The organism is Scandinavium manionii (genome assembly GCF_024764775.1).
GTDB classification, from domain to species: Bacteria; Pseudomonadota; Gammaproteobacteria; order Enterobacterales; family Enterobacteriaceae; genus Scandinavium; species Scandinavium manionii.
Map to the genome: position 1 here is coordinate 286879 of NZ_JALIGC010000039.1, position 57671 is coordinate 344549.

A 57671-nucleotide genomic window follows, 5' to 3' on the forward strand; every position below is an offset into this window, starting at 1 on the left:
ACTTTGTAAGCCCTCTTTTTTCATGCGTAAGCGCAACAGGAGTCGAAAATGGAAATGACCAACGCTCAACGTCTGATTTTGTCGAATCAGTACAAAATGATGACCATGATGGATCCCGACAACGCCGAGCGTTACCGCCGCCTGCAGACGATCATCGAGCGCGGCTACGGTCTGCAAATGCGCGAACTGGATCGTGAATTTGGCCAACTAACCGAAGAAACCTGCCGGGTGATCATCGACATCATGGAGATGTACCACGCGCTGCACGTTTCCTGGACCAACCTCAAAGACGCTGACAGCGTGGACGAACGCCGTGTGACTTTCCTTGGCTTCGATGCCGCGACCGAAGCCCGCTATCTTGGCTACGTGCGCTTTATGGTCAACACCGAAGGCCGTTACACGCATTTCGATGCCGGTACTCACGGCTTCAACGCCCAGACCCCAATGTGGGAAAAATACCAGCGTATGCTGAGCGCATGGCACGCGTGTCCACGCCAGTATCACCTGAGCAGCAACGAAATTAATCAGATTATCAATGCCTGATGGAGGTCGCCGTGCAGTGCAAAGGTTTTTTGTTTGATCTCGACGGTACGCTGGTGGATTCACTGCCAGTTGTGGAACGTTCGTGGTGCCACTGGGCTGATCGTCACGGTCTGAGCCACAGTGAAGTCCTGAATTTTATTCACGGCAAGCAGGCGATGACTTCTCTGCGCCACTTCCTGCCTGGCCGTACCGAAGCGGAAATTCAGGTGGAGTTCAGCTGGCTCGAGCGAATGGAGTCCGAGGACACCGCCGGGATCACCGCGCTGCCGGGTTCGCTGGCGCTGCTGAATCATCTGGATGAAGCCGGCATTCCATGGGCGATAGTCACCTCTGGTTCCGTTCCGGTGGCACATGCGCGTCATCGCGCCGCGGGCCTGCCTGACGCAAAAGTGTTTGTCACCGCTGAGCAGGTAAAACGCGGTAAGCCCGAGCCGGATGCCTATCTGCTCGGCGCAGAGCTGCTGGGCTTTGCCCCGGCTGAATGCGCAGTAGTGGAAGACGCGGCGGCGGGGATGCTTTCTGGTCTCGCGGCAGGCTGTCGCGTCATTGCCGTGAACGTGCCCGGCGATGCACCTCGGTTAAACGAAGCGGATTTCGTGCTGACCACGCTCGAAGCGTTAAGCATTAACCGGCAGCCCGATGGCACGGTAGATGTGCATCTGAAAGACTAAACGTATGATCTGGCCTCGCTTCGGCGGGGCTTTTTTATGCCACAATGATCGCTCTCTTTTCTGACAAGACTCTCTTCTGACAAGGACATGTTGTGAACGGTGAACTGATTTGGGTGTTGTGCCTGCTGGCGGTAGCGGTACTGCTTTTCGCCACCGGTAAAGTGCGCATGGATGCCGTCGCCCTGCTGGTTATTGTTGCCTTTGTTCTGAGCGGAACGCTCACCCTCAGCGAAGCCTTTTCCGGCTTCAGCGATCCTAACGTCATCCTTATTGCCGCGCTGTTTATCATCGGCGACGGACTCGTGCGCACCGGCGTTGCTACCAGTATGGGCTCATGGCTGGTGAAAGTGGCGGGCAACAGCGAAATCAAAATGCTGGTGTTCCTGATGCTGACGGTGGCCGGGCTTGGCGCGTTTATGAGCTCCACCGGCGTGGTAGCCATCTTCATTCCCGTCGTGCTTAGCGTCTGCATGCGCATGAACACCTCGCCGTCGCGCTTAATGATGCCGTTGAGTTTTGCCGGGCTTATCAGCGGCATGATGACGCTGGTCGCTACACCGCCAAACCTGGTGATTAACAGCGAGCTGCTCCGCGAAGGTTTGCAAGGTTTCAGTTTCTTTAGCGTGACGCCGATTGGGCTGGTGGTACTTCTGCTCGGTATTGTGTATATGCTGCTGGTGCGTTTTATGCTTCCCGGCGACGATGGAAACCCAAAGAATGATAAACGCCGCACGTTTCGCGATTTAATCAAAGAGTATCGCCTGAACGGCCGTGCGCGCCGATTGGCTATCCGTCCGGGCTCACCGCTGGTCGGGCAGCGTCTGGATGACCTCAAATTGCGTGAGCGCTACGGTGCAAACGTGATCGGCGTAGAGCGCTGGCGACGTTTCCGTCGTGTGATTGTCAACGTTAACGGCGTGTCGGAGTTTCATGCGCGTGACGTCCTGCTCATTGATATGTCAGCGGCAGACGTCGACCTGCGACAGTTTTGCACGGAGCAGCTGCTGGAGCCGATGGTGCTGCGTGGCGAGTATTTTTCCGACCAGGCGCTGGACGTTGGCATGGCCGAAGTATCGTTGATCCCGGATTCAGAACGGGCAGGCAAAACGGTGCGGGAAATGGAATTTCGTACCCGCTTTGGGCTGAATGTGGTGGGCATGAAACGCGACGGTAAAGCCGTCGATGGCGCAGTGGTGGATGAAACCATAGCGCTGGGCGACATTCTGCTGGTGGTAGGCAACTGGAAACAGATAGCACAGCTCTCACAGCGTGGGCGTGATTTTGTGGTGCATAACATGCCAATAGAAGTTAACGATGCCTCCCCGGCGCACAGCCAGGCGCCACATGCCATTTTCTGCCTGGTGTTGATGGTTGCGCTGATGCTGACGGACGAAATCCCTAACCCGATAGCCGCAATAATTTCTTGTTTGCTGATGGGCAAATTCCGCTGCATCAACGCCGAAAGCGCTTATAAAGCCATTCACTGGCCGAGCATTATTTTGATTGTCGGGATGATGCCGTTTGCGCTCGCCCTGCAAAAAACCGGCGGCGTAGATTTAGTGGTGAAAGGGCTGATGGACGTCGGCGGCGGGCAGGGGCCGTATCTGATGCTGATCTGTCTGTTCGTGATGTGCGCCACGATTGGTTTGTTTATATCCAACACCGCCACCGCGGTGCTGATGGCGCCGATTGCGCTGGCTGCGGCAAAATCGATGGGCGTGTCGCCTTATCCGTTTGCAATGATGGTGGCGATGGCGGCCTCTGCGGCATTTATGACGCCAGTATCCTCACCGGTTAACACGCTGGTACTGGGGCCGGGGAAATACGGCTTCAGTGATTTTGTGAAGATTGGCGTGCCGTTCACGGTGTTAGTGATGGTGGTGTGCGTGGTGCTGATTCCGGTGCTGTTTCCATTTTAATTCTATTCCCCGGCGGCGTAAGTGCTTACCGGGGCGACATAAAGCCCGGTTTGTAGGCCCAACCAGCTACACGCTGCCGGGCAGAGCGAGTTAAAGTGGGGAATCCTGACTGATTTCATCCAGCGATAGCTGAAAACTCGGCACAAAGACCCGCATGAAATAGTCCATTTCGGGGCTGCGGCGCGATTCCAGCGTTTTTTCCAGACGGCTTTTCGCCAGCAAAAATTCGTTATTTCCTGCGGAAAGTTCTTCCAGACATTTCAGGTACGCACACAGCGCATCGGCCTGCTTAACCAGCAGTCTTTCTTCTTCGCTGCACTGATGCTCATCAATCAGCGGCGCGAAGATATCGCGCAGTTCTTCCGGCACCATGTCGACCAGTTTCTGCTGGGCGATCTTCTCAATCGCTTTATATTCCTGCGCGATTTGCGAGTTGAAGTATTTTACCGGGGTCGGCAGGTCGCCGGTCAGCACTTCGGACGCGTCGTGATACATCGCCAGCAAAGCGATGCGCTCGGCGTTCACCGAACCGTTAAATTTGCGGTTTTTAATCGCTGCCAGCGCGTGGGCCACCATCGCAACTTGCAAACTGTGCTCGGAGACGTTTTCGGTGCGCACGTTGCGCATCAGCGGCCAGCGGTTGATCAACTTCAGACGGGAAAGATGGGCAAAGAAATGACTCTGGCTCATGGGGGGCCTCAATGCGTAACAGCAGGTTACCCATTGTGCGCTGAGTTGACCGCCGGATGCAAACCCCGGCGGTCGACGGCGTTATGCCTGACGGTAGCCGGACAGGAAGCGGCTGAAGCGCGAGATAGACATTTCCAGGTCATCCATGCGCGGTAGCGTAACGATACGCACGTGATCTGGCCACGGCCAGTTGAAGGCAGAGCCCTGAACCAGCAGCACTTTTTCCTGCAGCAGGAAATCGAGCACCATTTTCTGGTCGTCGTGAATATTAAAACGCTTGCTGTCGATTTTCGGGAACATATACAGCGCGCCGTTTGGCTTCACGCAACTGACGCCCGGGATGTCGTTGATCAATTCCCACGCACGGTTACGCTGCTCATACAGACGACCGCCCGGCACGATAAATTCGCTGATGCTCTGATAACCGCCCAGCGCCGTCTGAATAGCGTGCTGTGCCGGAACGTTGGCGCATAACCGCATCGAGGCCAGCATTTCCAGACCTTCGATGTAGCCTTTGGCGTGTTTCTTCGGCCCGTTCAGAACCATCCATCCCTGGCGGAAACCCGCTACGCGGTAGGTTTTTGACAGGCCGTTGAAAGTGACGGTCAGCAGATCCGGCGCCAGGGCGGCAATCGAATGGTGCTGGGCTTCGTCGTAGAGGATCTTGTCGTAGATTTCGTCGGCGAAAATAATCAGATTGTTTTGACGCGCGATTTCCACGATCTCCAGCAGTAGCTCTTTGGAGTACACCGCGCCGGTTGGGTTGTTTGGGTTAATAATCACGATCCCACGGGTTCGCGGGGTTATCTTGGCGCGAATGTCGTCAAGGTCCGGGAACCAGCCTGCAGATTCATCACACAGATAATGCACCGCTTTACCGCTGGAGAGCGACACTGCCGCCGTCCATAACGGGTAATCCGGGGCCGGAACCAGCATTTCATCACCGCTGTTGAGCAGCGCCTGCATCGCCTGAACGATAAGCTCAGACACACCGTTACCGATGTAGATATCTTCTACCGTAACGTCACGCATATCGCGTGCCTGGTAGTGCTGCATGATGGCCTTACGGGCCGAATAGAGGCCCTTGGAATCGCAATAGCCCTGTGCTGTTGGAAGATTACGGATCACATCGACGAGGATTTCGTCAGGGGCGTCGAAGCCGAACGGGGCCGGGTTGCCGATATTCAGTTTAAGAACCTTGTTGCCTTCTTCTTCAAGACGTTTAGCTTCTTTTAGTACCGGACCGCGGATGTCATAACAGACATTATCTAATTTGCTGGATTTTTCGATGGGGGACATGAATCTTGACCTTTTCGCTAGTTTTGCCACTCCCTGCCGTGGAAGTCTGCACGGAATAAGGTACTCCCCATCACGGGTATTTTGAAGGGTTGGCAGGACAATATTTTGCACATTACGTGATGCCTGTGTGATTTGTTTGGCTGCTATTTGGCCGCTTCGTCTGCCTAAATCACCATGTTTAGTATTGTCCATAGTGATTAATGTTGTCACTTGTCTTTGCGTGTGGATTTTTAACTAATTTTATCTGGGGTGCAGCCGACTATCCTGCCGGGTTCATTTTGATATCAGGCGAAATTTTAACCACTAAAAGCTGACGGTTTGCTACCCTATGGATGAGGATTAATATCTCTGTCTGTGAATACATTGTTAAGCGTTGTTAATGAAAGAATATTTAAATAATTAATGTTTTTCATTAATTGCAAAGTTGTCTCTGCGGTTTGTTAATTTATTTAGAAATCATGATCATCATTTAAAAATTCATGTAAGATAATACCTAATAACACTTATAAATATAAAGGTTTTGCGGTAGGATACCGTGGTAAGCAGGCTCCGATTATCAGCGTCCAGGTGATATCCGTGTTTGCTGGTATAATATAACTTGATGTTATTGCTCATATTTTTGTGGTGTTTTATGTGTCTGTAATTTTTGACGTTATTGTTGAGTGTTCTTTAAGACTTTAAAGTTAAAGTAACAACTTTTTTGAAAATCCTCACGTAAAAGTGTCAGAAATAATTAAATCATCATTCAGGTGTAAACGAAAATATAGCTAAGGGGTCTGCTTAAAGAGAAGCAGGCAGGCAATTATAATGCAATAACGCTCTTTCAGGCATTCGTCCGGCTTGCCGGGCCGTGGGATATGATTCAAAAGGAATTGCCTGATTTTCTTAGAGCACAGCATCAACCAGGCAGGTCAGCACAAGCAACCTGTAAGTGAAGAAATATGATTAACGCAAATCGTCCGATATTGAATCTCGATCTCGATCTGCTGAGAACGTTTGTTGCGGTCGCTGATCTGAACACCTTTGCTGCAGCTGCGGCTGCTGTGTGTCGTACCCAGTCTGCTGTCAGCCAGCAGATGCAGCGCCTTGAGCAGCTGGTTGGTAAAGAGCTGTTCGCCCGTCATGGTCGAAATAAGCTGCTGACGGAACATGGCATACAGCTGCTGGGCTATGCGCGCAAAATTCTGCGCTTTAACGATGAAGCCTGTACGTCGCTGATGTTTAGTTCCCTGCAAGGGATGTTAACCATCGGTTCTTCTGATGAATCAGCGGACACCATTCTGCCTTTCTTGCTCAACCGTATCAGTTCGGTCTACCCGAAGCTGTCACTGGATGTGCGCGTTAAGCGTCATGGCGAAATGGGCAACATGTTGCAGGCCAGCGAAGTCGATCTGGTGTTAACCACCCATCGTCTGGAGCAGTATGACGCGATTTCATTGCGTACTTCACCAACGCTCTGGTATTGCGCCGCGGATTACATGCTTCCGCCTGGCGAACCCGTACCGTTGGTGTTGCTCGACGATCCAAGTCCGTTCCGCGATATGATTATTGATACCCTGAATGCCGCACGCATTCCGTGGCGTCTGGCGTACGTCGCCTCTACGCTGTCTGCCGTACGGGCAGCGGTGAAGGCTGGATTAGGCGTAACTGCGCGTCCGGTGGAGATGATGAGCCCGGAACTGCGCGTACTGGGTAAAAGTGACGGATTACCGCAATTGCCCGACACCGAGTATCTGCTGAGCTGTAACACCCACAGCCCGAACGAGCTGGTGCAGGCCATTTTCCAGTCGCTGGATAGCTACAATAATCCCTGGTATCAGCACGGGACATATACCTCCGAAGGGGGAGACGATAACCTTGTTACTGAGAAGGATTTAGAGTAACGAGTCCCGTTCTATCTGGTAACAATTTGTAAGTGTAAAAAAAGGCCGCTGAAGCGTAAATTATGTTCAGCGGCCTTTTTATTGGGGAAAGAGTGAACGGATGTGTGCCGTTTCGTTTATTTATACTTATTTTTCATTAGGTTGTTAAATGCCACGCACCATTTGCCACTCTTTACAAACCCAACTTCCCACTTCCTGCTAATGTTAAAAAAACGGCCGGATTGTTGCCGTTTTACAGTGCGAATTAACAGAAGCGTGTCTCAGATCAAGAAAATACTCCCCAATAGGGGGAGGAATCACCGGAGATTCCTGTCAAAATAGAAGGGTAATTAGTGTTTAAGCCTCAGACGGACACGATTCACCAACCGTAAATTCCCTCGGTCATTTCGTCGCGAAAAGGCTAAAGGGCATTTAATGTTAATGAAAGGTGTTCGGTGTAAATTAATGTGAGGAAACTTTTGTTAAAGTTGACAAAAGGTTATAGAAAGGAGTAAAAAACCACATCATTTTGATGTTTAAGCCATTAGTGGCACACATTTTGTGGTTTTTTCATTCCTCCCCATGAATCATGTGGCGTTCATCTGCCAGCCAGAGCAGAGTTTCAGCGCTACTTATTTTGGTTAAGCAATGCGTATGTCAACATCCACTGAAGTCATCGCTCATCACTGGGCATTCGCTATATTTCTCATCATTGCCATAGGCCTCTGCTGTCTGATGCTTGTTGGCGGTTGGTATCTCGGCGGTCGCGCGCGCGCGCGTAGCAAGAACACCCCGTTCGAGTCGGGTATCGACTCTGTGGGCTCCGCTCGCTTACGTCTCTCGGCGAAGTTCTACCTGGTCGCCATGTTCTTCGTCATCTTTGACGTGGAAGCCCTTTACCTTTACGCATGGTCTACGTCTATCCGCGAAAGCGGTTGGGTGGGCTTTGTGGAAGCCGCAATTTTCATTTTAGTGTTACTGGCAGGCCTGGTTTACCTCGTCCGCATCGGTGCGCTGGACTGGACGCCGTCGCGCTCCCGTCGCACGCTGGTTAACCCGGAAACCGACAGTACTACTAATCGTCATACGCAGTAAAAGCGAGGCAATAAGATGGATTATACGCTCACCCGCATAGATCCTAACGGTGAGAACGACCGTTACCCCCTGCAAAAACAGGAGATCGTAACCGACCCTCTTGAGCAGGAAGTAAACAAAAGTGTGTACATGGGCAAGCTCGAAAATGCCCTGCACGATATGGTCAACTGGGGTCGCAAGAACTCAATCTGGCCATACAACTTTGGCCTTTCCTGCTGCTACGTTGAAATGGTGACGTCATTCACTGCGGTGCATGACGTTGCGCGTTTTGGGGCAGAAGTACTGCGTGCTTCCCCACGTCAGGCTGACCTGATGGTAGTTGCCGGTACCTGTTTCACCAAAATGGCCCCGGTCATTCAGCGTCTGTACGATCAAATGCTTGAGCCAAAGTGGGTTATTTCCATGGGCGCCTGTGCAAACTCTGGCGGCATGTACGACATTTACTCTGTTGTACAGGGCGTCGATAAGTTTATCCCGGTCGATGTTTATATCCCTGGCTGCCCGCCGCGTCCGGAAGCCTACATGCAGGCTCTGATGCTGCTGCAGGAATCCATCGGCAAAGAACGTCGTCCGCTCTCGTGGGTGGTTGGCGATCAGGGCGTGTATCGCGCCAACATGCAATCTGAGCGCGAGCGTAAACGCGGCGAACGTATTGCTGTGACGAATCTGCGGACACCCGACGAGATTTAACTTTGCGCCTGTGGGCAGTGGACAAAGCCTTCGCATATCAAAATTAATAGCGCGGAGCCACGCCCAACAGTCACCACGGAACTTTTGCAATGGTGAACAATATGACCGATTTAACCGCGCACGAAGCTGCCGAATGGCAGACCCGGGATCATCTCGATGACCCGGTGATTGGCGAACTGCGCAACCGTTTTGGGCCGGATGCCTTTACCGTTCAGCCGACCCGCACCGGGGTACCCGTTGTTTGGGTTAAGCGCGAACAGTTACTGGAAGTGGTCGATTTCCTCAAGAGATTGCCAAAGCCTTACGTCATGCTGTTTGATTTACACGGCATGGACGAGCGTCTGCGCACACACCGTGACGGGTTACCCGCCGCGGATTTTTCCGTTTTCTACCATCTCATGTCTATCGACCGCAACCGCGACATCATGCTCAAGGTTGCGCTGTCTGAGAACGACCTGAATGTGCCGACGGTGACCAAACTTTTCCCTAACGCCAACTGGTATGAGCGTGAAACCTGGGAAATGTTCGGAATTAACATCGAGGGCCACCCGAATCTGCGTCGCATCATGATGCCGGATACCTGGGAAGGGCACCCGCTGCGTAAAGACTACCCGGCTCGCGCCACCGAATTCGATCCGTTTGAGCTGACCAAAGCCAAGCAGGATCTGGAGATGGAAGCGCTGACCTTCAAGCCTGAAGACTGGGGCATGAAACGCAGTACCGAAAACGAGGACTTCATGTTCCTCAACCTCGGCCCTAACCACCCGTCTGCGCACGGTGCGTTCCGTATCATTCTGCAGCTGGATGGCGAAGAGATTGTCGACTGTGTTCCGGATATCGGTTACCACCACCGTGGTGCTGAGAAAATGGGCGAGCGTCAGTCCTGGCACAGTTACATTCCGTACACCGACCGTATCGAGTACCTCGGCGGCTGCGTGAACGAAATGCCATACGTGCTGGCCGTTGAAAAACTGGCCGGGATCAAAGTGCCTGAGCGCGTTGATGTTATCCGCGTCATGCTCTCTGAACTGTTCCGTATCAACAGCCACCTGCTGTATATCTCCACCTTCATTCAGGACGTCGGTGCCATGACGCCGGTGTTCTTCGCCTTCACCGACCGTCAAAAAATCTACGATCTGGTCGAAGCGATCACCGGTTTCCGTATGCACCCGGCCTGGTTCCGTATCGGCGGCGTTGCACACGACCTGCCGCGTGGCTGGGAGCGTCTGCTGCGTGAGTTCCTCGACTGGATGCCGAAGCGTCTGGCTTCTTACGAGAAAGCCGCGCTGCGCAACTCCATTCTGAAAGGCCGTTCTCAGGGCGTTGCCGCGTACACCGCGAAAGAAGCGCTGGAGTGGGGCACCACCGGTGCTGGCCTGCGTGCTACCGGGATCGACTTCGACGTGCGTAAGGCGCGTCCGTACTCTGGATATGAAAACTTCGACTTCGAAATCCCGGTTGGCGGCGGTGTATCCGACTGTTACACCCGCGTGATGCTGAAAGTGGAAGAGCTGCGCCAGAGCCTGCGCATTCTTGAACAGTGTTACAAGAACATGCCGGAAGGCCCGTTCAAAGCGGATCACCCGCTGACGACGCCGCCACCGAAAGAGCGCACGCTGCAGCATATCGAAACCCTGATCACTCACTTCCTGCAGGTTTCCTGGGGTCCGGTCATGCCGGCCAACGAATCCTTCCAGATGGTTGAGGCGACTAAGGGCATCAACAGTTACTACCTGACAAGCGACGGCAGCACCATGAGCTACCGTACCCGTATTCGTACGCCGAGCTATGCGCACTTGCAGCAGATCCCGGCCGCGATCCGCGGAAGCCTGGTTTCGGACCTGATCGTTTATCTGGGTAGTATCGATTTTGTTATGTCAGATGTGGACCGCTAATTATGCACGAGAATCAACAACCACAAACCGAGGCTTTTGAGCTGAGTGCGGCTGAGCGTGACGCTATCGAGCACGAAAAGCATCACTACGAAGATCCGCGTGCGGCGTCCATTGAAGCGCTGAAGATCGTTCAGAAGCAGCGTGGCTGGGTGCCGGATGGGGCCATTTACGCCATCGCAGACGTGCTGGGTATCCCGGCAAGTGACGTCGAAGGTGTGGCGACGTTCTACAGCCAAATTTTCCGCCAGCCGGTTGGCCGCCACGTGATTCGCTACTGCGACAGCGTGGTTTGTCATATCACGGGCTATCAGGGTATTCAGGCGGCACTTGAGCAAAAGCTCAACATCAAGCCGGGCCAGACCACCTTTGATGGACGTTTCACCCTCCTGCCAACCTGTTGTCTCGGCAACTGTGACAAAGGGCCGAACATGATGATTGATGAGGATACTCACAGCCATCTGACGCCGGAGGCGATCCCTGATCTGCTGGAGCGGTATAAATGAAAAACATTACCATGACTCCTGAAACGCACCCGCTGACATGGCGCCTGCGTGAAGACAAACAGCCGGTTTGGCTCGAAGAATATGAGAGCAAAAACGGCTATGCCGGGGCGCGTAAAGCCCTGAGCAGCCTGGCACCTGATGAAATCGTCAATCAGGTTAAAGACGCGGGCCTGAAAGGGCGCGGCGGCGCGGGCTTTTCCACTGGTCTGAAGTGGAGCCTGATGCCGAAAGACGAATCCATGAACATCCGTTACCTGCTGTGTAACGCTGATGAAATGGAGCCGGGCACCTATAAAGACCGCCTGTTGATGGAGCAGCTGCCGCACCTGTTGGTGGAAGGCATGCTGATTTCCGCGTTTGCGCTGAAAGCGTATCGCGGCTACATCTTCCTGCGTGGCGAATACATCGAAGCCGCTGTTCACCTGCGTCGTGCGATTGCCGAAGCGACCGAAGCCGGTCTGCTCGGGAAAAACATCCTCGGGTCCGGTTTCGATTTCGAACTGATCGTTCACACCGGGGCAGGGCGTTATATCTGTGGTGAAGAAACCGCGTTGATTAACTCCCTCGAAGGTCGTCGTGCCAACCCACGTTCCAAGCCGCCATTCCCGGCGAGCTCCGGCGTCTGGGGTAAACCGACCTGTGTGAACAACGTAGAAACCCTCTGCAACGTCCCGGCCATTCTCGCGAACGGCGTGGAGTGGTACCAGAACATCTCGAAAAGCAAAGATGCGGGTACCAAGCTGATGGGCTTCTCCGGTCGCGTGAAGAATCCAGGCGTATGGGAGCTGCCGTTTGGCACCACTGCGCGTGAAATTCTTGAAGACTACGCGGGCGGTATGCGTGATGGCCTGAAATTCAAAGCCTGGCAGCCAGGCGGCGCGGGAACCGACTTCCTGACCGAATCGCACCTCGATTTGCCGATGGAGTTTGAAAGCATCGGTAAAGCGGGCAGCCGTTTAGGTACGGCGCTGGCGATGGCCGTTGACCATGAAATTGGCATGGTCGGGCTGGTGCGTAACCTGGAAGAGTTCTTCGCCCGCGAATCCTGCGGCTGGTGTACGCCATGCCGTGATGGTCTGCCGTGGAGCGTGAAAATTCTGCGTGCTATCGAGCGGGGCGAAGGCCAGCCGGGCGACATCGAGACACTTGAGCAACTGTGTCGATCACTCGGTCCGGGCAAAACCTTCTGCGCGCACGCACCTGGCGCGGTTGAACCGCTGCAGAGTGCGATTAAATATTTCCGCGATGAATTCGAAGCAGGCATCAAGCAGCAGTTCAGCAATACCCATGCGATTGGTGGGATCCAGCCAAACCTGCTGAAGACGCGCTGGTAACGATCTGAGTTTTTTGATTAACGCCTGGTTTCGACCGGGCCAACTGGAAGCACGCTAATGGCTACGATTCATGTAGACGGCAAAGAATACGAGGTCAACGGAGCGGACAACCTGTTACAGGCTTGCCTCTCTCACGGCCTTGATATTCCCTATTTTTGCTGGCATCCGGCGCTGGGAAGCGTTGGCGCCTGCCGCCAGTGTGCGGTGAAGCAATATCAAAACGCGGAAGACACGCGTGGCCGCCTGGTGATGTCCTGTATGACACCGGCATCCGACGGCACCTTTATTTCTATTGATGACGAAGAAGCGAAGCAGTTCCGCGAAAGCGTTGTCGAGTGGTTGATGACCAACCACCCGCACGACTGTCCGGTCTGTGAAGAGGGCGGCAACTGTCACCTGCAGGATATGACCGTCATGACCGGTCATAGCTTCCGTCGTTATCGTTTCACCAAACGTACCCATCGTAACCAGGACCTGGGGCCGTTCATCTCTCACGAAATGAACCGCTGCATCGCCTGTTACCGCTGTGTGCGTTATTACAAAGATTACGCCGACGGCCCGGATCTGGGTGTTTATGGCGCGCATGACAACGTCTATTTCGGACGTCCGGAAGATGGCACGCTGGAGAGCGAATTCTCCGGTAACCTCGTTGAAATCTGCCCGACCGGCGTTTTCACCGACAAAACACACTCCGAACGCTACAACCGTAAATGGGACATGCAGTTTGCGCCAAGCATCTGCCAGCAGTGTTCTCTGGGTTGTAACACCAGCCCGGGTGAGCGCTACGGCGAACTGCGTCGTATCGAAAACCGTTATAACGGTACCGTAAACCATTACTTCCTGTGCGACCGCGGTCGTTTCGGTTATGGCTACGTGAACCTGAAAGACCGTCCGCGTCAGCCGGTCCAGCGTCGCGGTGACGACTTCATCACCCTTAACGCCGAGCAGGCGATGCAGGGCGCCGCAGATATTCTGCGTCAGTCGAAGAAAGTCATCGGCATCGGTTCTCCACGCGCAAGCGTAGAGAGCAACTTCGCGCTGCGTGAACTGGTCGGGGCGGATAACTTCTACACCGGTATCGCCAAAGGTGAACAGGAACGTCTGCAGCTGGCACTGAAAGTGCTGCGCGAAGGCGGCATCCATACGCCTGCGCTGCGTGACATCGAATCTTACGACGCAGTTCTGGTGCTCGGTGAAGATATCACCCAGACCGGCGCTCGTGTTGCCCTGGCGGTTCGTCAGGCGGTGAAAGGTAAAGCACGTGAAATGGCAGCGGCCCAGAAAGTGGCTGACTGGCAGATTGCGGCGATCCTCAACATCGGTCAGCGTGCGAAACACCCGCTGTTCGTGACTAACGTCGACAACACCCGTCTGGACGACATCGCGGCGTGGACCTACTGCGCACCGGTTGAAGACCAGGCGCGTTTAGGTTTCGCTATCGCCCACGCGCTGGATAACAGTGCGCCAGCGGTTGAAGGCCTGAGCAACGATCTTAAAGGCAAAGTGGACGTCATCGTACAGGCGCTGGCCGGTGCGAAAAAACCTCTGATTGTCTCCGGGACCAACTCCGGCAGCGCCGAAGTGATTCAGGCAGCGGCTAACGTCGCTAAAGCCCTGAAAGGCCGCGGTTCAGACGTCGGTGTGACCATGATTGCCCGTGCGGTGAACAGCGTTGGACTCGGCATGATTGGCGGCGGATCGCTTGAAGAAGCCTTAGACGAGCTGGAATCCGGTTCTGCTGATGCCGTTGTGGTGCTGGAAAACGATCTGCACCGTCACGCTTCTGCTGCCCGCGTTGATGCTGCACTGTCCAAAGCACCGCTGGTGATGGTGATTGACCATCAGCGCACCGCGATTATGGACAAAGCCCATCTGGTGCTGTCCGCGGCGAGCTTCGCAGAAAGCGACGGAACGGTCATCAACAACGAAGGCCGCGCTCAGCGTTTCTTCCAGGTTTACGATCCGTCTTATTACGACAGCAACATCATCATGCTGGAAAGCTGGCGCTGGCTGCATTCGCTGCACAGCACCTTAGAAAGCCGTGAAGTTGACTGGACCCAACTGGATCACGTTATTGACGCCGCCGTGGCTGCAATGCCGCAGCTGGCAGGCATCAAAGATGCTGCGCCTGATGCATCGTTCCGTATTCGTGGTCAGAAATTGTCTCGTTCGCCGATTCGCTCCAGCGGTCGTACCGCGATGCGCGCGGATATCAGCGTGCACGAGCCACGTCAGCCGCAGGATAAAGACACCATGTTCGCCTTCTCCATGGAAGGGAACAACCAGCCAACGGCTGCACGTTCGCAAATTCCATTTGCGTGGGCACCAGGCTGGAACTCCCCGCAGGCATGGAACAAGTTCCAGGCTGAAGTGGGTGGTCATCTGCGTAACGGCGATCCGGGCGTGCGTCTGATTGAAGCGTCTGAAAACGGTCTGGCTTACTTCGAGCAGGTTCCGGCCAGCTTCGAAGCGCAGGACGGTCAATGGCGTATCGCGCCTTACTATCACCTGTTCGGCAGTGATGAAATGTCACAGCGTTCGCCGGTCTTCCAGAGCCGTATGCCGCAGCCGTACATCAAGCTCAATCCGGCCGATGCCGCGAAGCTTGGCGTCAACGCGGGTGCACAGCTGGCTATCAGCTACGACGGTCAGACCATCAACCTGCCGCTGGTGCTTTCCGATGCACTGACAGCAGGGCAGGTCGGTCTGCCAATGGGTATGCCGGGTATTGCGCCAGTGCTGGCGGGTGCGCGTATTGAAAATCTGCAGGAGGCGAAAGCATGAGTTGGTTAACACCGGATGTTATCGACATTCTGTTAAGCATCCTGAAAGCGGTCGTCATTCTGCTGGTGGTCGTCACCTGTGGTGCGTTCATGAGCTTTGGTGAACGTCGTCTGCTCGGTCTGTTCCAGAACCGTTACGGACCGAACCGCGTAGGCTGGGGGGGTTCACTCCAGCTGGTGGCGGACATGATCAAGATGTTCTTCAAAGAGGACTGGATCCCGAAATTCACCGACAAGGTTATCTTTACCCTTGCGCCGGTGATCGCGTTCACCTCTTTGCTGCTGTCGTTCGCTATCGTCCCGGTCAGTCCGACCTGGGTGGTTGCTGACCTCAACATCGGTATCCTGTTCTTCCTGATGATGGCAGGCCTGGCGGTTTACGCGGTGCTGTTCGCGGGCTGGTCGAGTAACAACAAATACTCGCTGCTCGGTGCGATGCGTGCTTCGGCGCAGACCCTGAGCTACGAAGTGTTCCTCGGCTTATCGCTGATGGGTGTTGTGGCGCAGGCTGGCTCCTTCAACATGACCGATATCGTTAATAACCAGGCGCACCTGTGGAACGTGATCCCGCAGTTCTTCGGCTTCATCACTTTCGCCATCGCGGGCGTAGCGGTATGTCACCGTCACCCGTTTGACCAGCCGGAAGCGGAGCAGGAACTGGCCGACGGTTACCACATTGAATATTCCGGCATGAAGTTCGGTCTGTTCTTCGTCGGCGAATACATCGGTATTGTCACCGTTTCAGCGCTGATCGTCACACTGTTCTTCGGTGGCTGGCAGGGTCCGTTCTTACCACCATTCATCTGGTTCGCGCTGAAAACCGCGTTCTTCATGATGATGTTCATTTTGATCCGTGCAGCATTGCCGCGTCCGCGTTATGACCAGGTAATGTCCTTCGGCTGGAAAATCTGCCTGCCGCTGACGCTGATCAACTTGTTGGTAACGGCGGCTGTCATTCTCTGGCAGGCGCAATAAGGGGCGAATAGACCATGACCTTAAAAGAATTATTAGTGGGCTTTGGCACCCAGGTTCGCAGTATCTGCATGATCGGGATGCATGCGTTCGCCAAACGCGAAACGCAGATGTATCCGGAAGAGCCGGTTTATCTGCCGCCGCGCTACCGTGGCCGTATCGTGCTGACGCGCGATCCGGACGGCTCCGAGCGTTGTGTAGCCTGTAACCTGTGTGCGGTAGCTTGTCCGGTTGGCTGTATCTCTCTGCAAAAAGCAGAGACCAAAGACGGCCGCTGGTACCCAGAGTTTTTCCGTATTAACTTCTCACGCTGCATTTTCTGCGGTCTGTGTGAAGAAGCGTGCCCAACCACGGCGATTCAGTTGACCCCGGATTTCGAACTGGGTGAATACAAGCGTCAGGATCTGGTGTACGAGAAAGAGGATCTGCTGATTTCCGGTCCGGGCAAATACCCGGAATATAACTTCTACCGGATGGCGGGTATGGCAATCGACGGCAAAGATAAGGGCGAAGCAGAGAACGAAGCCAAGCCTATCGACGTCAAGGGCCTGTTACCGTAAGGAGAGGGGCAATGGAATTCGCATTTTATATTTGTGGTCTGGTCGCCATCCTGGCCACGCTACGGGTCATCACGCACACCAATCCGGTGCATGCGTTGTTGTACCTGATCATCTCACTGCTGGCGATTGCCGGGGTGTTCTTCTCGCTCGGCGCTTACTTCGCCGGTGCGCTGGAGATTATCGTCTACGCCGGGGCCATCATGGTTCTGTTCGTATTCGTGGTGATGATGCTGAACCTGGGTGGCGCTGAAATCGAACAGGAACGCCAGTGGCTGAAGCCGCAGGTCTGGATTGGGCCTGGTGTGCTGTCCGTTATCCTGTTGGCGGTGATTGTTTACGGTATCCTGGGCGTGAGCGACCAGGGTATCGAAGGCAACGCTATCAGCGCTAAAGAAGTCGGTATCGCCCTGTTTGGTCCGTACGTACTGGCGGTGGAGCTGGCCTCAATGCTGCTGCTGGCGGGCCTGGTTGTTGCCTTCCACCTGGGACGCGAAGAGCGTGCCGGTGAAGTACTGAGCAACCGTTCGAACGATAGCGCGAAAAGAAAACCGGAGGAGCGCGCATGATCCCCTTAACACATGGACTGATCCTCGCCGCGATCCTCTTCGTTCTCGGTCTGACAGGTCTGGTTATCCGTCGCAATCTGCTGTTTATGCTGATCGGTCTGGAAATCATGATTAACGCCGCCGCGCTGGCCTTTGTGGTCGCTGGCAGCTACTGGGGCCAGACCGACGGTCAGGTAATGTATATCCTCGCTATCAGCCTTGCGGCTGCGGAGGCGAGTATTGGCCTGGCGCTGCTGCTGCAGCTCCACCGTCGCCGCCAGAACCTGAACATCGATTCAGTAAGTGAGTTGCGTGGATGAACATGCTTGCCTTAACCATCATTTTGCCATTGATTGGCTTCTTACTGCTGTCCTTCTCCCGTGGCCGTTGGTCGGAAAACGTTTCCGCCACCATCGGTATGGGGTCTGTCGGCCTGGCGGCGCTGGTCACCGCGTTTGTTGGCGTTGATTTCTTCGCTAACGGCAAACAGGCCATCAGCGTCCCACTGTGGACCTGGATGTCAGTCGGTGATTTCAACATCGGTTTCAACCTGGTGCTGGACGGCCTGTCGCTGACCATGCTCTCCGTGGTGACCGGTGTTGGCTTCCTTATCCACATGTTCGCTTCCTGGTACATGCGCGGTGAAGAGGGTTACTCTCGCTTCTTCGCCTACACCAACCTGTTCATTGCGAGCATGGTGGTGTTGGTGTTGGGTGATAACCTGCTGCTGATGTATCTCGGCTGGGAAGGCGTGGGCCTGTGCTCCTATCTGCTGATCGGTTTCTACTACACCGATCCGAAGAATGGCGCAGCGGCAATGAAAGCGTTCGTCGTGACCCGTGTGGGTGACGTCTTCCTCGCGTTCGCGCTGTTCATTCTCTATAACGAGCTGGGCACGCTGAACTTCCGCGAAATGGTTGAACTGGCACCTGCGCACTTCGAAGCGGGCAACAATATGTTGACCTGGGCGACGCTGATGCTGCTGGGTGGTGCGGTCGGTAAATCTGCACAGCTGCCGTTGCAGACCTGGCTTGCGGATGCAATGGCCGGTCCAACGCCGGTTTCTGCGCTGATCCACGCCGCGACCATGGTGACCGCGGGCGTCTACTTGATTGCCCGTACCCACGGTCTGTTCCTGATGACGCCGGAAATTCTGCATCTGGTCGGAATCGTTGGTGCGGTTACGCTGGTGCTGGCAGGTTTCGCTGCGCTGGTGCAAACCGACATCAAACGTGTACTCGCTTACTCCACCATGAGCCAGATTGGCTACATGTTCCTGGCGCTGGGCGTCCAGGCGTGGGATGCGGCGATTTTCCACCTGATGACGCATGCGTTCTTTAAAGCACTGCTGTTCCTCTCTTCTGGTTCCGTCATCCTGGCGTGTCACCACGAGCAGAACATCTTCAAGATGGGTGGCCTGCGTAAGTCGATTCCGCTGGTTTACGTCTGCTTCCTGGTCGGTGGCGCGGCGTTGTCCGCTCTGCCGCTGATTACTGCAGGCTTCTTCAGTAAGGACGAAATCCTTGCCGGTGCGATGGCTAACGGTCACGTCAATCTGATGGTGGCGGGTCTGGTGGGTGCGTTCATGACGTCGCTCTATACCTTCCGCATGATCTTCATCGTGTTCCACGGCAAAGAGCAGATCCACGCTCACGCAGGGAAGGGCATTACCCATCACCTGCCGCTGATCGTTCTGCTTGTTCTGTCCACCTTCGTTGGCGCGATGATTGTGCCACCGCTGCAGGGTGTACTGCCGCAGACGACTGAACTTGCGCATAGCCACGTACTGACACTGGAAATCACTTCCGGAATTGTTGCGATTGCCGGCATCCTGATCGCCGCATGGCTGTGGCTGGGCAAACGTACGCTGGTGACCGCGATTGCCAACAGTGCGCCGGGCCGTCTGCTCGGAACCTGGTGGTACAACGCGTGGGGCTTCGACTGGCTGTATGACATGATTTTCGTCAAACCGTATCTGGGCATTGCGTGGCTGCTGAAACGCGATCCGCTGAACAGTCTGATGAATATCCCGGCCATTCTTTCCCGCTTTGCAGGTAAAGGCCTGCTGGTCAGCGAGAACGGTTATCTGCGCTGGTATGTGGCATCCATGAGCATTGGCGCGGTGGTTGTTCTCGCGTTGCTGATGGTTTTGCGTTGAGTTTGAGGATTGGGGTTGTTTTGCCCGGTGGCACTGCGCTTACCGGGCCTACAGAATCGTAGGTCGGATTAGCAAAACGCCATCCGACATAATGGCCCAACGTTATTTTTAGAATTCGTTGAAAATCTGTTCCTGAAGTACAGGCGTCATCGGCGAAGTCAGACCGGAGACCGCCAGCGCACAGCAACCGGAGCGTACTGAAGTACGTGAGGATTGCGAGCACTGCCGGGATTCGGGCTGGCGAGCGAGATAGCCTGAGCAGGAGTAAATATAAGGGACATACTTAGCTATGTTATTACCCTGGTTGATACTAATCCCGTTTATCGGCGGCTTCTTATGCTGGCAGACCGAACGCTTCGGCGTGAAGATGCCGCGCTGGATAGCGCTGATTACAATGGGACTGACGCTGGCCCTGTCCCTGCAACTGTGGTTGCAGGGCGGCTACTCTCTGACGCAAGCCGCTGGCCTTCCGCAATGGCAGTCTGAATTTATTCTGCCGTGGATCCCACGCTTTGGCATTAATGTCCACCTCGCCCTCGACGGTCTGTCGCTGCTGATGGTGGTGCTGACCGGCCTGCTCGGCGTGCTGGCGGTGCTCTGTTCCTGGCGTGAAATCGAAAAATACCAGGGCTTCTTCCACCTCAACCTGATGTGGATCCTGGGCGGCGTAATCGGCGTGTTCCTCGCCATCGACATGTTCCTGTTCTTCTTCTTCTGGGAGATGATGCTGGTTCCGATGTACTTCCTGATCGCGCTGTGGGGCCACAAAGCTTCTGACGGTAAAACGCGTATCACGGCGGCGACCAAGTTCTTCATCTACACCCAGGCGAGCGGTCTGGTGATGTTGATTTCGATCCTGGCGCTGGTATTCGTACATTACAGCGCAACGGGCGTCTGGACGTTCAGCTACGAAGAGCTGCTGAAAACGCCGATGACCCACAACGTGGAATATCTGCTGATGCTCGGCTTCTTCATCGCGTTTGCGGTGAAAATGCCGGTGGTTCCGCTGCACGGCTGGCTGCCAGACGCGCACTCACAGGCACCGACTGCGGGTTCCGTTGACCTCGCGGGCATCCTGTTGAAAACCGCGGCCTACGGTATGCTGCGTTTCGCACTGCCGCTGTTCCCGAATGCGTCCGCTGAGTTCGCTCCTATTGCGATGTGGCTGGGTGTTATCGGTATCTTCTACGGCGCGTGGATGGCCTTCACGCAATACGACATCAAACGTCTGATTGCCTACACCTCCGTCTCGCACATGGGCTTCGTGCTGATTGCGATTTACAGCGGTAGCCAGCTGGCATACCAGGGTGCAGTGATTCAGATGATTGCGCACGGTCTGTCCGCGGCGGGTCTGTTCATTCTGTGTGGTCAGCTGTACGAACGTCTGCACACGCGTGACATGCGCATGATGGGCGGTCTGTGGAGCAAAATTAAATGGCTGCCTGCGCTGTCCATGTTCTTCGCCGTCGCGACGTTGGGTATGCCGGGCACCGGTAACTTCGTCGGTGAATTCATGATCCTGTTCGGCAGCTTCCACGTCGTGCCGGGTATCACCGTGATTTCCACCTTCGGTCTGGTCTTTGCGTCTGTTTACTCGCTGGCGATGCTGCATCGCGCTTACTTCGGTAAAGCGAAAAGCGAAATTGCTGCCAAAGAATTGCCAGGGATGTCGCTGCGCGAGCTGTTTATCGTCCTGCTGTTAGTGGTGCTGCTTGTTCTGCTCGGGTTCTACCCGCAGCCGATCCTCGACACTTCTCATGCTGCGATGGGCAATATTCAGCAGTGGTTTGTTAATTCCGTTTCTACTACAAGGCCGTAAATCGCCATGACAATAACTCCACAACAACTGATCGCACTGCTACCGCTGCTGATCGTCGGCTTGACGGTGGTGGTTGTGATGCTCTCCATTGCGTGGCGACGCAATCATTTCTTCAATGCCACGCTGTCGGTCATTGGCCTGAACGTCGCTCTGCTGTCGCTCTGGTTTGTTGGCCACGTTGGCGCAATGGACGTGACGCCGCTGATGCGCGTCGATGGTTATGCCATGCTCTACACCGGGTTGGTGCTGCTGGCGAGTCTCGCCACCTGTACTTTTGCCTATCCGTGGCTTGAGGGCTATTACGACAACAAAGAAGAGTTCTACCTGCTGGTGCTGATTGCCGCGCTGGGTGGGATTCTGCTGGCTAACGCGAACCACATGGCGGCGCTGTTCCTCGGTATCGAGCTTATCTCGCTGCCGCTGTTCGGCCTGATTGGCTACGCGTACCGTCAAAAGCGCTCTCTCGAAGCGAGTATCAAATACACCATTCTGTCTGCCGCAGCGTCTTCATTCCTGCTGTTCGGTATGGCGCTGGTGTACGCGAACTCTGGCAGTCTGTCGTTCCTGGCGCTGGGTAAAGCGCTTGCAGACAACATGCTGCATGAGCCGCTGCTGCTGGCAGGCCTGGGTCTGATGATTGTTGGCCTTGGCTTCAAACTGTCTCTGGTTCCATTCCACCTGTGGACGCCAGATGTGTATCAGGGCGCACCTGCACCGGTTTCCACCTTCCTGGCAACCGCAAGCAAAATCGCTATCTTCGGCGTGGTGATGCGTCTGTTCCTGTACGCACCAGTGGGTGACAGCGAAGCGGTACGTGTGGTGTTGGGCATTATTGCCTGCGCCTCCATTCTCTTCGGTAACCTGATGGCGCTGAGCCAGACCAACATCAAGCGTCTGCTCGGCTACTCCTCCATCTCGCATCTGGGTTATCTGCTGGTGGCGCTGATTGCGCTGCACAGCGGTCAGATGTCCATGGAAGCCGTAGGCGTGTATCTGGCCGGTTATCTGTTCAGCAGCCTCGGCGCGTTCGGCGTGGTTAGCCTGATGTCTAGCCCATACCGTGGCCCGGATGCAGATTCTCTGTACTCCTACCGTGGTCTGTTCTGGCACCGTCCAATCCTGTCAGCGGTGATGACAGTGATGATGCTCTCTCTGGCGGGTATCCCGATGACCCTCGGCTTTATCGGTAAGTTCTACGTGCTTGCCGTCGGTGTTCAGGCGCACCTGTGGTGGCTGACTGCCGCGGTGGTACTGGGCTCTGCGATTGGTCTCTACTACTACCTGCGTGTAGCGGTGAGTCTGTATCTGGAAGCGCCACAGCAACTGAACCGTGATGCGCCGTCGAACTGGCAGTACAGCGCCGGTGGTATTGTGGTACTGATTTCTGCCCTGCTGGTGCTGATCCTTGGTATCTACCCGCAGCCGCTGATCAGTATCGTCCAGATGGCGATGCCGATGATGTAATCTCCTGATTACAAAATAAAAAACCCGCTTCGGCGGGTTTTTTTACGCCTGAAAACCAATCACGCCGAATGCAGCCGACTAATCAGTGGCCCTTCTTCGCGGCGCTCGGCGCGCTCGAGCACTTCCTTAATCACTGATGACAGCTCATTAATTTCGAACTTCGCCACATAGCCGTCGGCTTTCACTTTGCGGATATGGTCTTCGTTAGCATTGCCCGACAGCGACGAGTGGATAACGACCGGAATCGCTTTCAGGCGCGGGTCAGATTTGATTTTACGCGTCAGGGTAAAGCCATCCATCTCCGGCATTTCGAGGTCGGTCAGCACCAGCGCGATTTTATCGGTCACCGGCACGCCTTCGTCCTGCGCTTCTTTCGCCAGCTTTTCGATAGTCTCCCAGGCCTGTAGCCCGGTAACGTGCATCCTGGCCGGGATCTCCATGGCATGCAGGCCTTTCTCCAGCATCGCCCGCGCCACTTTCGAGTCTTCGGCGACAATCGCTGCTGCGCCCGGCTTAATGCGCTGTTTCGGCGCAGTCAGGCGTGTGGCGTGCAGGTCGTGGTCGGCAGGCGCGATGTCATACAGGATTTGTTCCACATCGATAACCATCGCCAGGTTATTGCTGTCTCTCTCATTGTCGAGGCAGGCAATGCTGGTGATGTACTGGCCGTTGACCGCTTTTTCCGCAGTATGAACCTGGGTCCAGTCGAGACGCGTAATGTTTTCCACCGACTCCACGGCAAACGCCTGCACGCTGCGGGCATACTCGGTGATAAGCAGAATGTTCAACCCGCTTTCCGCTTTGCAACCCAGTACCGACGGCAGGTCAATGACCGGGATAATTTGGTCGCGAATATTCACCATACCCATCACCGGTGCCTTAATGCCCGCGGGTTTAGTGAAGGAGGGCATCGGCACGATTTCACGCAGTTTGAAAACGTTAATGCCAAACAGTTCTGACTTGCCTCCGTCCTCTGATGCGCCAAGGCGGAACAGCAGCAGTTCAAAGCGGTTCGACAGGGTCAAATTTGCCCTGTCGTCGATATCTTTCTGGAAATTATCCATATTGCCCTCAGAGTAAAGAGTCGGGTCGAGCCTTTACTCTGTTATCGGCAAATAGGCATAAAAGTTAAGAACCAACCCCATCAGGGCTATTTTGCTTGCCATTTTGAACCAGGGGCAGTGCTCGAAATCCTCACGTACTACGTGTACGCTCCGGTTTCTGCGCGCTGTCCGTGTTCAAACTGTCTGTGCTAATAACACCTGCTGGGATTGGTTCTACACCAAAGGGAACACGCTGAAATCTTCCGCCAGCTCACATGGCTCAAATACGCTTCGACACTCGGCCAGCAGGCGCTGACAGCCTTCCCGGTCATAGCGGGAACTCACATGCGTAATAATCAACTTGCCGACGTGGGCATCGCGCGCCAGTTCGGCGGTCTGAATCGACGAGGAGTGCCCACGGCTGTTGGCTTTTTCTGCCATATGGTGTTCGAGCGTGGTTTCATGCACCATCACATCCACATCTTTCGCCATCGCCAGCGCGGCCGGGCAGGGGGCGGTATCACCGAAAATAGCCAGTTTTACTCCGGGCGTGCTTGCCCCTAAATAATCCTGACCATTCACAATGCGCCCATCCGGCATCTCAACCGTCTGTCCTTTTTTCAACTGCTGGAACAGCGGCCCGGCTTTAATGCCGTCGGCCAGCAGGCGCTGGGCGTCGAGCGGGCCGGGTTTATCGTGCTGCTCGATGCGGTAGCCAAAACATTCCACCGGATGATTGAGCGGATATGCGGTGACCTTGAACTGACCATCGTCAAACACTTCTCCGGAGCTGATTTCTTCAACGGTGAGCGGATAATCGGTCCATGAACCGCTCAGGCGCAGCGCCATTTCGACAAATTCTTTAATGCCCTTCGGGCCATAAATCGTCAGTGGCGACGGATTGCCCTGCATCGAACGGCTGCACAACAGGCCCGGCAGCCCGAACAAATGGTCGCCGTGCAGGTGAGTGATGAAGATTTTATCGAGCTTTCCCGGATGATGGCTGGTTTTAAGAAACTGATGTTGCGTGCCTTCGCCACAGTCAAACAGCCACATTTGCGACAGCGTTGGTTGTTGCAAATTCAGCAGTATCGACGTCATATTACGGTGACGGGTCGGTACGCCTGCGGATGTCCCGAGAAAAATCAATTCCATAACGCAATGTCCTCGACGCGTTAAATTAAAACGACAGTATAACGGAGCTCAATATGATTCAGTGGAACGATCTTCACCACAGCCAGTTAACCGTCCCGCAGTTGTATGCATTGCTCAAGCTGCGCTGTGAAGTGTTCGTGGTGGAGCAGACCTGTCCTTATCAGGATATCGACGGCGACGATCTGCTGGGGGATAACCGGCATATCCTCGGCTGGCGCGACGGAGAGCTGGTGGCGTATGCGAGGATTCTGAAAAGCGAAGAAGAATTTGAGCCAGTAGTGATTGGTCGGGTGATTATCAGCCACGCGGTACGAGGTGAAAAACTGGGCTATAAGCTGATGGAACAGACCCTCGCCAGCTGCCAGAAAAACTGGCCGCAGAAGGCGCTGTATCTGGGGGCACAGGCGCATCTGCAACCGTTCTATGCCCATTTTGGTTTCTGCCCGGTCACCGACATTTATGACGAAGACGGTATCCCGCACATCGGCATGGCGCGGGAAGCGAACTCCTGAACCATTGTCTATAGTTAGCGGACAGGTTTAACCATGGAGAAAACTGATGGCTTATCATTCTTATGAATCACGTATTGATGACGATCTGGCTTTGCTGAGTGACACTCTGGAAGAGGTCTTAAGCTCTTCGGGCGATCCTGCTGACCAGAAATATATTGAGCTCAAGCTTCGGGCTGAACAGGCCTTACAGGACGTACAGTCCCGCGTCAGCCAGGCGTCAGACACCTATTATTACCGTGCTAAACATGCCGTAACCCGTGCTGATGACTACGTACACGAAAAACCGTGGCAGGGCATTGGTGTCGGTGCCGCCGTCGGGCTGGTATTGGGGCTGTTGTTAGCGCGTCGATAGTCGTCTAAGCGCGTCGGTAAAAATCCACTCCCTCATCATGGGTACTGCATTTTTCAGGCAGTACCCCTTATAATGCGTGGTTTTTATCAGAGAGAGGTTCGCGTGCATTCCATTACCGCTGCGCTGGAAAACCTGTTGGGTTTTCTGTCTGACGACATGCCTGATGCACCTGGCTCGCGAATTTTCGACACCCCGTTTCCTCTCAATGATGCCTTTGATCCCCTGAGCTGGCTTTGCAGTCAGCCGATATTCCCGCAGTTTTACTGGCAGCATCGCAGCGGCCAGGAAGAGGTTTCCGCTCTCGGTGCCGTGCGTCGTTTTACCTCATTGCCCCACGCCAATATCTTTCTTCAGCAGCAGCAAACCGCGTTTCGCATCTGGGGCCTCAACGCCTTTGAACCGGAAACGAGTGAACTGTTTTTGCCGCGTCTGGAATGGCGGCGCGATGCGGGAAAAGCGTTATTACGCCTGACGCTAAGCAGTGATACGTCGTTGCGGGAAGATGCCAGTGCGGCGCGGGAATTTTTAACCGCCTTGCGGCCTGCTCATCCGTTGCCCCTTTTAAGCGGCGAGCTGAAAGGCGAACGCCATTTCCCTGATCACGCGGGTTGGCTGCGCCTGATTGAAGCTGCGACAGACACTATCGCGACCGGCGAACTGGATAAAGTGGTGCTCGCTCGCGCTACCGATCTGCAATTTGCCGCCCCGCTGCATGCCGGTGCCATGATGGCGGCGAGCCGTCGCGTCAATCTCAACTGCACCCATTTTCTGATGGCCTTCGATGCAAAAAGTGCGTTTCTGGGCTCGACGCCGGAACGGCTCTGGCGCCGTCAGGGTCAACAGCTCGATACCGAAGCGCTGGCGGGCACCGTAGCGAGCCATCCTGATGACAAACAGGCGCAGCATTTTGCCGACTGGCTAATGCGCGATGATAAAAATCAGCGTGAAAATTTGCTGGTGGTGGAAGACATCTGCCAGCGTTTGCAGCAGGACGTCAGTGCGCTGGAAGTGCTGCCGCCGCAGGTGATTCGCCTGCGAAAAGTGCAGCATCTCAGGCGCTGTATTCAGGCTGAACTGAAAATGCCTGACGACACGCGTTGCCTGGTTCAGCTTCAGCCGACGGCAGCGGTGGCCGGACTCCCGCGCGAGCAGGCCCGGCAGTTTATCGAGCACCATGAGCCGTTCACCCGTGAATGGTACGCGGGTTCCGCGGGCTATCTCAGCCTGCAACAAAGCGAATTCTGCGTGGCGCTGCGTTCGGCGAAAGTCACCGGCGACGTGGCGCGATTATATGCCGGCGCCGGGATTGTTCGCGGCTCGGATCCTGAACAGGAATGGCAGGAGATCACCCAAAAAGCAGCAGGATTACGCTCCTTGCTTATCCGATAACCGACTCATATCAATAACCTGTCGCTATCACTCATCTATAATTATACGCAAAATTGATACCGGACAATCTCATGTCAGTAAGCGCATTTAACCGACGCTGGGCGGCGGTGATCCTTGAAGCATTGACCCGCCACGGCGTGCAGCACGTTTGCATCGCGCCGGGCTCGCGCTCGACGCCATTAACGCTGGCGGCGGCGGAAAACCGCGCTCTGATAGCCCACACCCATTTTGATGAACGTGGCCTCGGCCATCTGGCGCTGGGGCTGGCTAAGGTAAGCCAACAGCCGGTGGCGGTGATTGTCACGTCCGGAACCGCGGTCGCCAATTTGTATCCCGCGCTGATTGAAGCGGGGTTGACCGGCGAGAAAATCATTCTGCTGACCGCCGACCGCCCGCCGGAACTGATCGACTGCGGCGCCAATCAGGCGATTCGACAGCCGGGTATGTTTGGTTCGCATCCGTCACAAACGCTGTCTCTGCCACGCCCGAGCCACGATATTCCGGCCCGCTGGTTGGTCTCGTCGATTGATAATGCGCTGGGCCAGCTGCATAGTGGCGGGGTACACATCAACTGTCCGTTCGCGGAACCGCTGTACGGCGAAATGGACGATACCGGACTCGACTGGCAGCAGGCGCTCGGTAACTGGTGGCAAAGCGACAAGCCGTGGCTGCGCGAAGGGCAGCATCTGGAAAGCGAAAAGCAGCGCGACTGGTTTTTCTGGCGACAGAAGCGTGGCGTCGTGGTAGCCGGACGCATGAGCGCGGCGGAAGGGAAGAAAGTGGCTGAATGGGCGAAAACGCTCGGCTGGCCGCTGATAAGCGACGTACTGTCGCAAACCGGACAACCGCTGCCGTGCGCCGATCTCTGGCTCGGAAACGCCAACGCCGTCACCGAACTGGCGCAGGCACAAATAGTGGTACAGCTCGGCAGCAGCCTGACCGGCAAACGTCTCCTGCAATGGCAGGCTACCTGCGAACCGGATGAATACTGGTTGGTAGACAATCTTCAAGGTCGGCTCGACCCGGCGCATCACCGCGGTCGTCGTCTGGTGTGTAAAGTTGGCACCTGGCTGGAACAGCATCCGGCTGAGCAGCGCCAGCCCTGGGCGGTGGACATCCCGCGCCTGTCAGAGCAGGCGTGGCAGGCCGTCGTTGCCCAGCGAGAAACGTTCGGCGAAGCGCAACTGGCGCATCGCATCAGTGAATATCTGCCCGATCAGGGCCAGCTTTTTGTCGGCAACAGCCTCGTGGTTCGCCTGATAGACGCTCTGGGCAAGCTTCCGGCGGGGTATCCGGTGTACAGCAACCGCGGCGCGAGCGGCATCGACGGGCTGATTTCCACTGCCGCAGGCGTGCAGCGCGGGAGCGCCAAATCGACGCTGGCCATCATGGGCGATCTCTCGGCGCTGTACGATCTCAACGGCCTGGCCTTATTGCGCCAGGTTTCCGCCCCGCTGGTGCTGATCGTGGTGAACAACAATGGCGGGCAGATTTTCTCGCTGCTGCCGACGCCTACTGAAGAACGTGAACGCTTCTATCTGATGCCGCAAAACGTCCATTTTGAGCACGCGGCCAACATGTTCGGTCTGCGCTATCACCGCCCGGAAAACTGGACGGCGCTGGAAGATGCGCTACGCGGCGCGTGGCGTCAGCCGGTGACCACGGTGATTGAGCTGGTGGTCAATGACACCGACGGCGCGCAGACGCTGCAGAACTTACTGGCGCAGGTCAGCCAGCTATGACGCTCCACGCCGTTGCCCGAGAAGGCGCGCCGAACCAGCCGTGGCTGGTATTCCTGCACGGCTTTTCCGGCGATCGTCGTGAATGGCAGGCGGTAGGGGAGAAACTCACTGGGTTTTCCCGGCTGTATGTCGACCTGCCCGGTCACGGTGGGTCAGCGGCAATTTCTGTGACGTGTTTCGATGATGTGTGCCGGGAATTGCAGGAAACGCTGATTAGTTACAACATCCTAAGTTATTGGCTGATTGGCTACTCGCTGGGCGGACGCGTGGCGATGGTTGCGGCAAATCAGGCGAAACTGCCCGGTCTGAAAGGGCTGATTGTCGAAGGTGCGCATCCTGGCTTACAGGACGACACCGCCCGTGAAGCGCGTTTGCAGTCCGATACGCAATGGGCGCAGCGCTTTCGCCACGAACCGCTGGCCGACGTTTTCGAAGCCTGGTATCGCCAGCCGGTATTTGCCTCACTCACTGACGCACAACGCCAGACGCTGGTGGCGTTACGCGCCGATAACAATGGCCCGCGGCTGGCCGACATGCTGCTCGCCACCTCACTTGCCGTACAGCCTGATTTACGCGCGGCGCTCGCCACCCGTGGCTATGCTTCAGGTGACTACGCATTTTTATATCTATGCGGCGAACACGACGCCAAATTCCGTGCACTGGCGGAAGAACGGGCTGCGCCATGCCACCTTATACCTCACGCTGGACACAACGCCCATCGGGAAAATCCCGCAGCGGTGGCGAACTGTCTGGCACAGATTCTGAATAACTGACGACAGGACATATTATGATTTCCCCAGATGAAAAAATGCTCTACGCCCCGGTTGAATGGCAGGACTGCTCCGAAGGTTTCACCGATATCCGTTACCAGAAATCCGCTGACGGCATCGCCAAAATCACCATCAACCGTCCGCAGGTGCGTAACGCGTTCCGCCCAGTGACCGTCAAAGAGATGATCCAGGCGCTGGCCGATGCGCGCTATGACGATAACGTCGGCACCATCATCCTGACCGGCGAAGGCGACAAAGCGTTCTGCGCGGGCGGCGATCAGAAAGTTCGCGGCGACTACGGTGGATACCAGGACGACTCCGGCACCCATCACCTGAACGTGCTCGACTTCCAGCGTCAGATCCGCACCTGTCCGAAACCTGTAGTGGCAATGGTTGCTGGCTACTCCATCGGTGGTGGCCACGTGCTGCACATGATGTGTGACCTGACCATCGCGGCGGAAAACGCTATCTTCGGCCAGACCGGCCCGAAAGTCGGTTCCTTCGACGGTGGCTGGGGCGCGTCTTACATGGCCCGTATCGTCGGTCAGAAGAAAGCCCGCGAAATCTGGTTCCTGTGCCGTCAGTACGACGCGAAAGAAGCGCTGGATATGGGGCTGGTTAACACCGTGGTTCCGCTGGCGGACCTGGAAAAAGAGACCGTGCGCTGGTGCCGTGAAATGCTGCAAAACAGTCCAATGGCACTGCGCTGCCTGAAAGCGGCACTCAACGCCGACTGCGACGGTCAGGCCGGTCTGCAGGAACTGGCGGGCAATGCCACCATGCTGTTCTACATGACTGAAGAAGGTCAGGAAGGCCGCAACGCCTTCAACCAGAAACGTCAGCCTGACTTCAGCAAATTCAAACGGAATCCGTAATGCGCAAAGCCCAGGTGTACCGCTGGCAGATCCCCATGGACGCGGGAGTGGTTCTGCGCGAGCGGCGTCTGAAAACCCGCGACGGGCTGTTGGTCAGGCTTTGTCTGGGCGATGCCGAAGGCTGGGGCGAGATTTCGCCTTTGCCGGGCTTCAGTCTGGAAACGCTCGATGACGCGCAGACGGCGGTCATCGCCTGGGTAAATGCGTGGCTGAAAGGGAGCGACCCTGAATTTCCGTCAGAGCCCTCAGCCGCGTTTGGCCTGAGCTGTGCGCTGGCGGAGCTGAACGACGAACTGCCCAACGCCGCCGATTACCGCGCGGCGCCGCTGTGTACCGGCGATCCGGATGAGCTGTTTGCGGTCCTTCAGGCGATGCCCGGCGAAAAAATCGCGAAGGTGAAAGTCGGCCTGTGGGAAGCGGTTCGCGACGGCATGGTGGTCAATCTGCTGCTGGAAGCCGTGCCCGATTTACAGCTTCGTCTGGATGCTAACCGTGCCTGGACGCCGCTAAAAGCGCAGCAGTTCGCCAAATACGTTAATCCGGACTATCGCTCACGCATCGCCTTTATCGAAGAGCCGTGTCGAACCCGCGACGATTCCCGCGCTTTTGCGCAGGAAACCGGGATCGCCATCGCCTGGGATGAAAGCCTGCGTGAAGCTGATTTTACCTTTACCTCGGAGCCGGGCGTGAAGGCCGTGGTTATCAAACCGACGCTCACCGGCAGTCTGCAAAAGGTCCGCGAACAGGTCGCGGCGGCCCATCAGCAGGGGTTGACCGCAGTGATCAGCTCATCGATTGAATCGAGTCTTGGCCTGACGCAGCTGGCGCGTATCGCCGCCTGGCTGACGCCTGGCACCCTGCCGGGGCTGGACACGCTGAACCTGATGCAGGCGCAGCTGATTCGCCGCTGGCCGAATAATGAATTACCGTGCATGACCCACGACAGTCTGGACCCGCTGTTATGATCTTCCATGACTTCCCGTGGCGACACTGGTGCGCCGTGCGTCCGCATGCGCAGGCGCTGCGTCTGGGCGATGACACGCTCAACTGGCAGCAACTGTGTCAACGGGTCGACGCACTGGCCGCCGGGTTTGCCGCGCAAAATGTTCAGCCGGACGACGGGGTGCTGCTACGGGCGTATAACAACCCGCAAACGTTGCTGGCGTGGCTGGCGCTGTTGCAGTGCGGTGCGCGCGTTTTGCCGGTTAACCCTCAGTTTCCGCGCGAGCTGGTGGCCGCACTCTTACCGCAGTTTTCGCTGCATCATGCGTTATTGCTCACCGACGAAAAGCCGTTCGACGCGCTGACTGAGCTAGCGCTCCAACAGGCTGAAGATATGCCGGGCGTTGCCTGGCAGGCAGAGCGTCTGGCGACTATGACGCTGACGTCAGGCTCCAGCGGCCTGCCAAAAGCCGCGGTACACACACTGGTCGCACATCTCGCCAGTGCCGAAGGCGTATTAGCGATGATGCCCTACGGCGAAACCGACGACTGGCTGCTGTCGCTGCCGCTGTTTCACGTCTCCGGGCAGGGCATTCTCTGGCGCTGGTTATTGAAAGGTGCGCGCTTAACGGTGCGCGAACGCGTGCCGCTGACACAAATGCTCGAGGGCTGCACCCATGCTTCCCTGGTGCCGACGCAGCTTTGGCGTTTACTGAACGACGGAGGCGCGCTGACGCTCAACACGGTGCTACTTGGCGGCGCGGCGATCCCCGTTGAGCTGGCGGAACATTCCCGTTCACGCGGCATCCGCACTTTTTGCGGCTATGGGCTGACGGAGTTTGCCTCGACGGTCTGCGCAAAAGAAACCGACGGTGAAGCAGACGTGGGGTCGGCATTACCGGGGCGAGAAGTGAAAGTCGTTGACGGCGAAATCTGGCTACGGGCGAAAAGCATGGCCGCTGGCTACTGGCGGGATGGCGTGCTGACGCCGCTGACCAACGCCGAAGGCTGGTTCCCGACTCGCGATCGTGGTGAATTACAGGGCGATCGCCTGACCGTTCTCGGGCGCATGGATAACCTCTTTTTCTGCGGCGGGGAAGGCATTCAGCCAGAAGAAGTCGAACGGGTGATCGCGCGTCATCCACAGGTTGAACAAATCTTTATTGTGCCGCTGGATGACGCCGAATTTGGTCAGCGTCCGGTGGCGGTGGTCGAAGGCCATGGCGGGTTCGATGTTACGCAAATGCCGCAATGGGCAGCAGACAAACTGGCGCGCTTTCAGCAGCCGGTTTACTGGTTAATGTTGCCCGCCAGCCTGAAAACCGGCGGGATAAAAATTTCCCGCCGAGCATTACAGGAGTGGGTTAACGCCACGCTGCGCGGTTAGTTTGCTTCCGCGGCGGCTTTACGCTGGCGTTTACGCACCAGACGCAGCACCGGTGGAATGACGATCACCGCGAAGGCCAGCACCAGCAGCGTTTTCGCCACGCCGCTTTCCCACAAAATATTCATGCTGCCGTTGCTGATCGACAGCGCGCGGCGCAGGTTTTGCTCCAGCATTTCCCCCAGCACGAACCCAAGGATCAGCGGCGACATCGGGAAATTCATTTTCCGCAGAATGTAGCCAAACACCCCAAGCCCCACCATCAGCACCAAATCAAACGTAGTGCTGTGTACCGCGTAAACGCCTACCGCAGAGACGGCGGCAATCGCCGGAACCAGGAACCACAGCGGAATGGTCAACATGCGGGTGAACAGGCCAATCAGCGGAATGTTCATGATAAGCAGCATCACGTTGGCAATCAGCAGTGCGGCAATCAGTCCCCAAACGATATCCGGCTGTTCAGTAAACATCGCCGGACCCGGGGTGATGTTATACAGCGTCAGCGCGCCCATCATTACCGCCGTGGTGCCGGAACCCGGCACGCCTAACGTCAGCATGGGAATGAACGAGCCACAGGCCGAAGCGTTATTCGCGGCTTCCGGCGCTGCGACGCCGCGGATATCGCCCTTGCCGAAGCTGTCGCTGTTACCGCTGATTTTCTTCTCGGTCATGTAAGTGATGGCGCTGGCGATGGTCGCCCCGGCCCCTGGCAGCACGCCGACGAAGAATCCGACCACCGACGAGCGCAGCGTGGCGCCTACGCACTGCGAGGCTTCCTTCATGTTAAACATCATGCGTCCGGTTTTGCGGACCAGCGTCTGGCCGCCGCTGGTGCTTTCCAGCATCAGCAGAATTTCCGACACCGAGAACAGGCCGATAACCACCACAATAAACTGCACGCCGTCGGACAAATGGACGCTGTCGAAGGTGAAGCGATATACCCCGGTGTTGGCATCCACGCCCACCGTCGCCAGGCCCAGTCCAATCAACGCCGCGAGGAAAGATTTCAGCGGGTTTTGCGCCATCATGCTGCCGAGGCAGGCGATAGCAAACACCATCAGAGCGAAATACTCCGCCGGACCAAACGCCAGCGACCATTGCGCCAGCGCCGGAGCGAAAAGAATAATGCCGAAAATGGCGATCATCGACCCCATAAACGAGCTGACGGCGGAAATCGACAGCGCGACGCCGCCGCGCCCTTGCTGCGCCATCGGGTAACCGTCGAGCGCGGTCATAATGGCCGCCGCATCGCCGGGCACGTTGAGCAGAATCGATGAAATACGCCCGCCATATTCACAGCCGATATACACCGTAGCGAGCAGGATCAGCGCCGATTCGGCGGGAAGATGCAGGGCGAACGCCAGCGGCAGCAAAATAGCCACGCCGTTGATCGGTCCAAGGCCGGGCAGCAGCCCAACGATGGTGCCGACGAAGCAGCCAATCAGCGCAATCACCAGGTTTTCCGGGGTCATCGCCACGGCGAACCCCTGCGAGAGATAAATCCAGGTATCCATAGGAGACTCCGTCAGTTTAACCAGGCGCCAAGCGGCAGGGTGACATCCAGCAGCCGGTCAAAGGCGAACCACAGCGTAACGCCGAGCACCACGCCAGAGATGGCCGCCGCGGGCAGCGTTGCGCCAAACAGCATGCCGATAATCGCCGTCAGAATGGCGGTTGCCAGCGGGAAGCCCAGCGATTCAAAGCCCCAGGCGTACATCAGCAGCACAATCACCATCACCAGCAGGCGCTGAAGCACCTGGCGATGCGGCCACTCCACCACATCAGGACGGCGTAGCAGCATCGACACCGAACACAGCAGCATCAACCCGATAATGCCCAGCGGGAACGGACGCGGGCCAACCGGTTCATAGCTGTATTCGCTGTGAAGCTGCCAGGCGACCATCAGCCCGCCAAGGCAGAGCAGAAGCCAGATCCCGGCAAAAATACGATCGCTCATATGCGCCTCCGGCTTATTTCGCCAGACCAAACGATTTGGCCTGCTCGCGGTAATCCGTGACCTGCTGCTTCACGTAGCTGTCGAGCGCTTTGCCGTTCAGATTGAACTCAAACAGCCCGCGCAATTCGCGTTGCTTTTTGAATTCTTCGGTCTGCTGCATTTTTGCAAAAGTATCGACCCACCAGTTGTACTCGGCGTCGCTCACTTTCGGCCCCACGTAGAACCCACGAATAATCGGCCACACCAGGTCATAACCCTGTTCTTTGGCTGTCGGCACGTCGGCTAACTGACCCGGCAGACGATTTTCTGAGAACACCGCCAGCACGCGGATTTTGTCGCCCTGCAGGTACGGCACCATTTCACTCAGGTCACCGGACACCGCCTGCACGTGGTTGCCCATCAGCGCGGTGACCGGTTCACCGCCGCCCTCAAAGGCCACGTAGCGCATCTTGTGCGGGTCGACGTTGGCTTTCTGCGCCAGCTTTGCAGCTTTCATCCAGTCCTGGCTACCAATCGACGCGCCTGCGCCAATCACCACCTGATTCGGATCTTTTTCCATTGCCGTCAGCAGGTCTTGCAGCGTTTTCCACGGCGCATCTTTACGCACGGCGATCATCCCGTAATCGGTACCAACGCTCGCCAGCCAGCGCACGTCATCGACGTTATAACGCCCGAATTTTCCTTGAGAAAGGTTAAGCAGCGAGCCGCCGGAGAAGGCCACCACGGTGCCCGGTTCGCCAGGGCGCTGTGCGACGATGGCGTTATAGGCCACTGCGCCCACGCCGCCAGGCATGTAGGTCACGCGCATCGGTTTTTCGATGGCGTTGGTTTCCAGCAAACTGACCTGAATCAGCTTGCAGGTGAGGTCAAAACCGCCGCCGGGCTTGGCTGGCGCGATACATTCAGTGCGCCCCGGGGCTTCCACGGCCAGCGCATGTGCGCTACCGAGAAGCAGGGCAGAGGTAACAACGGTACGAAGGATCTGCGTTTTCATTTTTATCCTCACGCCGGGTAAACCGGATTAGTGGGTACAGGTTTTTTTCTGATTATGTGAACCGTCGTGTGGCGGTCCCGTTGCGTGATTGTTAAAACAGTAACCTTTCATTTCCCTTTCAATGCGCCACTTACTTTACAGGATGTGATATGCGTCTCTTATTGGCGGAAGATAACCGTGAGCTGGCTCACTGGCTGGAGAAGGCGCTGGTGCAGGGCGGTTTTGCCGTCGACACCGTGTTTGATGGCAAAGCCGCCGATCACCTTTTGCAAAGTGAAAAATATGCGCTGGCGGTGCTGGATATCGGCATGCCCGGTCTCGACGGGCTGGAAGTGGTACAGCGCCTGCGCAAGCGTGGGCAAACGCTGCCGGTGCTGCTGCTGACCGCGCGCAGCGCCGTGGCGGAACGAGTGATTGGTCTCAATGCCGGGGCCGATGACTATTTGCCCAAGCCGTTTGAGCTGGAAGAACTCGACGCCCGACTGCGCGCCCTGCTGCGCCGCAGCGAAGGCCAGGTGCAGGAGACGCAGCAACTGGGTGACCTGGCGTTTCACGACGACGGCTATTTCCTGCTGCATGGGCAAACGCTGGCGCTCACGCCCCGGGAACATGCGCTACTGACGGTGCTGATGTATCGCCGCCAGCGCCCGGTATCCCGCCAGCAGCTGTTCGAACAGGTGTTCAGCCTGAGCGACGACGTCAGCCCGGAAAGTATCGAACTCTACATTCATCGCTTGCGTAAAAAACTGCAGGACAGCAATGTGCGCATCGTGACGCTACGCGGGCTCGGCTACCTGCTGGAGCGCAGCGATGACGTGGCGTAAACCGCAGTCACTTTTTGCTCAACTGCTGCTGTTTCTCGGTTTGCCGCTGCTGTTGCTGTGGGGGCTGTCGGCGTTTAACAGCTACGTCAGCGCGCTACAGGCGGCGACGCAGGCCTATGACCGCACGCTGCTTTCCTCGGCGCGAACCATCTCCGAGCGTCTTGCGGTAAACGCGGAGAAACTGGTGGTCAACGTCCCCTGGGTGGTACTCGACAGCTTCGAGCTGAACATGAATGACCGCCTGTATTACAAAGTGGTGGACCCGGCTGGAAAGGTCATTTCGGGCTATGACGATTTGCCCACCATGCCGCCGTCGACCTCCCGCACTACGCTGTATCCGGCGCTGGCGTGGTTTTATCACACCCAGTATCGCGGGCAGGCGATTCGCGTGGCGCGTTTGCTTCAGCCGGTGAACGAAGGTGGTGTGATGGGCATGGCGGAAATCTATGTCGCAGAAACGCTGCAATCCCGGCGCTATCTGGCGCGTCAGCTGCTTCTTTCCTCGCTCACCACCCAGGGGATGTTGGTTCTGCTGACGCTGGTGCTGGCGGGCTGGTTACTGCGCCGGGTGCTGCGCCCGATGCGTCTGCTGTCGTCGATCATGGTGCGTCGCGACCCGGGTTTACTCACGCCGTTGCCAGAGCTGCTGCCGTGGTCGGAAACGCGGCTGCTGATTATCGCCTTCAACCGCTATATCGACCGCCTCCGGGGCCTGATTTCCCGGCAGGAACGCTTCAGCGCCGACGCATCTCATCAGCTTAAAACGCCGCTGGCTATCCTCAAAACGCAGGTCTCCGTGGCGCTGGCCAGCCCGCAGCCGCAGGCATGGCGCGAAAGTTTACAGGCGATGAGCATCACGCTGGACAACACCATTTCGCTCACCGAACGCCTGTTGCAGCTTTCCGCCGTGAAGGGCAAAGAGCAGGGCACCCGACAGTTTGAAACCGTCGATTTGCACGACATCGTGCAGCAAAGCTGTTTTTCCCGACTGGCGCAGGCCCGTAGCAAACAGATTGATTTGGGCTATGAAGGCGAGCAAGCGACGGTATGGGTGCTGGGTGATGCGATTCTGCTCGGCGAGCTGTGCGCTAACTTACTGGACAATGCGCTGAAATATACGCCGGAGTCCGGCACGGTGACGGTGAGTCTGCAACGACAGGACGATGAGGTTATTCTGCAAATTGAAGACAGTGGTCCCGGTATTGAGGAGACGCAGATAAATATCGCGTTACAACCTTTTCAACGACTGGAGAACATCGGTGATATCAGCGGGGCAGGCCTCGGGCTGGCGCTGGTCAATGATATCGCCCGTCTCCATCGGGCAACGCCTGAACTGACGCGCAGTGAGGGGTTGGGCGGGCTTTGTGTCAGAGTGCGGCTTGCGCGGGTAAAATAAACGACGGCGACGCAGATCCCCGGTAGTAACTGCTTACAATCATGTTGTCAATCTCCTTTATAGTGCATTGATTCCTGAGCATTCAGCAGTACAATTCTGCCGTTTTGGGTCTTTTTATTAATTTGTGTTTGCTGGAACGTTAAAAAATGAAAAAAGGTATTTTGTTAGGTCTGTCCGGACTGCTGTTTGTTTCCGCTGCTGCCAACGCGATTAGCGTGAGTGGCCAGGCGGGTGAACACTACACCAATCTGGGCGTCGGCTTTGGAACGGAGTCTACGGGTCTTGCGCTGAGCGGCAACTGGACCCACAGCGATAACGATGGCGATGCGGCCAATATCGGCGTGGGTCTGAACATTCCGCTGGGCCCCTTCATTGCGACCGTCGGTGGTAAAGGCGTATATACCAACCCGAACGACGGCGACGAAGGTTATGCCGCAGCGGTCGGCGGCGGCCTGCAGTGGAAAATCGGCGACAGCTTCCGTCTGTTCGGCGAGTACTATTACTCTCCGGACTCGCTCTCCAGCGGTATTGAGAGCTACCAGGAAGCGAACGCAGGTGGTCGCTGGACTATCATGCGTCCAATCAGCATCGAAGCGGGTTACCGTTACCTGAACCTGGCGGGCAAAGATGGCAATCGCGATAACACTCTCGCAGATGGCCCATACGTCGGTGTAAGCGCAGCGTTCTAATCCTCAGGCGCGGCATTCTGTCGCGCCTGTTTTCCCTTTCCCTCTCGCCTCCGCTATAGTGAATCGTCCTCTTGTTAAGGAGAAAACGATGATCAACGTGGAGATGCTGTCCACCGGTGACGAAGTGCTGCATGGTCAAATCATTGACACCAATGCGGCGTGGCTTGCCGACTACTTATTTACCCAGGGATTGCCGTTAACGCGGCGCAATACGGTTGGTGACAGCCTCGACGCACTGGTGTCCGTGCTGCGTGAACGCAGTCAGCATGCCGATATTCTGATCGTCAATGGCGGGCTGGGGCCGACCAGTGACGATCTCAGCGCGCTGGCCGCTGCCACCGCTAAAGGTGAAGGGCTGGTGCTGCACGAAGAATGGCTTGCAGAGATGGAGAAATTTTTCAGCGACCGCGGGCGCATCATGGCCCCGAGCAATCGTAAACAGGCCGAAATTCCCGCCAGCGCCGAACTTATCGATAATCCGGTCGGCACCGCCTGCGGATTCGCGGTACAGCTTAATCGCTGCCTGATGTTCTTCACGCCGGGCGTGCCGTCCGAATTTAAAGTGATGGTTGCCGACCAGATTGTGCCGCGCCTGCGCGAGCGCTTTACGCTGCCGGAACCGCCGCTGTGCTTGCGTCTGACGACGTTCGGGCGTTCCGAAAGCGATCTGGCCCAGAGCCTGGATCACCTGATCCTGCCGCCGGGCGTGACCATGGGCTATCGCTCATCAATGCCAATTATTGAGCTGAAGCTGACGGGGCCTGCCTCGGAGCGAGACGCAATGCTGAAGCTGTGGCCGGAAGTGCAGAAGGTGGCGGGCGAAAGTCTGATTTTTGAAGGCACCGAAGGGCTGGCGGCGCAAATCGCGCGCACGCTGCAGGACAGCAAGTTGAGCATCACCCTCAGCGAGCAGTTCACTTCCGGACTTATCGCGTTACAGCTTGGGCGAGAATCCGCGCCGCTGCTGGCGAGTGAAGTGGTGCCGTGTCAGGAGGAAACCCTGGCTCAGACCGCGCACTGGACCGCAGAACGCCGCGTGAATCATTTTGCCGGACTGGCGCTGGCCGTTAGCGGCCTGGAACAGCATCACATTAATTTTGCGCTTTCCACACCGGAGGGCACGCATGCCCTGCAGGTGAAATTCAGCACTTCGCGTCACAGCGTGGCGGTGCGCCAGGAAGTGTGCGCGATGATGGCCCTGAATATTCTGCGCCGCTGGCTGAATGGCAAAGACATCGTCAGCGATCACGGATGGGTCAACGTGGTGGAGGATCTGTTCCTGCCCGTCTGAGGCCTCAATGCGTGCCCGGATTTTCCCGGCGCGTGAATCACAACAGCGCCTGCGCCAGCAATGAAATCGGATGTTCACAACGTTTGCTTGTGGACATCTCGATTTGCCATTTACAGGTCTCGCAGTCGGTGATCACGACATCCGCACCGCTGTCTTCAATCTGGCGGAACAGCGGGGCGCCAATGGCCTGCGAAGCGTTGTAGTTTTCGGATTTAAAGCCGTACGTCCCGGCAATCCCGCAGCACTGTGAATCCAGCACCACCACTTCAAGCTCCGGAATGCGCCGCAGCAGTTCCAGGGTATAAATCCCCCAGCCCATTTTTTCCATGTGACACGGCGTGTGGTACACCACTTTCAGCGGCAATCGTCTGAGCGGTAACGTCTTTCCGCTATCCAGTTGTTTCCACAACCAACGGGTAGCCAGTTCAATATTGTCGCGCACATCGTGATTATCGATATCCAGCAGATGCGGGTATTCATCGCGCAGGGTGAAGGTGCAGGTCGACGAGGTGGCGATGACCGGAAGCCGCTTTTCCAGCACCGCGTTACGCAGCGAAGCGACGTTGACCTGCGCCTGTTTGCGCGCTTTATCGATAAAACCGTTGGCAATCAGCGGCACGCCGCAGCACTTCTCTTTTTCCAGCAGTTGCACGCCGACGCCCATCGCATTCAGCACGCGGATCAAATCTTTGCCGAGCTGCGGATGGTTGTAATTGACGTAGCAGCCGTGGAAAAACGCCACCTGTTCGTCGTACTGCGCCTGCTGTTTCGCCACCTGGCGATACCCGCGACGGAAGGTGCCTAAACCGTATTTCGGCAGCGTGCGGCGATGATCGATTTTCAGCGCCGTATCAAGCAACCTGCGTACCGGTTTCAGCCCGGTGGTGGCGTTAATGATCGGCGCAAACGGCGTCGACAGCGTGCCCATCAAATCGGTGTGGCTGAGGATAGCATCTCGCAGCGTCGGTTTTTGCAGGCTGAACTGCGCCCGCGCGCGCTGAATAATGTCGCCAATCTGCACGTCTGACGGGCAGGCCACTTCACAGCGCTTGCAGTTGATGCAGTATTTCAGCGCGTCGTCATACAGCGCGCCGTCTTTTAGCCGCAGGCGTTCACCGTCCGGCCCGGCCTGTTTAGGGCCAGGATAACGCGGGTTCACACGACTCACCGGGCATGCCGTGGTGCAGACCGTGCATTTGATACAGCTGTCAAAACGGGTATCGCTCATGAGCAGCCTCCGGCAAGTTCGGCAATCTGACGCGCTGCGTGCAGGGCGGTGACGGCGCTGACGCCGCCTGCGCAGCCCTGTGAAATGCCATCAAAGCCCCCGAGCACGCCACCAATGGCAAACAGATTGTTGAAGCGTTGTCCGTTGCGCCGTGGGCGCAGCGTGGCGTCGACCTGCACGCCAAAGCGCTGCCACGGCTGCGGTTCAAAGAAATCCCCGTGGGTCCAGCTTTCTCGCGGCGAGGATTGCTGCACATCCAGCCCGAGTACCGGTTCGATAACGTCTTCGCGGCTGGCAATCAGGCCATTACTGAAAAAGCTGCCGCTGGCGAGTACGGCAAAGCGCGTCCGGAACGGCACGTCGCCGTGGTTTCGGGTGGTGATGGCGGAGATATTTTGGCCGTCGTGAATCACATCGGTGACGACGTCGCCCGCCAGCCACATGCCGCCGTTTTTGATGAACTGGCGCTGCAATGCCGTATGCAGCCGAATGCCCGGCACCGACGGCGGCAGCGTTGGCAGCAGCGAAAGTGGGCAAGGAAGCGTTTCATTCAGCCAGCGCCAGAGGCCATCGTCATTCAAACCAAAACAGGCAGGCAGTAATAGTCTGTCGCTCACCTGCGCGTGGGGCTGTAGGGCATCGTGCAGGCTGCGCCACTGTCCGTCGTCGTCAAGCAGTCGTGCCAGATTCACCGAGCGAAATTCAGAGGCGTTGTCACGTAACAGGTCGAGCTGCGGGAGATCAATTTCACACACGCGGGCCTCAACGCCCATTTTCTCCAGCGAGGCCGCCACCAGATGCGGCTGAAAATCAAGGAAGCCGCTGATGCCCACCACGGTGACGCGTTCCCCTTTGTGCGGCGCGAGTGCGATATCGGGCGGTGTGAGCCACGCCTGACGCAGCGTGCCGATGGGCGTGATGCGCTGATGCGGTTGGTCGACGCAGCCATGCATGGCAATGTTGCAGTCGCGCAGCAGCGTTTCGGTTTGCTGCGCATAGTCGAGCACTTGAGTGGTGCCGATCAGGCTGTAAGGATGACCCGGTTCGCTCTGGCGCAGCGCATCCAGCGCTTCTCGTGGCGTGCGGGTTACACAATGGGCCAGTAAATCCATCGAGCCTGACGAGAAATGCAGCCCGCTCTGGCCGCGGCTGATAATGGCGCAGCGCAGCCCTTGTCGGGTGAGCGACAATCCGCACAGCAAACCTGCCAGCCCGCCGCCAATAATGACGGTATCAACGTTCATCGTGATGCTCCTTTTCCAGACCGCACAGCCCTTGCCACACCCAACGGGTAAATTCGCTTTCACGTAATGCATCGCCCCAGGCGATGGGTTGCACGCCACGCCAGCGCTCGTTTAAAAATTCAGAAAGTTGAGTCAGCGACTGCGCAGGCGTGGTGACCTGATAGCGGTGCAATAGCGCGGCGGCGCGACAGGCGCACAGTTCCCCCTGACAGGTGCCCATGCCCACGCGGGTACGGCGGCGTAAATCGAGCAAGTTTTTCACGCCAAGATTTTCCACCGCGTACTGCACCTCGCCGGCGGTGACCGACTCACACTCACACACCAGGCTGCGCTTCAGGCGGGAATCACCAATCGATGCGGGGGTGCGGTCACCATGGCGGTATACCGCTGAACCGCGTAGCGGTGCGGGTAGCGAGACAATTTTATGCAGCGTTTTCTCGGTTGGATCCTGAGAGCCGGGCAGGGGAGTATCCGCGGTGGTACAGGGGGCGTTGTGATTCAGCTTGCGACAGACCGCATCGGTGGCCATTTCCGCCATTAAACGGTAGGTCATCAACTTACCGCCGGTGATAGTGATAAACCCTTCCAGCCCGTCACGCACGGCGTGATCGAGCAGCACAATGCCGCGACTGACATTACGCCCACTCGGATCATCGTCGCTGGCGACCAGCGGTCGCACACCGCAGTATGCGCGCAGAATGCGGGTGGTGGCGATGGACGGGGCCAGCTTTTCGCCTTCGCGCAGCAGAATGTCCACTTCCGCCGCCGTGACCCGGTTGTCGTCGATGTCACGATAGTCAATGTGTGTGGAGGTGGTGCCAATCAGGGATATGGTGTCGCCGGGCACCAGAATGTCGGCGTCGGCAGGTTTGCGGCAGCGGTTGATGACGTGCTGGTTGATGCGGTTTTCGAAGATAAGCAGCGAGCCTTTGGCCGGGAACATACGCACGCTTAAATCGGCATATTCGGCGATGCGCTGGCCCCAGATACCGCCCGCATTGACCACGACCTGGGCATGTAAGTTTTCGCTGGCGTGACGCGTGCGGTCCCATATTGTCACGCCGCATACGCGATCGCCCCGGCGAATCAGGCCGGTGATCTCGCTGCCGGTACGGATGACCGCCCTGTGTTCGCGTGCATCGAGCATATTGGCTGCGGTGAGACGGAACGGATCGACGGTGCCATCGGGAACGCTGACCGCGCCAATAAGATTGGGATTCACCGCAGGCTCCAGCGTTAGGGCTTGAGCTGGCGTTAACGGTTGGGCGGGAATATTCGCCGCGAGGCAGGCTTCAATAAACTGATGCTGATAATCGAGGGAGTCTTCCGGCAGGGTGATGAACAGCCCTTCCGTGGCCTCGATACAGTGGCGCGCAATGCGTTTCAAAATCGCGTTTTCCGCGATGCATTCCCGGGCTGATTCCGCATCCGTCACCGCGTATCGTGCGCCGCTGTGCAGCAGGCCGTGATTGCGCCCGGTGGCGCCGGTGGCGATATCATTCCGTTCGACCAGGATGACCTTAAGTCCGCGCAGGCTGCAGTCCCGGGCGATCCCGGCCCCGGTGGCCCCGCCGCCGATGATGATGACATCGGCTTCGCTGGAGGTAGAGAAACTCATACTGATCCCTCAATGTTCGTTTTCTTCCATTTAGCCACATTAAGAATATGGTTTGTTTGATATCGAGCATATTCGAGCATAAATCGAAAGTGAAACGTGATTCCGTGCTCATAATGGAATGTTTGTCATAAATATGTAACATTCTGTGCGACGTTTCACAGTATATAGACAACACTTTTCCTACCATCCAGCCGCAATGGCGCACCGCGAGCTGCTCGCGCCGGAGACGTCCTTCTGATAACGATGGCCACGGAGGCTACAATGCTCAGTATTTTCAAACCTGCCGCGCATATCGCGCGATTGCCTGATGCGCAAATAGATGCTCACTATCGCCGCCTGCGCTGGCAAATTTTCCTCGGGATTTTCTTCGGTTATGCCGCCTACTATCTGGTACGCAAAAACTTCGCGTTAGCAATGCCTTACCTTATTGAACAGGGTTTTTCGCGCGGTGATTTAGGCTTTGCACTGTCAGGAATTTCCATCGCTTATGGCTTTTCGAAATTCATTATGGGCTCGATCTCTGATCGCTCGAATCCGCGTGTATTCCTGCCTGCAGGACTGATTCTCGCGGCGGCAGTAATGCTGTTCATGGGCTTCGTGCCGTGGGCAACGTCGAGCATTATGGTGATGTTCGTTCTGCTGTTCGTGTGCGGTTGGTTCCAGGGGATGGGCTGGCCGCCGTGCGGGCGCACGATGGTGCACTGGTGGTCGCAGAAAGAGCGCGGCGGGATTGTCTCAGTGTGGAACTGCGCGCATAACGTCGGCGGCGGGCTGCCACCACTGCTGTTCCTGTTGGGGATGGCGTGGTTTAACGACTGGCATGCGGCACTGTATATGCCTGCATTCGGCGCGATCCTGGTGGCAATTGTTGCCTTTGCGCTGATGCGTGACACGCCGCAGTCCTGCGGGCTACCGCCTATCGAAGAGTATAAAAACGATTACCCGGACGACTACAGCGAGAAGAATGAAGAAGAGCTGACCGCGAAGCAGATTTTCATGCAGTACGTGCTGCCGAACAAGCTGTTGTGGTACATCGCCGTCGCCAACGTGTTTGTCTATCTGCTGCGCTACGGCATTCTTGACTGGTCTCCAACCTACCTGAAAGAAGTGAAGCATTTCGCACTGGATAAATCCTCGTGGGCGTATTTCCTGTATGAATATGCGGGGATCCCGGGCACGCTGCTGTGTGGCTGGATGTCGGACAAAGTGTTCCGTGGCAATCGCGGGGCGACCGGCGTGTTCTTTATGATTCTGGTGACCATTGCAACCATCGTTTACTGGCTCAACCCGCCGGGTAATCCGGGGGTGGATATGGCTTGTATGATTGTCATCGGCTTCCTGATTTACGGCCCGGTGATGCTGATTGGTCTGCATGCGCTTGAGCTGGCACCGAAGAAAGCAGCGGGCACGGCAGCGGGCTTTACCGGGCTGTTTGGCTATCTCGGTGGTTCCGTGGCGGCGAGTGCGATTGTCGGTTATACCGTCGATTTCTTCGGCTGGGATGGCGGCTTTATGGTGATGATTGGCGGCAGTGTGCTGGCGGTGATTTTACTGCTAGTGGTGATGGTCGGCGAAAAACGTCATCACGCAGCGTTGCTGAACAAACGTCACGGCGGATAATGCCGCCGTGGATGCCGACTGACCTGTGGCGTGATGACCCACTGCACCTTAAACGCGGAAGACAGCGGAGCCGGGTGCAGTGTTTATATTTTTTCTTCTGCCGTTAATGTTTTCATACAGGCCTGAAGCAGACCTGACGGGCTGCCTTCCACAGGAGGGTCTCGGGTCAGAAGCGAAATTTGTCGGTAAAAGGTGGGGGCCAGCGCTACTGACCGTAAATCGGGTCCCATCGTCTGTATTGTCAATTCAGGCAGTAGTGCAATACCTAATCCCTGGCGAATAAAGCTGATGGCGGTATCCGGATGGCTGAATTCATATTTAACGAGCGGTTCAATGTTCCTCTCTTTAAATAACGCCATGATGCTTAATTCATAACCTCCTTTGCTGACGATCAGCGGCTCACCCGCCAGCGCGTCAATCATAACAATATCATTCGCCGCCAGAGGATGGCTCTCCGGTACCACGACGGTAAATTTATCCTGATAGACGGGGACGGCATGCATTCCCTTTACCGGAGAATGAACAAAACCCGCATCAATATTTTCACTACGCAGTGAGTCAATAATCGCGGCACTGTTCTCTTCATAGGGGATAATTTTGATCGTCGGGTGATGTTTTTCGAAGTAGCGTATCACCGCCGGCAAAATACAGGCGCATACGCTGGGAAAGCAGCCAAGACGTAACGTACGCACCGGGTCCTTTTTCTCCTGCCAGGCTATCTCCTTAATGGCATTCACTTCGCGAGTGATGTTGCGCAGATGGGCAACGATCCGATCGCCTGCCGCCGTGAGTTGAATAGCTTTTCGTCGGTCACGGATCAGAATGTCTACCCCGAGCTCTTGTTCCAGCGCGGCAATCGCCTGGCTGATGGCGGACTGCGTCATGTAGAGGCGTTTACTGGCCTCGGTAAATCCATTGTATTCCAGTACGGCCAGCAGAGCGTGGACCTGTGTCAGCGTCATTAGTATTCTCTAATTAATATGATTAAAACGATTAATTTCTTTAATAGTGTCTCTTTATTTATAATCGCAGTCTCTTAATTACATCACATTTTGCCGCATCCGCGACGCGCGCATAGATATTGCACGTTGCCTGCCTGCGTCTTCTGAACAGGTTGTTGAAGATGAAAGAAAAATTATGGACGAAAGATTTTTGGGCTATCACCACCATTAGCTTCATTATTTTCTTTGTCTTTTATGTGCTGCTGACGCTACTCCCTCTCTATATTTCTGACCGTCTGCATGCTTCACCCGATAAAGCGGGCTTATTAGTCACCTGCTTTTTAGCTGCGGCGATCGTCATTCGCCCTTTTGCCGGGCAGTGGGTGGGAAAATATTCAAATAAAACTATTCTGGTGCTCTCTTCTCTGGCTTTTTTGGTGGTCACTGCGCTCTATCCTGTTTGCCATTCCATTGAATCCCTGCTGTTTATCCGGGTGCTTCATGGTATTACGTTTGGTGTTATCACCACGGTAAAAGGGACGATTTCCGCGCGGATGATCCCGGCCTCCCGACGTGGGGAGGGCATCAGTTTTTTCTCTTTGGCAATGGGGCTGGCGATGGTCGTCGGGCCGTGGGTTGGCCTGAATATGGCGCGCTGGAGCGCGTATACTCCGGCCTTCTGGCTGTGTACGGGCGTATCTCTGGTGTGCATCGTTCTGGCGCTGATCATTACCGTTCCGCCAGTCCTTCGTCATGCCGATGGTTCAACGCCTTCCCTGGGGCTTGCCGCCATGTTTGACCGTGCAGCGCTGCCGTTTGCGGGCATCACGTTCTTAATGACCTTTGCCTATGCGGGCGTCTCCGCGTTTCTGGCGCTTTACGCCCGGGAACTTAATCTGATGGCGGCGGCCAGTCACTTTCTGCTTTGTTATGCCCTTTTTTTGATGATTTGCCGTTCGTTTACCGGCAACGTCTGCGACAGAAAAGGGCCGAAATATGTGGTTTACCCTTGTTTGCTGGCGTTCACGCTGGGGTTGGTGGCGCTCGGCTACACGCAGGGCAGTATGATGATGATTTTCGCTGGGGCGTTGATCGGGATTGGCTACGGTTCTGTTACGCCGGTATTCCAGACGCAAATTATCAGCTCAGTGGCGCCGCACAATATCGGTACGGCGAATTCCCTGTTCTTTAATGCGATGGATGCGGGGATGGCCCTTGGCGCGCTGATAATGGGGCTGATGGTGGAACACGCAGGTTACCGCATGATCTATCTGGCGGGCGCCGTACTGGTGATCGTCGCCGGGGTGTTTTATGCGTGGTATATGAAGGGAAAGGCGGGCATAACGCTGGTGTCCGCAAAAGAGATCCACTGAGGAAGCCAGTGAAAATGTTGTCTAAAAGCCCGCTCCGCAGATAAGCGCGGAGCCGGACAGAGCAGATTGACCTGAGATAAAAGGGGCTACATCTCGATTTCAATATCGCCGTTGGCTTTGCAGCAGCAGGGCAGAATTTCCCCGTGCTGAATAAACGCCAGCGGCTCGGTCAGCCAGTCAACTTGGCCGGAAACCAGACGACAGCGGCAGGAGCCGCAATAGCCTTCGCGACATTGAAACTCGACCGCCACGTTGTGCGACTCTAGCGCCACCAATAGCGAAGGGTGTTCTTCCTGGCACAACAGCTGTGTGCCAGTCAGACGAAGGGTCACGCGGCTCATCAGAGCTGGAAATTGCTCAGGTCGTCGGCATCCACATTGGAGTCGATTTGACCGACCAGATAAGAGCTGACTTCCACTTCCTGCGGCGCAACCTGTACGTTATCGGACACCAGCCAGGTGTTGATCCACGGGATCGGGTTGGAGCGGGTCTGGAACGGCAGATCAAGCCCAACCGCCTGCATGCGGATGTTGGTAATGTATTCGATGTACTGCCACAGAATGTCTTTGTTCAGGCCAATCATGGAGCCGTCACGGAACAGATAACCGGCCCACTCTTTTTCCTGCTGTGCTGCCTGCACAAACAGGTCATAACACTCCTGTTTGCATTCTTCAGCAATCAGCGCCATTTCCGGGTCGTCCTGGCCTGAACGCAGCAGGTTCAACATGTGCTGGGTACCGGTCAGGTGCAGGGCTTCATCACGCGCAATCAAGCGGATGATTTTGGCGTTGCCTTCCATCAGCTTACGTTCTGCGAACGCGAAGGAGCAGGCAAAGCTGACGTAGAAGCGGATCGCTTCCAGCGCGTTGACGCTCATCAGACACAGATACAGCTTTTTCTTCAGCTCGTGCAGGTTAACGGTCACCGTTTTGCCGTTCACGTTATGCGTGCCTTCACCCAGCAGATGCCAGTAACTGGTCAGCTCAATCAGGGAATCGTAGTAGTGGGAAATCCCTTCGGCGCGTTTCTGAATCTGCTCGTTGGTGACGATATCATCGAACACGGTCGCCGGATCGTTGACGATGTTACGGATGATATGGGTGTAAGAGCGCGAGTGAATGGTTTCTGAAAACGCCCAGGTTTCCACCCAGGTTTCCAGTTCAGGAATAGAGATAAGCGGCAGCAGCGCCACATTCGGGCTACGGCCCTGAATGGAATCCAGCAGCGTCTGGTACTTCAGGTTGCTGATGAAAATGTGCTTTTCATGGTCAGGCAGCGCCTGGTAGTCAATACGATCGCGTGAGACGTCTACTTCTTCCGGGCGCCAGAAGAAGGAGAGTTGCTTTTCGATCAGCTTTTCGAAGATGTCATATTTTTGCTGATCGTAGCGTGCCACGTTGACCGGCTGGCCGAAGAACATAGGCTCCAGCAGCTGGTTATTTTTCGTCTGTGAAAAGGTGGTATAAGCCATGAATGAGTCCTGTTGAGATTTTATTGCCCGGTGGTGCGTTGTTGGCCGGGCCGTCAAAATCGTAGGCCGGGTAAGCGAAACGCTACCCGGCAAATAGCTTAGATTTTACATGCGCCGCTTTCGCAGCCATCGTCCTGAATGGACGGTGCCATGTCGTCCTGGGCATCTTCTGCGCCATCACGGGTGTTGTGATAGTACAGGGTTTTCACGCCAAATTTATAGGCATTGAGCAGGTCTTTGAGCAGTTGCTGCATCGGCACTTTACCAGACGGGAAACGTGTCGGGTCATAGTTGGTGTTTGCCGAAATCGACTGGTCGATAAACTTCTGCATGATACCAACCAGTTGCAGATAACCGTCGTTGTTTGGCATTTCCCACAGCAGCTCGTAGCTGTTCTGTAGCTTTTCGTAATCCGGAACAACCTGGCGCAGGATCCCATCTTTCGACGCTTTGATGCTGACGTGGCCGCGCGGCGGCTCGATGCCGTTAGTGGCGTTAGAGATCTGCGAAGAGGTCTCAGACGGCATCAGGGCAGACAGCGTGGAGTTACGCAGACCGTGGGTTTTGATCGACTCACGCAGACCATCCCAGTCGTAGTGCAGCGGCTCGTTAACGATAGCGTCCAGGTCTTTCTTGTAGGTATCGATCGGCAGAATGCCTTTCGCGTAAGTGGTTTCGTTAAACCACGGGCATGCGCCTTGCTCCTTCGCCAGTTCGTTTGAGGCTTTCAGCAGGTAATACTGAATGGCTTCAAACGTTTTGTGGGTCAGGTTGTTGCCGCTGCCATCGGAGTAACGTTTACCGTTTTTCGCCAGGTAGTAAGCGAAGTTGATAACGCCAATGCCGAGAGTACGACGGCCCATTGCGCCACGTTTTGCCGCCAGAATTGGGTAGTCCTGATAATCGAGCAGGGCATCCAGCGCACGAACCGCCAGAATCGCCAGCTCTTCCAGATCGTCCAGGCTGTCAATCGCGCCGAGGTTGAACGCCGACAGCGTACACAGGGCAATTTCACCGTTTTCGTCGTTCACATCGTCCAGCGGTTTGGTTGGCAGGGCGATTTCCAGGCACAGGTTAGACTGACGCACGGGGGCGATAACCGGATCAAACGGGCTGTGAGTGTTGCAGTGGTCAACGTTCTGGATGTAGATACGGCCAGTAGAGGCACGTTCCTGCATCACCAGAGAGAACAGTTCAACCGCTTTGATGCGCTGCTTGCGGATGCTGGTGTCTTTTTCGTATTTCACATACAGACGTTCAAACTCGTCCTGATTGGCGAAGAACGCGTCGTACAGGCCTGGTACGTCGGACGGGCTGAACAGGGTGATGTCTTCACCTCTCAGCAGACGGGTATACATCAGTTTGTTGATCTGTACGCCGTAGTCCATGTGACGCACGCGGTTCGCTTCGGTACCACGGTTGTTTTTCAGCACCAGCAGGCTTTCAACTTCCAGGTGCCACATTGGGTAGAACAGTGTAGCTGCACCGCCACGCACGCCGCCCTGAGAGCAGGATTTTACCGCAGTCTGGAAGTGTTTGTAGAACGGGATACAGCCGGTATGGAACGCTTCACCGCCACGAATTGGGCTGCCCAGCGCACGGATGCGACCGGCGTTGATGCCGATACCGGCGCGCTGAGAAACATATTTCACGATGGCGCTGGAGGTGGCGTTGATGGAGTCGAGGCTGTCGCCGCACTCGATCAGCACGCAAGAGCTGAACTGGCGCGTCGGGGTACGCACGCCGGACATAATTGGCGTCGGCAGCGAAATCTTGAAGGTGGATACCGCGTCATAAAAACGCTTCACGTAGTCCAGACGGGTTTCACGCGGATAGTTGGAGAACAGGCACGCGGCGACCAGGATATACAGGAACTGCGCACTCTCGTAGATTTCGCCGGTCACGCGGTTCTGGACCAGGTATTTGCCTTCCAGCTGTTTCACCGCAGCGTAGGAGAAGTTCATATCGCGCCAGTGGTCGATAAAACCGTCCATCTGCTTGAACTCTTCTTCCGTGTAGTCTTCCAGCAGATGACTGTCGTATTTACCCAGTTCAACCATGTTGACGACGTGGGTGTACAGCGCCGGCGGTTCAAACTGACCGTATGCTTTCTTACGCAGATGGAAAATCGCCAGGCGCGCGGCCAGGTACTGATAATCAGGGGCATCACGGGAAATCAGATCCGCAGCGGCCTTGATGATGGTCTCATGGATGTCGGCGGTTTTGATGCCGTCATAGAACTGGATGTGAGAGCGCAGTTCAACCTGAGAAATGGAAACGTTGTTCAGCCCTTCGGCCGCCCAGTCCAGCACGCGATGAATTTTATCGAGATTGATTTGCTCAGTCCCGCCATCACGCTTAGTCACCATCAGACGCTGATTCATGTGCTTTTTTACCTGTCCGTGAAATGGAAAAATATCCCCCGCTTATCCACAAAATGCCGTTGTGGCTAACTCTGTGGATAAATACTATATGTAGGGGTTGTGCGATAAGATAAACGCTATATGGTGAGTATTCTAGTAAGGATTCATTTGAGTACAAGGGTTGATTTTGACGTTAACTTAAGGTTGCAAAAGGGTAGCGGAGGCTAAGTCCACGGATTGTAAGGCCTGGCGACATTGTCAATATTTGAAGAAAAAAAATAGAAATTTGATCGAGTGCTGATTTCTTCAACGAGAAGGTGAATTGCGCAACAGGATGCTGCGCAAACTTTATAAGAATAATGGATGACGTCAGTCGTTTTTTGCCGTTGTATGCAACATGTAATTAACATCAACACCCGGCGCGAGCGTAAAGTGATTCGTGACCGGATTGTAGTGCAGGCCGATGATATGACGTTCCTGCAGACAGGTTTGGTCGACCCAGCCCAGCAGCTCGGCGGGTTTGATGAACTTCTTCACGTCGTGGGTGCCTTTTGGCACCATGTTTAAGACATATTCTGCACCCACGACGGCCATCAGCCACGCTTTGCCGTTGCGGTTGATGGTGGAGAAAAAGACCTGACCGCCGGGCTTCACCAGCTTCGCACAGGCATTCACCACGGACTGCGGGTCCGGTACGTGTTCAAGCATTTCCATGCAGGTCACGACGTCGTACTGCTGCGCATGTTTCGCCGCGTGGTCTTCCACGGTTTCCTGAACGTAATCCACTTGAATGCCGGTTTCCAGCGCATGCAAACGCGCGACCTGCAACGGTTCAAAGCCCATATCCAGCCCGGTAACGGTGGCACCTTCACGCGCCATGCTTTCGGCGAGGATCCCGCCGCCGCAGCCGACATCCAGCACTTTCTTGCCAAACAACCCGCCTGAACGGTTGCTGATGTAGCCCAGACGCAGCGGATTAATGCGGTGCAGTGGTTTAAATTCCCCTTCCAGGTCCCACCAGCGTGAGGCGACGGCTTCGAATTTTGCAATTTCGTCGTGATCGACGTTAGCCACCGGCTGTTTTTCGGCATTCATGGGTACATTGACTCCTTTTCTTATCAGGTCTGTGAGTATATCAGCACCCCGGCGCGAATAAAGCGCCGTGCTGGTACATAGGTTTACCTCAATCACGTCGGCTGTGTTATAATTTGCGACCTTTGAATCCGGGAAACAGTAGAGGGATAGCGGTTAGATGAGCGACCTTGCGAGAGAAATTACACCGGTCAACATTGAGGAAGAGCTTAAGAGCTCGTATCTGGATTACGCGATGTCCGTTATTGTCGGCCGCGCACTGCCAGATGTCCGAGATGGACTCAAGCCGGTACACCGTCGCGTACTTTACGCCATGAATGTATTGGGCAACGACTGGAATAAAGCCTACAAAAAATCTGCCCGCGTCGTGGGTGACGTCATCGGTAAATACCACCCTCATGGTGATACCGCCGTTTACGACACCATCGTCCGTATGGCGCAACCATTCTCCCTGCGTTACATGCTGGTCGACGGCCAAGGTAACTTCGGTTCAGTAGACGGCGACTCCGCCGCAGCGATGCGTTATACGGAAATCCGTATGTCGAAAATCGCCCATGAACTGATGGCCGACCTGGAAAAAGACACCGTTGATTTCGTCGATAACTACGACGGCACCGAACGTATTCCAGACGTTATGCCAACCAAGATCCCGAACCTGTTAGTTAACGGTTCGTCCGGTATCGCGGTGGGTATGGCAACGAACATTCCGCCACATAACATTACCGAAGTCATTAACGGCTGCCTGGCTTACATTGACGATGAAGACATCACCGTCGAAGGGCTGATGGAACACATCCCAGGGCCTGACTTCCCGACCGCAGCTATCATCAATGGCCGTCGTGGCATTGAAGAAGCCTATCGTACCGGTCGCGGTAAAATCTATATTCGCGCCCGTGCGGAAGTCGAAGCTGACGCCAAAACTGGCCGTGAAACCATCATCGTGCACGAAATTCCTTATCAGGTGAACAAAGCTCGCCTGATCGAGAAAATCGCCGAGCTGGTAAAAGACAAACGCGTGGAAGGTATCAGCGCGCTGCGTGACGAGTCTGATAAAGACGGTATGCGCATCGTGATTGAAATCAAACGTGACGCGGTGGGTGAAGTGGTTCTGAACAACCTCTACTCCCAGACTCAGCTGCAGACCTCTTTCGGTATCAACATGGTTGCTCTGCACCATGGTCAGCCGAAGATCATGAACCTGAAAGACATCCTTTCCGCGTTCGTGCGTCACCGCCGCGAAGTCGTCACCCGTCGTACCATCTTCGAATTGCGTAAAGCACGCGACCGGGCGCACATCCTTGAAGCGCTGGCTATCGCGCTGGCAAACATCGAACCGATCATTGAAATGATCCGTCGTGCGCCAACGCCTGCGGAAGCAAAAGCTGCGCTGATTGCACAGCCATGGGCTCTGGGCAACGTTTCCGCGATGCTGGAACGTGCCGGCGATGACGCTGCACGTCCGGAGTGGCTGGAGCCGCAGTTCGGTATTCACGACGGTAAGTATTTCCTGACCGAACAGCAGGCTCAGGCGATTCTGGATCTGCGTCTGCAGAAACTGACCGGCCTGGAGCATGAAAAACTGCTCGACGAGTATAAAGAGCTGCTGGAACAGATAGCGGAGCTGCTACACATTCTGGGCAGCGCTGACCGTCTGATGGAAGTGATTCGTGAAGAGCTGGAACTTGTTCGCGAGCAGTTCGGCGACCAGCGTCGTACCGAAATCACGGCCAACACTGCAGACATCAACATCGAAGACCTGATCAACCAGGAAGACGTTGTTGTGACCCTGTCTCACCAGGGCTACGTGAAATACCAGCCGCTGACCGATTACGAAGCTCAGCGCCGCGGTGGCAAAGGTAAATCAGCCGCCCGTATTAAAGAAGAAGACTTTATCGACCGCCTGCTGGTCGCCAACACCCATGACACCATTCTGCTGTTCTCCAGCCGTGGTCGTCTGTACTGGATGAAGGTTTATCAGTTGCCAGAAGCAAGCCGTGGTGCGCGTGGACGTCCAATCGTCAACCTGCTGCCGCTGGAAGCGAACGAACGTATCACCGCCATTCTGCCGGTGCGTGAATACGAAGAGGGCGTTAACGTCTTCATGGCGACCGCCAGCGGTACCGTCAAGAAAACGGCGCTGACCGAGTTCAGCCGTCCGCGTTCTGCCGGTATCATTGCGGTGAACCTGAAAGAAGACGATGAGTTGATTGGCGTTGACCTGACCAACGGTAACGATGAAGCGATGCTGTTCTCCGCCGCCGGTAAAGTGGTGCGCTTTAAAGAGAGTGCAGTGCGTGCCATGGGCCGTACGGCGACTGGTGTTCGCGGTATCAAACTGGCCGGTGAAGACAAAGTCGTGTCGCTGATTATCCCACGCGGTGAAGGGGCGGTTCTGACCGTGACCCAGAACGGCTACGGTAAGCGTACTTCTGAAACCGAATACCCAACTAAGTCTCGCGGCACGCAGGGCGTTATCTCGATCAAAGTGACCGAGCGTAATGGTTCTGTGGTAGGCGCAGTACAGGTTGTGGATAGCGACCAGATCATGATGATAACCGATGCCGGTACGCTGGTGCGTACCCGCGTTTCGGAAGTCAGCGTGGTTGGCCGTAACACCCAGGGCGTTATCCTCATCCGCACCGCGGAAGATGAAAACGTAGTGGGTCTGCAGCGTGTTGCTGAACCGGTTGACGAAGAAGAACTCGACGCTATCGACGGCAGCGTTGCCGAAGGTGACGATGAGATCGCTCCGGAAGTGGAATCTGACGACGATGTAGCCGATGACGCAGACGAGTAATTGTCTGAAATAATCGCCTGAAGTCAGTGAAAAGGGCCAGTGAAAACTGGCCCTTTTTCTTTGAACGTTGCGAGGGTAGAGATTTACCGCTACCTTAATCCCATCTTTTGCATGTACACGGCCAAACGTTGAAATACCTCGTCTCTTTTCGCACGACTCTGAAAGTTTCCCGCTATCTTTTCCGGGCGCTGGCGCTGTTGCTCTGGCTGCTGATTGCCCTCGTCTCGGCGTTCTACATTGTGAATTCGCTGCACACCAAAGAGGCGGAGATACGTCAGGAATTTAACCTCAGCTACGATCAGGCCCAGCGCTACATTCAGCGCACGTCAGACGTGATGAAAGAGCTGAAGTACATTGCGGAAAATCGACTGAGCGTGGAAAACGGCGTGATGTCCTCACGCACGGCGAAAGACGATACCGAAGTCCCCGAATTTGAGCCACTGTTCCAGGATTCCGACTGCGGCGCACTGAGCAGTAGCTGGCGCGGCTCGCTAGAGTCGCTGGCGTGGTTCATGCGCTACTGGCGCGACAATTTCTCTGCGGCTTACGATCTTAATCGCGTGTTCCTGATTGGCAGCGACAATCTCTGTATGGCGAACTTTGGCCTGCGCGATATGCCGATGGAACATGAGCAGGCGCTGAAAATCCTGCATGAGCGGATCATGAAATACCGCAATGCGCCACAGGATGAGCGCGGCAATAACCTGTTCTGGATTAGCCAGGGCCCGCGTCCGGGCGTGGGCTATTTCTATGCGCTGACGCCGGTGTATCTCGCCAACCGCCTACAGGCGCTGCTCGGCATTGAACAAACCATCCGCATGGAAAACTTCTTCACGCCGGGCAGTATGCCAATGGGCGTGACCATTCTGGATGAAAGCGGCCAGCCGTTGATTTCCCTCACTGGCGGCGAAAGTAAACTGAAAATCGACCCGCACTGGATGCAGGAACGCGCCTGGTTTGGCTATACGTCGGGCTTCCGCGAGCTGGTGCTGAAGAAAAGCCTACCGCCGTCTTCGCTGAGTATTGTCTACTCGGTACCAGTGGATTTGGTTCTCGAGCGGATAAGAATGCTTATCCTCAACGCCTTACTGCTGAATATTCTGACCGGCGTGGCGCTGTTTACCCTGGCGCGAATGTACGAACGCCGGATTTTCCTGCCTGCCGAAGCTGATGCGCAGCGCCTGGAGGAGCACGAACAATTCAACCGTAAAATTGTGGCGTCTGCCCCGGTCGGGATTTGTATTCTGCGCACCCTGGACGGGACCAACATCCTGAGTAACGAGCTGGCGCATAATTACCTGAATATGTTGACCCACGAGGACCGACAGCGGTTGACACAGATTATCTGCGGCCAGCAGGTCAACTTTGTTGATGTGCTCACCAGCAACAATACCAATCTGCAAATCAGCTTTGTCCATTCGCGCTACCGCAATGAAAACGTGGCGATTTGCGTCCTGGTGGACGTGTCGTCGCGTGTGAAGATGGAAGAGTCATTGCAGGAAATGGCGCAGGCCGCCGAGCAGGCGAGCCAGTCGAAATCGATGTTCCTGGCGACGGTAAGCCACGAGCTGCGCACCCCGCTGTACGGCATTATCGGTAACCTCGATCTGCTGCAAACTAAAGAGCTGCCGAAGGGCGTCGACCGACTGGTGACGGCGATGAATAACTCCTCCAGCCTGCTGCTAAAAATCATCAGCGACATTCTCGATTTCTCGAAGATTGAATCGGAGCAGCTGAAAATCGAGCCGCGCGAGTTTTCGCCGCGTGAGGTGATGAGCCACATCACAGCCAACTATCTGCCGCTGGT

General features: G+C 55.9%; 48 protein-coding genes (1 of these 48 running past the window's edge). 33 read left to right on the forward strand and 15 right to left on the reverse strand.

The window, feature by feature from the left end:
• The first annotated feature begins 48 nt into the window (after positions 1 to 48).
• The 3 genes from MUU51_RS15840 (at position 49) to MUU51_RS15850 (ending at position 3133) form a co-directional block, all read left to right on the forward strand.
• Complete coding sequence (locus tag MUU51_RS15840) at positions 49 to 543, forward strand: YfbU family protein (protein WP_159770209.1); 495 nt, start codon at positions 49 to 51, stop codon at positions 541 to 543.
• Between the two features lie 11 nt (positions 544 to 554).
• Complete coding sequence (locus MUU51_RS15845) at positions 555 to 1214, forward strand: sugar phosphatase (protein ID WP_258968100.1); 660 nt, start codon at positions 555 to 557, stop codon at positions 1212 to 1214.
• Positions 1215 to 1306: 92 nt separating this feature from the next.
• Positions 1307 to 3133: an SLC13 family permease gene (locus tag MUU51_RS15850; protein ID WP_258968101.1), complete on the forward strand. Its 1827-nt coding sequence runs from the start codon at positions 1307 to 1309 to the stop codon at positions 3131 to 3133.
• A gap of 90 nt (positions 3134 to 3223) precedes the next feature.
• On the opposite strand, the gene yfbR is transcribed toward MUU51_RS15850, so the two are convergent.
• Positions 3224 to 3823 (reverse strand): 5'-deoxynucleotidase, encoded by a 600-nt coding sequence (gene yfbR / locus MUU51_RS15855; RefSeq protein WP_159770218.1) that lies wholly within the window; start codon positions 3821 to 3823, stop codon positions 3224 to 3226.
• Between the two features lie 81 nt (positions 3824 to 3904).
• A complete protein-coding gene (gene alaA / locus MUU51_RS15860) occupies positions 3905 to 5122 on the reverse strand; it encodes an alanine transaminase AlaA (protein ID WP_258968102.1) in 1218 nt (405 codons plus the stop codon).
• A gap of 941 nt (positions 5123 to 6063) precedes the next feature.
• Here alaA and lrhA point away from each other — a divergent pair.
• From lrhA to nuoN, 14 genes are all read left to right on the forward strand, one after another.
• Positions 6064 to 7005, forward strand: a complete 942-nt coding sequence (lrhA, locus tag MUU51_RS15865) for a transcriptional regulator LrhA (protein ID WP_159770224.1) — start codon at positions 6064 to 6066, stop codon at positions 7003 to 7005.
• Positions 7006 to 7632: 627 nt separating this feature from the next.
• On the forward strand, positions 7633 to 8079 hold the full coding sequence (gene nuoA / locus MUU51_RS15870) for an NADH-quinone oxidoreductase subunit NuoA (protein WP_159770227.1): 447 nt from the start codon (positions 7633 to 7635) through the stop codon (positions 8077 to 8079).
• A gap of 15 nt (positions 8080 to 8094) precedes the next feature.
• On the forward strand, positions 8095 to 8769 hold the full coding sequence (gene nuoB / locus MUU51_RS15875; protein WP_097161758.1) for an NADH-quinone oxidoreductase subunit NuoB: 675 nt from the start codon (positions 8095 to 8097) through the stop codon (positions 8767 to 8769).
• 89 nt (positions 8770 to 8858) lie between these two features.
• Complete coding sequence (gene nuoC, locus MUU51_RS15880) at positions 8859 to 10664, forward strand: NADH-quinone oxidoreductase subunit C/D (protein ID WP_258968103.1); 1806 nt, start codon at positions 8859 to 8861, stop codon at positions 10662 to 10664.
• A gap of 2 nt (positions 10665 to 10666) precedes the next feature.
• The gene (nuoE, locus tag MUU51_RS15885; RefSeq protein ID WP_110509249.1) at positions 10667 to 11167 is read left to right on the forward strand and encodes an NADH-quinone oxidoreductase subunit NuoE; all 501 of its coding nucleotides are present in this window, start codon (positions 10667 to 10669) and stop codon (positions 11165 to 11167) included.
• The gene (nuoF, locus tag MUU51_RS15890) at positions 11164 to 12501 is read left to right on the forward strand and encodes an NADH-quinone oxidoreductase subunit NuoF (RefSeq protein WP_159770233.1); all 1338 of its coding nucleotides are present in this window, start codon (positions 11164 to 11166) and stop codon (positions 12499 to 12501) included. Before nuoE ends, nuoF begins: the two co-directional genes overlap by 4 nt.
• A gap of 57 nt (positions 12502 to 12558) precedes the next feature.
• Complete coding sequence (gene nuoG / locus MUU51_RS15895; RefSeq protein ID WP_159770236.1) at positions 12559 to 15285, forward strand: NADH-quinone oxidoreductase subunit NuoG; 2727 nt, start codon at positions 12559 to 12561, stop codon at positions 15283 to 15285.
• Positions 15282 to 16259 (forward strand): NADH-quinone oxidoreductase subunit NuoH, encoded by a 978-nt coding sequence (gene nuoH, locus MUU51_RS15900; protein WP_159770239.1) that lies wholly within the window; start codon positions 15282 to 15284, stop codon positions 16257 to 16259. Before nuoG ends, nuoH begins: the two co-directional genes overlap by 4 nt.
• Before the next feature lie 14 nt (positions 16260 to 16273).
• Positions 16274 to 16816 (forward strand): NADH-quinone oxidoreductase subunit NuoI, encoded by a 543-nt coding sequence (gene nuoI / locus MUU51_RS15905; RefSeq protein ID WP_159770242.1) that lies wholly within the window; start codon positions 16274 to 16276, stop codon positions 16814 to 16816.
• A gap of 11 nt (positions 16817 to 16827) precedes the next feature.
• Positions 16828 to 17382, forward strand: coding sequence for an NADH-quinone oxidoreductase subunit J (gene nuoJ / locus MUU51_RS15910; RefSeq protein ID WP_110509259.1), 555 nt, complete (start codon positions 16828 to 16830; stop codon positions 17380 to 17382).
• Positions 17379 to 17681 (forward strand): NADH-quinone oxidoreductase subunit NuoK, encoded by a 303-nt coding sequence (gene nuoK / locus MUU51_RS15915; protein ID WP_097161765.1) that lies wholly within the window; start codon positions 17379 to 17381, stop codon positions 17679 to 17681. The genes nuoJ and nuoK overlap by 4 nt, the downstream gene beginning before the upstream one ends.
• Positions 17678 to 19519: an NADH-quinone oxidoreductase subunit L gene (nuoL, locus tag MUU51_RS15920; protein WP_258968104.1), complete on the forward strand. Its 1842-nt coding sequence runs from the start codon at positions 17678 to 17680 to the stop codon at positions 19517 to 19519. Before nuoK ends, nuoL begins: the two co-directional genes overlap by 4 nt.
• Before the next feature lie 289 nt (positions 19520 to 19808).
• Positions 19809 to 21338: an NADH-quinone oxidoreductase subunit M gene (gene nuoM / locus MUU51_RS15925; RefSeq protein WP_159770248.1), complete on the forward strand. Its 1530-nt coding sequence runs from the start codon at positions 19809 to 19811 to the stop codon at positions 21336 to 21338.
• A gap of 6 nt (positions 21339 to 21344) precedes the next feature.
• The gene (gene nuoN / locus MUU51_RS15930; protein ID WP_159770251.1) at positions 21345 to 22802 is read left to right on the forward strand and encodes an NADH-quinone oxidoreductase subunit NuoN; all 1458 of its coding nucleotides are present in this window, start codon (positions 21345 to 21347) and stop codon (positions 22800 to 22802) included.
• Between the two features lie 59 nt (positions 22803 to 22861).
• On the opposite strand, the gene MUU51_RS15935 is transcribed toward nuoN, so the two are convergent.
• Positions 22862 to 23866 (reverse strand): chemotaxis protein, encoded by a 1005-nt coding sequence (locus MUU51_RS15935; RefSeq protein WP_159770254.1) that lies wholly within the window; start codon positions 23864 to 23866, stop codon positions 22862 to 22864.
• 213 nt (positions 23867 to 24079) lie between these two features.
• Positions 24080 to 25000 carry a ribonuclease Z gene (gene rnz, locus MUU51_RS15940; protein ID WP_159770257.1) on the reverse strand — a complete coding sequence of 307 codons (921 nt, stop codon included), beginning with the start codon at positions 24998 to 25000 and terminating at the stop codon, positions 24080 to 24082.
• Positions 25001 to 25053: 53 nt separating this feature from the next.
• Between rnz and MUU51_RS15945 the strand changes: the two genes are divergently transcribed.
• From MUU51_RS15945 to menE, 8 genes are all read left to right on the forward strand, one after another.
• Positions 25054 to 25512 (forward strand): GNAT family N-acetyltransferase, encoded by a 459-nt coding sequence (locus MUU51_RS15945; protein WP_159770260.1) that lies wholly within the window; start codon positions 25054 to 25056, stop codon positions 25510 to 25512.
• Positions 25513 to 25558: 46 nt separating this feature from the next.
• Positions 25559 to 25864 (forward strand): stress response protein ElaB, encoded by a 306-nt coding sequence (gene elaB / locus MUU51_RS15950; RefSeq protein ID WP_159770263.1) that lies wholly within the window; start codon positions 25559 to 25561, stop codon positions 25862 to 25864.
• A gap of 102 nt (positions 25865 to 25966) precedes the next feature.
• A complete protein-coding gene (menF, locus tag MUU51_RS15955) occupies positions 25967 to 27253 on the forward strand; it encodes an isochorismate synthase MenF (RefSeq protein ID WP_258968105.1) in 1287 nt (428 codons plus the stop codon).
• 71 nt (positions 27254 to 27324) lie between these two features.
• Positions 27325 to 28995 carry a 2-succinyl-5-enolpyruvyl-6-hydroxy-3-cyclohexene-1-carboxylic-acid synthase gene (gene menD / locus MUU51_RS15960; protein ID WP_258968106.1) on the forward strand — a complete coding sequence of 557 codons (1671 nt, stop codon included), beginning with the start codon at positions 27325 to 27327 and terminating at the stop codon, positions 28993 to 28995.
• Complete coding sequence (gene menH / locus MUU51_RS15965; protein ID WP_159770269.1) at positions 28992 to 29768, forward strand: 2-succinyl-6-hydroxy-2,4-cyclohexadiene-1-carboxylate synthase; 777 nt, start codon at positions 28992 to 28994, stop codon at positions 29766 to 29768. The genes menD and menH overlap by 4 nt, the downstream gene beginning before the upstream one ends.
• A 14-nt stretch (positions 29769 to 29782) precedes the next feature.
• Positions 29783 to 30640, forward strand: coding sequence for a 1,4-dihydroxy-2-naphthoyl-CoA synthase (gene menB / locus MUU51_RS15970; RefSeq protein WP_110509282.1), 858 nt, complete (start codon positions 29783 to 29785; stop codon positions 30638 to 30640).
• The gene (gene menC / locus MUU51_RS15975) at positions 30640 to 31605 is read left to right on the forward strand and encodes an o-succinylbenzoate synthase (protein WP_258968107.1); all 966 of its coding nucleotides are present in this window, start codon (positions 30640 to 30642) and stop codon (positions 31603 to 31605) included. The genes menB and menC overlap by 1 nt, the downstream gene beginning before the upstream one ends.
• Positions 31602 to 32969, forward strand: a complete 1368-nt coding sequence (menE, locus tag MUU51_RS15980; RefSeq protein ID WP_258968108.1) for an o-succinylbenzoate--CoA ligase — start codon at positions 31602 to 31604, stop codon at positions 32967 to 32969. The genes menC and menE overlap by 4 nt, the downstream gene beginning before the upstream one ends.
• On the opposite strand, the gene MUU51_RS15985 is transcribed toward menE, so the two are convergent.
• The 3 genes from MUU51_RS15985 to MUU51_RS15995 are packed head-to-tail and all read right to left on the reverse strand — an operon-like array spanning position 32966 to position 35917.
• On the reverse strand, positions 32966 to 34480 hold the full coding sequence (locus tag MUU51_RS15985; RefSeq protein ID WP_159770278.1) for a tripartite tricarboxylate transporter permease: 1515 nt from the start codon (positions 34478 to 34480) through the stop codon (positions 32966 to 32968). The genes menE and MUU51_RS15985 overlap by 4 nt on opposite strands.
• Before the next feature lie 11 nt (positions 34481 to 34491).
• Complete coding sequence (locus MUU51_RS15990; protein ID WP_258968109.1) at positions 34492 to 34923, reverse strand: tripartite tricarboxylate transporter TctB family protein; 432 nt, start codon at positions 34921 to 34923, stop codon at positions 34492 to 34494.
• A gap of 13 nt (positions 34924 to 34936) precedes the next feature.
• The gene (locus MUU51_RS15995; RefSeq protein WP_159770284.1) at positions 34937 to 35917 is read right to left on the reverse strand and encodes a Bug family tripartite tricarboxylate transporter substrate binding protein; all 981 of its coding nucleotides are present in this window, start codon (positions 35915 to 35917) and stop codon (positions 34937 to 34939) included.
• Between the two features lie 149 nt (positions 35918 to 36066).
• Here MUU51_RS15995 and tctD point away from each other — a divergent pair, with 149 nt between their 5' ends.
• The 4 genes from tctD (at position 36067) to MUU51_RS16015 (ending at position 40117) form a co-directional block, all read left to right on the forward strand.
• Entirely contained in the window at positions 36067 to 36741 is a 675-nt protein-coding gene (gene tctD / locus MUU51_RS16000) for a transcriptional regulator TctD (protein WP_110509294.1), read from the forward strand.
• Entirely contained in the window at positions 36728 to 38137 is a 1410-nt protein-coding gene (locus MUU51_RS16005; RefSeq protein WP_258968110.1) for a sensor histidine kinase, read from the forward strand. Before tctD ends, MUU51_RS16005 begins: the two co-directional genes overlap by 14 nt.
• A 146-nt stretch (positions 38138 to 38283) precedes the next feature.
• Positions 38284 to 38826 carry a YfaZ family outer membrane protein gene (locus MUU51_RS16010; RefSeq protein ID WP_159770290.1) on the forward strand — a complete coding sequence of 181 codons (543 nt, stop codon included), beginning with the start codon at positions 38284 to 38286 and terminating at the stop codon, positions 38824 to 38826.
• Between the two features lie 88 nt (positions 38827 to 38914).
• A complete protein-coding gene (locus tag MUU51_RS16015) occupies positions 38915 to 40117 on the forward strand; it encodes a nicotinamide mononucleotide deamidase-related protein YfaY (protein ID WP_159770293.1) in 1203 nt (400 codons plus the stop codon).
• A 37-nt stretch (positions 40118 to 40154) separates the two neighbouring features.
• On the opposite strand, the gene glpC is transcribed toward MUU51_RS16015, so the two are convergent.
• Genes glpC through glpA form a run of 3 tightly spaced genes read right to left on the reverse strand, consistent with a single transcriptional unit; the run spans position 40155 to position 44207 of the window.
• Positions 40155 to 41345, reverse strand: a complete 1191-nt coding sequence (gene glpC, locus MUU51_RS16020) for an anaerobic glycerol-3-phosphate dehydrogenase subunit GlpC (protein WP_258968111.1) — start codon at positions 41343 to 41345, stop codon at positions 40155 to 40157.
• Positions 41342 to 42589 (reverse strand): glycerol-3-phosphate dehydrogenase subunit GlpB, encoded by a 1248-nt coding sequence (gene glpB, locus MUU51_RS16025; RefSeq protein ID WP_258968112.1) that lies wholly within the window; start codon positions 42587 to 42589, stop codon positions 41342 to 41344. The genes glpC and glpB overlap by 4 nt, the downstream gene beginning before the upstream one ends.
• Entirely contained in the window at positions 42579 to 44207 is a 1629-nt protein-coding gene (gene glpA, locus MUU51_RS16030; RefSeq protein WP_258968113.1) for an anaerobic glycerol-3-phosphate dehydrogenase subunit A, read from the reverse strand. Before glpA ends, glpB begins: the two co-directional genes overlap by 11 nt.
• Positions 44208 to 44468: 261 nt before the next feature.
• On the opposite strand from glpA, the gene glpT reads away from it, so the two are divergent.
• Complete coding sequence (glpT, locus tag MUU51_RS16035; protein WP_159770305.1) at positions 44469 to 45827, forward strand: glycerol-3-phosphate transporter; 1359 nt, start codon at positions 44469 to 44471, stop codon at positions 45825 to 45827.
• A gap of 83 nt (positions 45828 to 45910) precedes the next feature.
• Here glpT and MUU51_RS16040 read toward each other — a convergent pair whose 3' ends face one another.
• Positions 45911 to 46789 (reverse strand): LysR family transcriptional regulator, encoded by an 879-nt coding sequence (locus tag MUU51_RS16040; RefSeq protein WP_258968114.1) that lies wholly within the window; start codon positions 46787 to 46789, stop codon positions 45911 to 45913.
• A 161-nt stretch (positions 46790 to 46950) separates the two neighbouring features.
• Between MUU51_RS16040 and MUU51_RS16045 the strand changes: the two genes are divergently transcribed.
• Positions 46951 to 48141, forward strand: a complete 1191-nt coding sequence (locus MUU51_RS16045) for an MFS transporter (RefSeq protein WP_258968115.1) — start codon at positions 46951 to 46953, stop codon at positions 48139 to 48141.
• Positions 48142 to 48227: 86 nt separating this feature from the next.
• Here MUU51_RS16045 and yfaE read toward each other — a convergent pair whose 3' ends face one another.
• From yfaE to ubiG, 4 genes are all read right to left on the reverse strand, one after another.
• On the reverse strand, positions 48228 to 48482 hold the full coding sequence (gene yfaE / locus MUU51_RS16050; protein ID WP_159770314.1) for a class I ribonucleotide reductase maintenance protein YfaE: 255 nt from the start codon (positions 48480 to 48482) through the stop codon (positions 48228 to 48230).
• Entirely contained in the window at positions 48482 to 49612 is a 1131-nt protein-coding gene (gene nrdB / locus MUU51_RS16055) for a class Ia ribonucleoside-diphosphate reductase subunit beta (protein ID WP_159770317.1), read from the reverse strand. The genes yfaE and nrdB overlap by 1 nt, the downstream gene beginning before the upstream one ends.
• A 98-nt stretch (positions 49613 to 49710) precedes the next feature.
• Entirely contained in the window at positions 49711 to 51996 is a 2286-nt protein-coding gene (gene nrdA, locus MUU51_RS16060) for a class 1a ribonucleoside-diphosphate reductase subunit alpha (RefSeq protein ID WP_159770320.1), read from the reverse strand.
• A gap of 348 nt (positions 51997 to 52344) precedes the next feature.
• The gene (gene ubiG, locus MUU51_RS16065) at positions 52345 to 53070 is read right to left on the reverse strand and encodes a bifunctional 2-polyprenyl-6-hydroxyphenol methylase/3-demethylubiquinol 3-O-methyltransferase UbiG (RefSeq protein ID WP_159770323.1); all 726 of its coding nucleotides are present in this window, start codon (positions 53068 to 53070) and stop codon (positions 52345 to 52347) included.
• 157 nt (positions 53071 to 53227) lie between these two features.
• On the opposite strand from ubiG, the gene gyrA reads away from it, so the two are divergent.
• Both gyrA and rcsC read left to right on the forward strand, forming a co-directional pair.
• Positions 53228 to 55864: a DNA topoisomerase (ATP-hydrolyzing) subunit A gene (gene gyrA, locus MUU51_RS16070; protein ID WP_159770326.1), complete on the forward strand. Its 2637-nt coding sequence runs from the start codon at positions 53228 to 53230 to the stop codon at positions 55862 to 55864.
• 128 nt (positions 55865 to 55992) lie between these two features.
• Positions 55993 to 57671, forward strand: the 5' portion of a protein-coding gene (rcsC, locus tag MUU51_RS16075; protein ID WP_258968116.1) for a two-component system sensor histidine kinase RcsC. It continues 1168 nt past the right edge of the window; the window shows 1679 of its 2847 coding nt (coding positions 1-1679); the start codon lies at positions 55993 to 55995; the stop codon falls past the right edge of the window.

What these genes read in the sequence shown, in the direction of transcription:
- nuoM (WP_159770248.1), top strand. Translation starts at nt 19,809, where the DNA reads ATGTTATTACCCTGGTTGATACTAATCCCGTTTATCGGCGGCTTCTTA.
- lrhA (WP_159770224.1), top strand. Translation starts at nt 6,064, where the DNA reads ATGATTAACGCAAATCGTCCGATATTGAATCTCGATCTCGATCTGCTG.
- gyrA (WP_159770326.1), top strand. Translation starts at nt 53,228, where the DNA reads ATGAGCGACCTTGCGAGAGAAATTACACCGGTCAACATTGAGGAAGAG.
- MUU51_RS16040 (WP_258968114.1), bottom strand. Translation starts at nt 46,789, where the DNA reads ATGACGCTGACACAGGTCCACGCTCTGCTGGCCGTACTGGAATACAAT.
- MUU51_RS15935 (WP_159770254.1), bottom strand. Translation starts at nt 23,866, where the DNA reads ATGGATAATTTCCAGAAAGATATCGACGACAGGGCAAATTTGACCCTG.
- MUU51_RS15945 (WP_159770260.1), top strand. Translation starts at nt 25,054, where the DNA reads ATGATTCAGTGGAACGATCTTCACCACAGCCAGTTAACCGTCCCGCAG.
- elaB (WP_159770263.1), top strand. Translation starts at nt 25,559, where the DNA reads ATGGCTTATCATTCTTATGAATCACGTATTGATGACGATCTGGCTTTG.
- MUU51_RS15840 (WP_159770209.1), top strand. Translation starts at nt 49, where the DNA reads ATGGAAATGACCAACGCTCAACGTCTGATTTTGTCGAATCAGTACAAA.
- nuoH (WP_159770239.1), top strand. Translation starts at nt 15,282, where the DNA reads ATGAGTTGGTTAACACCGGATGTTATCGACATTCTGTTAAGCATCCTG.
- ubiG (WP_159770323.1), bottom strand. Translation starts at nt 53,070, where the DNA reads ATGAATGCCGAAAAACAGCCGGTGGCTAACGTCGATCACGACGAAATT.
- yfaE (WP_159770314.1), bottom strand. Translation starts at nt 48,482, where the DNA reads ATGAGCCGCGTGACCCTTCGTCTGACTGGCACACAGCTGTTGTGCCAG.
- nuoG (WP_159770236.1), top strand. Translation starts at nt 12,559, where the DNA reads ATGGCTACGATTCATGTAGACGGCAAAGAATACGAGGTCAACGGAGCG.
- MUU51_RS15990 (WP_258968109.1), bottom strand. Translation starts at nt 34,923, where the DNA reads ATGAGCGATCGTATTTTTGCCGGGATCTGGCTTCTGCTCTGCCTTGGC.
- nuoB (WP_097161758.1), top strand. Translation starts at nt 8,095, where the DNA reads ATGGATTATACGCTCACCCGCATAGATCCTAACGGTGAGAACGACCGT.
- alaA (WP_258968102.1), bottom strand. Translation starts at nt 5,122, where the DNA reads ATGTCCCCCATCGAAAAATCCAGCAAATTAGATAATGTCTGTTATGAC.
- nuoE (WP_110509249.1), top strand. Translation starts at nt 10,667, where the DNA reads ATGCACGAGAATCAACAACCACAAACCGAGGCTTTTGAGCTGAGTGCG.
- MUU51_RS16010 (WP_159770290.1), top strand. Translation starts at nt 38,284, where the DNA reads ATGAAAAAAGGTATTTTGTTAGGTCTGTCCGGACTGCTGTTTGTTTCC.
- glpC (WP_258968111.1), bottom strand. Translation starts at nt 41,345, where the DNA reads ATGAGCGATACCCGTTTTGACAGCTGTATCAAATGCACGGTCTGCACC.
- nuoA (WP_159770227.1), top strand. Translation starts at nt 7,633, where the DNA reads ATGCGTATGTCAACATCCACTGAAGTCATCGCTCATCACTGGGCATTC.
- nuoN (WP_159770251.1), top strand. Translation starts at nt 21,345, where the DNA reads ATGACAATAACTCCACAACAACTGATCGCACTGCTACCGCTGCTGATC.
- nuoC (WP_258968103.1), top strand. Translation starts at nt 8,859, where the DNA reads ATGGTGAACAATATGACCGATTTAACCGCGCACGAAGCTGCCGAATGG.
- menB (WP_110509282.1), top strand. Translation starts at nt 29,783, where the DNA reads ATGATTTCCCCAGATGAAAAAATGCTCTACGCCCCGGTTGAATGGCAG.
- glpT (WP_159770305.1), top strand. Translation starts at nt 44,469, where the DNA reads ATGCTCAGTATTTTCAAACCTGCCGCGCATATCGCGCGATTGCCTGAT.
- glpB (WP_258968112.1), bottom strand. Translation starts at nt 42,589, where the DNA reads ATGAACGTTGATACCGTCATTATTGGCGGCGGGCTGGCAGGTTTGCTG.
- nuoJ (WP_110509259.1), top strand. Translation starts at nt 16,828, where the DNA reads ATGGAATTCGCATTTTATATTTGTGGTCTGGTCGCCATCCTGGCCACG.
- nrdB (WP_159770317.1), bottom strand. Translation starts at nt 49,612, where the DNA reads ATGGCTTATACCACCTTTTCACAGACGAAAAATAACCAGCTGCTGGAG.
- tctD (WP_110509294.1), top strand. Translation starts at nt 36,067, where the DNA reads ATGCGTCTCTTATTGGCGGAAGATAACCGTGAGCTGGCTCACTGGCTG.
- MUU51_RS16015 (WP_159770293.1), top strand. Translation starts at nt 38,915, where the DNA reads ATGATCAACGTGGAGATGCTGTCCACCGGTGACGAAGTGCTGCATGGT.
- nuoK (WP_097161765.1), top strand. Translation starts at nt 17,379, where the DNA reads ATGATCCCCTTAACACATGGACTGATCCTCGCCGCGATCCTCTTCGTT.
- nuoF (WP_159770233.1), top strand. Translation starts at nt 11,164, where the DNA reads ATGAAAAACATTACCATGACTCCTGAAACGCACCCGCTGACATGGCGC.
- menC (WP_258968107.1), top strand. Translation starts at nt 30,640, where the DNA reads ATGCGCAAAGCCCAGGTGTACCGCTGGCAGATCCCCATGGACGCGGGA.
- menD (WP_258968106.1), top strand. Translation starts at nt 27,325, where the DNA reads ATGTCAGTAAGCGCATTTAACCGACGCTGGGCGGCGGTGATCCTTGAA.
- menE (WP_258968108.1), top strand. Translation starts at nt 31,602, where the DNA reads ATGATCTTCCATGACTTCCCGTGGCGACACTGGTGCGCCGTGCGTCCG.
- rnz (WP_159770257.1), bottom strand. Translation starts at nt 25,000, where the DNA reads ATGGAATTGATTTTTCTCGGGACATCCGCAGGCGTACCGACCCGTCAC.
- menH (WP_159770269.1), top strand. Translation starts at nt 28,992, where the DNA reads ATGACGCTCCACGCCGTTGCCCGAGAAGGCGCGCCGAACCAGCCGTGG.
- nuoI (WP_159770242.1), top strand. Translation starts at nt 16,274, where the DNA reads ATGACCTTAAAAGAATTATTAGTGGGCTTTGGCACCCAGGTTCGCAGT.
- nrdA (WP_159770320.1), bottom strand. Translation starts at nt 51,996, where the DNA reads ATGAATCAGCGTCTGATGGTGACTAAGCGTGATGGCGGGACTGAGCAA.
- glpA (WP_258968113.1), bottom strand. Translation starts at nt 44,207, where the DNA reads ATGAGTTTCTCTACCTCCAGCGAAGCCGATGTCATCATCATCGGCGGC.
- MUU51_RS16005 (WP_258968110.1), top strand. Translation starts at nt 36,728, where the DNA reads ATGACGTGGCGTAAACCGCAGTCACTTTTTGCTCAACTGCTGCTGTTT.
- MUU51_RS16045 (WP_258968115.1), top strand. Translation starts at nt 46,951, where the DNA reads ATGAAAGAAAAATTATGGACGAAAGATTTTTGGGCTATCACCACCATT.
- yfbR (WP_159770218.1), bottom strand. Translation starts at nt 3,823, where the DNA reads ATGAGCCAGAGTCATTTCTTTGCCCATCTTTCCCGTCTGAAGTTGATC.
- nuoL (WP_258968104.1), top strand. Translation starts at nt 17,678, where the DNA reads ATGAACATGCTTGCCTTAACCATCATTTTGCCATTGATTGGCTTCTTA.
- MUU51_RS15985 (WP_159770278.1), bottom strand. Translation starts at nt 34,480, where the DNA reads ATGGATACCTGGATTTATCTCTCGCAGGGGTTCGCCGTGGCGATGACC.
- MUU51_RS15995 (WP_159770284.1), bottom strand. Translation starts at nt 35,917, where the DNA reads ATGAAAACGCAGATCCTTCGTACCGTTGTTACCTCTGCCCTGCTTCTC.